This window comes from Paenibacillus solani, assembly GCF_001277345.1.
Lineage (GTDB): Bacteria > Bacillota > Bacilli > Paenibacillales > Paenibacillaceae > Paenibacillus_AQ > Paenibacillus_AQ solani.
The window spans coordinates 433,413-474,153 of sequence record NZ_LIUT01000006.1 but is presented as its reverse complement, the minus strand read 5'-3'; the positions used below and the strand labels follow the sequence as shown (position 1 = coordinate 474,153).

Genomic DNA, 40,741 nt, shown 5'->3' with positions numbered 1-40,741 from the left:
CTTTGGCTAACAGTTCCTACTGCCAAGCCTGTAGCGGACTTTCACCGCCAAGTTATCGCCCATGCCGGGCGCACCTATAAAAAAGACGGCGCAGATTTATTCTGCACCGTCTTTTTATCGTCCATGGCTCATTTCAGAGGCGCCATTCCCTTTACATCATTACTTCGCTTTCAGGCTTTGCCATGACTTCTGAATGCCTTCAAACAATTGGTTCTTATCCACATTGCCAGCCACATAACCTTGCATCTGGCTGCCGAATTCGTTCATGCCGCCGTCAGGGAATTTATTGAACTCCCAGCTAAGCGCTTTGTTCTCCTTACTGTATTTCACAACATCATTCCCCAGGTCGCCAAGCGTCTCACTGTTCGCTTCGATGCTCGTCAGCGCTGGGATGAATTTGAACTCTTCCGTAATGTAGCGTTTACCGGTTTCCGAGGTTACGAGCCAGTTCAAGAATTCTTTGGCTTCATCTTTCATTTTGGATTTGTTGTTCACGACCCAGTTGTTCGGAACGCCAATCGGAAGCTTGTCGTTCTCTTCCGGATTGTCATTGATCGGCATTGGCAGAAGACCAATGTTCAGATCCGGGTTAATGCCGTCAATTTGTACTTGCGTCCAGTTCCCGTTCTGGGTCATAGCCGCTTCACCGCTGGCAAAGGTCGTGATTTCCGTATTGTAATCCGTTGTCAGCGGGTTCTTCTGTCCGTATTGAACGGTCAGGTCGAACAGACGCATCCATTCGTCGAATTTCGCGTTGCCTACCAAGTTTTCCGTGCCCTCATTCAATCCTTTGACGAATCCATCAGGATCTTCTTGATGGGCAAATGGAATATTCAGCAAGTGGTTAGCCAAAATCCAGGTTTCCTGGTATCCGTTCACGAATGGCGTAATGCCTGCATCTTGCAGTTTTTTGGCTGCATCCTCAAGCTCCGAGATTGTCTTCGGAAGCTCTGTGATTCCCGCCTTTTCAAACAAGTCTTTGTTATAAATGAAGCCATAACCTTCAATGGTCATCGGTTGTCCATACAGCTTGCCGTCTTTCGTCATAGGTTCTTTAGCAACGTCAACAACGTCCTTCACCCATGGCTGATCCGAAAGATCCTCGACATTCTCGAACCAAGTTTCCAGGTCGCGATATCCGCCGATGTTGAAAATGTCTGGCTCATCACCGGAAGCGAACTTCGCTTTCAGTGCCGCACCATAATCGGAGCCACCGCCTACAGTCTGAATGTCCAGCTTGATGCCTGGATGTTCTTTTTCATACTCTGCTTTCATCTTATTCAGAGCTTCAGCGATCTCAACTTTAAATTGAAAAATCTTGATCGTTTTCGTGCCGCCTTCGGCACCGCCCTCAGCGCCTTCATTCTCATTCTTGCCGCCGCAGGCTGCAAGCAGTGTGGAGAAAGCCAATACCATAACCAGGAACAGCTTACCGTATCTTTTCATGATGAAACCTCCCTTTTTTTCTTTAACCCTTTGTTCTGCATTTTTCTGTTAGCGTTTTCAGTATAAATAACCTTTTTTCGTTAGATCAGGTAATATATTGATCGTTCTGGGGTAAAGAATTGACCGATTGTTGTCTACCCTTTCACAGCCCCCTGTGTAATGCCCTCAATGATATATTTCTGCATGAAGAGGAAGAAAATAATCACGGGCATAATTCCTAACACCAGCGCCGGAAGTGCCAAATCCCACTGCTTAGTATATTGTCCGAAAAAAGCGAAGGTTGCAATCGGAATCGTTCGCAGCTCTGCGGACTGCAAGATCAGGGATGGAAGCAGATAGTCATTCCAGATCCACAAGGTGTTCAAGATAATGACCGTAACGAACATCGGCTTCATCAGCGGGAATACCACCCGGAAGAATACGCCGTATCCGCTCGATCCATCTACGGTTGCCGCTTCTTCGATCTCCATGGGAATCGATTTCGCGAAGCCGTGGAAAAGAAACACGCTCAGCGGAACTCCAAAGCCCAGGTAACAGATAATGAGTCCATACAAGCTATTGTTAATGCCCAGGGATGAAGTCACCTTTACAAGCGGAATCATGATGGACTGAAACGGAATGACCATCGCTGCCACGAACAGCGCGAACATAATCCGGTTAAAACGCGTATTGCGCCGCACCATCTGATAGGCGGTCATCGCACTCAACATGGCCAGGAGCAGGTTGCTGACAACTGTCACGACCAGCGAGTTCCAGAAAGCCTTAGGAAAGTTCGTTATATCCCACGCCCGTGAATAGTTGCTCCATTCGAATGTGGTCGGAAGGCCGGCCGAGTCCGTTAACAGTTCGCCGAAGGTTTTGACGGAGTTCACGAACAGGAAGTAGAACGGAACTAGGAAGAGCAATGCTATGATCACCATGATGAGTTCGGTGGCCATGGTGTTCAGCCGGTATTTTTTCATAGACTCCATTTACGCTTCAACCTCCTTGCTCTTCGTAAATCGAACCTGCAGACTGGTTATGATGGCAACCACAATGAAGAAGATGACTGCCTTCGCCGTTCCGAGTCCGAGACGGTTATTCGTATAAGCCTCGTTGTAAATATTCATCGCTACCGACTCCGTCGAACCGAATGGTCCGCCCTTGGTCAAGGAAAGGTTCAGGTCGAACATTTTGAATGACCAGGAGATCGCGAGGAACAAACACACCGTAACGGCTGGCATGACCAGTGGAATAATAATGGAGCGCAATACCTGCCCTCTGCTCGCGCCGTCTATCTCGGCAGCCTCAAGAATATCCTTCGGCACATTGTTGAGCGAGGAGATGTAGATGACCATCAGGTACCCGGCCGTCTGCCATACGAAAACGATTACAATCGCCCAAAAGGCAGTCCCTTTTGTTCCAAGCCACGGCAGATTAAAGAATCCCAGATTCGTAGCAGTGCCGATCGCGGCAAATCCTTTGACAAAAATAAATTGCCAGATGAAACCGAGCAGCAAACCGCCGATAACGTTTGGCATGAAGAAAATTGTCCGCAGCACGTTCCGTGTCTTCAACGGCTTAGTGAGGAAGTAGGCTAATAAAAATCCTAGCAGATTCGTAAGGATGACACCGAGGATCGTGAAGCGGGCCGTGAATGAGAAAGCATCCCGGAATTTATCATCATTGGTAAAGATAGTAATGAAATTATGAAACCCGACAAAGTCGATTTTGCTAGACACACCATTCCAGTTCGTAAAGGAATAATAAAGCCCCAGAAAGAATGGAATGATCATGATCAGGATGAAAAAAATAGTGGAGGGTCCCACAAATAGAATCTGCTGCAGCAGAGCCGAGGATTTTTTTCGTCGATTCATCCCTTGATCTCCCCTTTTCGTTAAGTAGTTATATGATGTATAGCCAATTATGCTGTAACCTGTAAACAATAAACACGGAGAATCATGAACCATTAGGTGTAAAATATTGACCATACGCGTTTATGCTATTTTGATAATCCAGGAGATGATCCTCATGAAGTATCGCAGCATCCAGTCCCGGCTGATCACGTTTATGCTCGCTGTCACAACGATTCCCCTGCTGCTCTCGCTTATCATTACATTTACGCATACGCGAGAGTCTGTGAAGGAACAGACGGTGAATGAGAATATACGCTTGATTTACCAAGGGGCGACCAATTTGATGAACTATCTGCACGGCATTGACCGCGCTTCCTTGTCCGTATATTCCGATCCCCATTTTCTGAGCAATCTTGCCCTGGATCCTGATAACCACCGGGTTGTTGCCGAGCTGTATGCTACATTGCAGACCATCGTGACAGGCACTCCGGACATTCACCAGATTTATCTGCACAACACTTTGACGGGACAGTCTACCCAGGTATCCAGCAATCTGCCTCGCAGGGAATTCCGGCAGGAGCCTTACCGAAGAATAGAAGAGTTCGGCCAAGGCAATACGGCCATTGAGCCTGTGCATCAGGTGCATAATTACGGTTTTCCTCCGCGGCCCGCGGATATACTGGATTTCGAAGTCATCACCTTCTATCGATCCATTACCAACGTACCGTCTCCCGAACAATATGCCCTTATGGCCATTGATGTAAAACTAGACAGTATTTTGGCCATTTGCGATCAACTGTATGCTAAAGGGGAAGAACAGCTATACTTGATTGATGACAGCGGCAGCATCATATACGGACCGGATGCGGAGCAAAGAGGACATGTTTTGGACGACCCTGTGCTTATGGAGAAAATCGCCCAAAAGGATAACGGATACTATGACGGGAAAGATGCTATGATCGTTTACGAAAAGCTTGATTTGCCTTATGCTCCCTGGACGCTCGTGAAAATGATCCCGCACCAGACGCTTTACAAAAATTCAACAGAATTAACGAGCATTAACGCGATTATCGCGATTTTGGCCCTATTCGTTGTCATATTCGGCACGCTATGGATTTCCATTCGGATTACAAAACCCATTAAACAACTCACAAGCTATATGAATCAGGTGAAAACGGGAAGATTGGATGTGGATATCGACGTTACAAGCCCGGACGAGATCGGGATCCTCTCACGGCGCTTCCGAAATATGATGGACACCATCAACAATCTGATCCTGCGGGAGTATCGTCTGGAAATTGCCAATAAGACCAACCAGTTGAAAGCGCTGCAGGCGCAGATCGATCCGCATTTTCTATACAATACGCTTCAGTCGATCGGTACGCTGGCGCTGCAGCATAATGTGCCGCGGATCTATTCCCTGCTCTCTTCGCTGGCCAATATGATGCGCTACAATATGCGTCAAAGCGAAGGAAGCGTGACCTTGCAGGATGAGATTAACCATGTGCGCCAGTACCTTGAGCTGCAGAAACAGCGGTTTCGGGACCAGCTGGAGATCACCTGGGATTTGGAGCCGGAAAGCCTTACAGCTCCAGTGCCAAAAATGATTTTGCAGCCGGTTGTTGAAAATTATTTCAAGCATGGTATGAATACACATACAGGCACTGGCCATATATCCATAACAACCCGTATCTCGGATGATCGGCGCTTGATTATCGTGGTGGAGAATAATGGGGCATCCATGGAAGAGGCAGAGCTTGCCTCTGTACGCAGCAAGCTTGAAGCTGCCTATAATCACCGAAGTGATGAGGACGATGATTCCATTGGGCTCTTGAACGTATGGATGCGTCTTAATCTATACTTTAACGATAAGGCCGAACTAACGATTGAGAATGCAGAACCACACGGCGTCATAGTCACACTCAATATCAACACATGGGAGAGTGAACATAAGAGATGAGAGTATTGATCGTTGACGATGAACAGCATGTTCGCGAAGCTATTGAGCTTCTGGCAGATTGGGAGCGGCATGGTATTACGGAAATAGACCAGGCAGCGGACGGAGAGGAAGCCGTGCGTTTGATCGAGGAGCGCAAGCCGCAAATTGTGATGACCGACATGCGCATGCCCCGCATCAATGGTATTGAGCTGCTGACCTGGCTCCATACAACGAAGCCGGATATTAAAGTACTTGTCATCAGCGGATATGATGACTTTGAATATGTACGGCATACGATCCGTTCCGGCGGCATCGATTATATCCTTAAACCTGTTGACCCGGACAGCTTGAACGAGGCGCTAAGTAAAGCCGTTCAAGCCTGGCAGCTTGAAGAGGAGAAACGACAACGGGTTACCAAGCAGAATATTGAAATGAATCAGATGGCCCCCTTCTATATGGATCGCCTGTTCTCGGATCTTATCAACGGTTATGGCAACAAGGATAACATCGTCTCTCAATTGCGAAGCCGGGTCCCCTTGCCTGCAGACGGGATGGAATGCAACGTAGCCGTTCTTTGCGATGATCAATTTGATGAAGGCTTGCTGTCCAAGTTCCGCAACAAACGGCAGCTGCTCTCCTTCGCCCTCGTTAATATTTGCAATGAGCTGTTGAAGGATCAGGGAATTACCTTTCGACACATTGATAAGCCGGGGGAAGTCATCCTGCTCTGCTGGAATTCGCGACTCCCCTTTAACGACATTCTGGAGAGAATCAATGACGGGTTCTACTCCATCCTTCGCAGGAAGAGCCATTTCGGCGCCGCCAAAATGAACTCCTTCCCTGATGATCTGCCGAAGGCTTATTCAGCTGCCATCCAAGCTTTATGCAGCCGCAATCTTTTGACCGGCAAAAGCTGGATCCACCGTGAGCGGGCCATCGAGAGCGAGAACTCGCGCAGTCTGCGGCTCTCCTCCTATGAAGAACAATTCAAGCTCGCAGCACTTAGCGGGAACAAGGAACGGATCGAAGCAGCCACCGATGAGTGGTTGCGGGATGTGAAAGAAAGAGATCTCGTATCGCCTGAGCATCTGGTGAGATGGAACTCGGAATGGGACTGGATTCAATATCATTGGACCGAAAATGAAGTGAAAAGCACCCAGGAACCCGTGGAGGACACAGAAATTTCGCAGGACCTTCCGTACGCGCTCCCATACAGCGAGGAAGGCATGATCTGCTGGGATCGCTGGCGCGAACAGATTAGCGGAAGGCTCTATGCTGCATCCCGGGTTCTAACCCAGCTCCATTCCAAGGACAATCATATTATTCATGACATTGCCCAGTACCTGGAGCAGCATTATCATGAAGAAATCTCGCTTCAGCAAATTGCCGGCAGATTTTTTCTTAGCAGAGAATATATTTCTCGTAAATTCAAACAGGAATTCGGCGTCACGCTATCTGATTTTCTCGGGCGAATTCGCATCAATAAAGCCAAGGCGCTGCTGCTCAATCCCCAGATCCGTATCGTGCAAATCGCCGAGATGATCGGTTACCAGGACGAGAAATATTTCAGCAAAGTGTTCAAGAAGCTCGAGGGGATCACTCCGAACGAGTACCGAAAGACTCATATACATTAGGTAAAGGATCATATAAATAAAGAAAAAGAATCAGCGTTTACACCATAGTGCTGGCTTGATATTTAATTCTTTGGGTATATTCTATATATTCCCAGACTGTTATCAGGAGGAGATTGTATGTATCGTACCAACACGTATCGCTGGTGGAATCTTTTGTTCTTCGCCGGCGTAATTACCGTGAATGTATTATCGATGGCTCTACCGCTTGGAGGTAGAACGACCGGGGAAATATCCGATATGTATTATACGCCGATCACCCCAGCAGGCTATGCCTTTTCCATATGGTCGCTTATCTATGTAATGCTGCTTCTATTCGTTATCTACCAGCTGCGACGTGATACCGGCAGCCAGGATTCCGTTCGAGCCATCGGACCATGGTTTATACTGAGCTGCATATTTAACATGACCTGGCTTGTGTTATGGCACTATTTGTATATTGAATGGTCCGTCATTGCCATGTTGTTACTGCTGGTAACGCTTTGGATTTCACACGCGCGCACACAAGCGATAAGCTACCCGACGACAGGTGAAAAATGGCTGCTGAAGCTTCCATTCAGCCTCTATATTGGCTGGGTGAGTCCTGCCTTTATCGTCAATGTCGCAATCGTGCTTCAAAAGAATGGCTGGAATCCCTTTGGGATGGACGAAACCACAATAGGGGTCGTGCTGCTCTGCATCGGTGCCTTGCTTGCCTTGCTTATCAGTCTGCGGTACCGTGACAGCATCGTCCCCCTGGTCTTCACTTGGGCCTATGTGGCTATTGCGGCCGAGCATCGGGAGACTGACAGTATTTTAATGCCTGCCTTTGTGATCTCGATCATCCTGCTGGTATATGCTATATGGCTCTTCTTCACACGCAATCGGAGAAGCTCCAGATATTAGACCTATTGAGGATTCTCTCCCCCTACTTATAAGTCGAGTATCGCTTTTACTTCCCCGAAACAAACAAGAGCTTTGCCGATATCGGCAAAGCTCTTGCTATAAAGCTGGCTTCTCGTTTAGTTCTTAACAGCGATGACCTCAATTTCAACCAAACCGTCCTTTGGTAAACGGGCAACCTCAACGGCACTTCTTGCAGGATAAGGCTCAGAGAAAAAATCGCCGTAAATTTCGTTTACTGCGACGAAATCATTCATATCCTTCAGGAATACCGTGGTTTTCACCACTTGATCCAGGCTTGTGCCAGCCGCTTCCAGGATCGCTTTCACGTTGCTGAGCGAAAGCTTTGCTTGCTCTTGAACACCCTCGCCGAATTGTCCTGTTTCCGGATTGAGTCCCAGCTGGCCTGAAGTATATACAAACCCATTAATTTCTACAGCCTGGCTGTAGGGTCCAATAGCTCCTGGGGCTTTCTTTGTTGATATGATATTTTTACTCATCATGAGTCACCCTTTCTATGTATTCCTATATGTGTACATTGTAATCTGCCGTGGGGGACTCTGGCAAATTCAATCTGCTGCATCACCTAGCACATGAATAACTTCGTTCGTGTAAACATGATAGCCCTTCATATCAGCCAGCCCGATATTCACCATGGACTTGGCCACCTTTAGGGCAGGAACAGCCCGATACGGAGCCAGCTTTACTCCCTTGAAAGCAAAGTCTAACGAGGTCATCAAAATGGACGCAGCCCGCTCTCCAAACCGCTGCTCGGGTCTCTCTCCCAGCAGTAATGACGGCCTGAATACATGCAGCCCCCAAAACCCGCTTCCGGCCAATCTTTCTTCAACCTCTCCCTTGGTTCGAAGATAGAAATTACGCACCTTTGAGTTAGCACCTACAGAGCTTACCGACAGAAATTGTCTTACTCCATGCTGCTTCGCCAGTTCCGCTGTCTTCATTACATAATCTACGTCAACTTTACGGAACTGCTGCTGAGAACCAGCCTTCTTTATCGTTGTTCCCAAACAGCAATACACACTGTGTACTCTGGCAAAAGCGTCGCTGTATTGGTCGAGCTCTTCCCAATTCACGAGGATGGGCTTCAGTTTAGGATGTGTGACATCCGGTAGTCTTCGCACAAGAACACGAACCTCTTCTATCTCATCACGATCCAGAAGCTCAGCGGTCACTAAACGCCCTACAAGCCCCGTAGCCCCGACTACGAGTGCAACCATTCCCACCACATCCCCTCCTGTTCAATCAATCAAAATTTTCCTTTTGAACTCATTCTACACCCCATGGGACTCAAGTCAATATCACGTTTGAAAAGATATTCTTGTGCTGATTCGCAGCAGCTTTCCAGGGGTTTCAAAGCCAAAAAAAAGAGTGCAAATCAGGCTCGATTTGCACTCTTTTTCCATGAAAATATAAGGTTTATCAACGGTTTCCATTCCCTGCGGAGCCAGCCGGAGGATTTGCCAGTGTCCCCCGCCATAAGACCCTCAGAGGATGCTGTCACCCGCTGACTATCGGTGATTGGGAGAACTTCCTCATGGGTCAACTCATAGTATCCCAAATGATAGGTGCTGACCATATCTCCGTGTAAGGTAAACACCTTGCCGTCACGAATATCGAATACTTTACCGGTCACAACCCGGGATTCCAACATGATTCGTTCTGCCTCCCTCATTGTCCTTATAGATTAGTCACGAAATCTTGAACTCCAATTCGTATATTCGCGCTCTGCGTCATCTTTTGTATGTCCATAGCGCTCCTGCAGCTTTCCTACCAATTTATCCTTTTCTCCGGAAATAACATCGAGGTCATCATCTGTCAGCTTACCCCATTGCTTCTTCGCTTCGCCCTTCATCTGCTCCCATTTACCTTTAAATACGTTGCTATCCATAAATATCAGCTCCTCATAGTAAAATGAAATGATGAATTGTTAAATGCCTGTACTTGTGTTTACCCCTCGGGCGTTTCCCTGAATCCTGACAATCCCTGCCAACCTTGATGTTTTCTATCTTGAGCACGGCCAGTTGACATGTTTCATAGAAAGGGACGGCTAAAATCAAGTATCCTTCCCTATACCAAAAAAGAGGCCGTCTACCATCAAAGGTAGGCAGCCTCTCTAACTTTATCCACAAAACACTTCGAGCTATGTAGCAATCATGACCAGCCAAGTCTGTACTAGCGGATCGAAAGGGCCTTCTTGTCCCTTTTCATATAATTGACGAACATCCCCGCATAATCGGGGTCCCACTGGGTTCCCCTGCCGGCCTCAAGTATATTCAATGCATCCACGGATTTCATTCCACTGCGGTAAGGCCGGTCTGACGTCATGGCATCATAAGCATCAGCCACAGCAATAATACGACCGAACAAAGGAATTTCCTTCCCTTTCAAGCCGTCAGGATATCCTCCACCGTCATAACGCTCATGATGTGAGCGTACTCCCTCCAAATAAGGGGCCATAGCATCAGCAGGCTCGATCTGAAGCAGGATGTTCTCTCCTTGCGCCGGATGGGCTTTCACCAGATCGAATTCCTCTGCCGTGAGTTTCCCTTCCTTCAACAGAATATTATCCCGAACTCCAATCTTGCCGATATCATGCAGCAATGCCGTCTTGTGCAATAGATCGACTTGCTCTTCATTTAGTCCTGCCAGTCGGCCGATTAAAACGGCATATTCCGCCACTCGAAGTGAATGTCCTGCCGTGTAGGGGTCCCTCGCATCCAGTGCCGCTGCCAAGGCAGCAAAATAACTGTCGAGCAGCTTGCGATTCCGCTCTTCCCGCATTTGCAATCCGCGCACCATCATATTAAAGCCTGCGATCAATGTGGAGAATTCGTCGGAATACAGATTGGATGTCTGAATCAAACGTCCTTCCTTAATCTCATTCATCGCCCGGTACAGCTGCCGGATCGGCCGCTGGAGATCCTGCGTTAAGAGCAAGGCGCCAACATAAGCAAATCCGACACCAAGCAGCAATATAAACCCGGCCCAGCCCCAGTACTGCTGAGCTACGATCTGACTTAGACCCTCTAATCGGATCTGGACAGCCAAACTGAACAAGAACAACGGGAAGGTGCCGATCAGCATCGTACTCAGCAGAAACTTCGTTCGAATGGCCATAAACACGTGACCCTCAAGGGAAAAATCCACACCATATCGCGACAACGCCTGCCGCCGAATCTCCTTGATCAGCGGACGTACTGCTGCTATAGTCAGAAAAAATTCAATCATGGCATGACAGCTGGCAAGCAAAACCGCCCCAAGCGAAGCCAGCCAAATATAAAATGGCGGAAAACTTAATTTCCCCTGCTCCATCATCCAAATGGTGAGTAGAATGGCTGGAATAGACAAGCCTAATAAATGGGGTCCGAATATACGATATACCGCCAGACGCGGCATACGATGTATACTCAAATAGGCTTTTTCAAGTGTATCCAAACTAATATTGGTTTCGTCGAAGCCTGCATGAATCGGTCGTAGATGCCGCAGAAAGACGATCAGCTCCGAGGCAATCATTACCATGAACGATATGGCCAATATGACCATAAGACGTACGCCTTCCTCAAAAGAAATATCCAGGGTCGTCACCATCAATACGCCACCCACAACAAGCACAGCTGCCATGGACCCGATCATGTAGTTCCGGATCAGCTGTTTAAGAAATGACTTATACAGTTGCATGGAACGCCTACTTTCATTTACAGATAATAAACACCCGCAAAACCTGTGTGATTCCATACGTATTCGACATGATGTAACAGATTTAAGAGTTGATCAACACCCTATTCAAGAAAAAACTGTTAATATGAATATCGTTGGATTTCCAAAAAAAATCAAGCTCTTTTAGGCAACATTTCAGTATTCATTTGAATGCCTTTGCTAATATAAGATTTTTATGATATAATATTTTATTGTTACATGAAGTTTAACCCCGTTAGTTCCTCGAAACATAGCTATTAACATCTCTGTTGAAGTGCAAATTCCTATTTTATGACCCTAGAGTAAGAGTTTTATGGAATGGTTTTCTGATTCACACTGGAGCGGTCATCGGAGCCGCAAGGACGGAAGAGAGGCAGGGCTTTTGTCGTTTTGGAAGCAAAGATTCTTAAAAGAAACTTCAAATTGGAACCAACTGTAGCCTCATGGGCTGTCAGGGGTTAAATTTTATATGCGCTTTTCGCGCTCTATGAAGGACTTGGCCAGTGCCAGGTCCTTTTTCCATATATTAAGCTCCTGTTCTGGCTCTCAATAACAAAAGACCAGTGACGGTCGCCTAACGACCTGCATATGATACCGGAGACGATCAGTATTCGGAAGGAGCGTGCAGTCTTGAAAAAAAAGAAAAAGAACTCATCCACTTCAGCCTCTTCTAACTCCCCATTCAGGGTCGACCCCAGTACCAGAGAACTCGATATTTTGATGCGTGGTAAAGGACGCAGTACCGAAATAGAAAAATCAACAGAAACAGAAAAAGAAGCCCATATTCTTTCAACATTACCTCTTGCTGATCCGGAAGAGGATCTCATTGGCATTATTGAATTAAGGCAGAAAAAAACCGAAGAAGTCACCGATCCTATAATATATGGCGAAACTTTTGCTATACAAACAGAGGATGCTGCAGTATCTGACACCTTCACAGAAACTTCCGACTCCACTCCAGCAGTTCCTGACTCTCTCATCGCCGCTTCTGACTCCCCTCCATTGTCTTCTGACCATTTGACGCTATCTTCCGATCCTCCTTCCCTGCCGAACACGGAAATCGAGCCGGAGCAGTTGATTCTTGAAAAGGAAATGCCCGAAATTAAGGGAGCATTTATATTTACAGAGGACATAGGTGAATATGCCATAACCGAGAACCGGATCGCCTCCAAGTCGGTTACGACTTCCAAGCTTGCTCGTGGAGCGGTCGGTCCCGAAGCACTGCAAGACTATAGCGTTTCCAGCCTTCATCTTGCAGACGAAGCAGTGACCTCAAGTAAAATTGCTCCATTGTCAGTCACGGGCGAGCATCTCATGGATGGAATCTTATCGACGCGCAAATTCAGGGACGGCTCGGTCAACGCAAGCAAAATCAAGGATGGCAGCATAACCACCCAAAAGCTGGCGGACCATGCCGTTGAAGGGAAGAAAATTGCCGACGGAGCTATTACAGCACGGCATCTCGAGCAGCTGCTCGTATCGACGGAGCTGCTGGACGACCAATCTGTCATTGGAGAAAAAATTGCATCAAGCGCCGTAGAAACCCGGCATATTTCCAATGAGGCGATTCACACTTCCAAGCTTGCCGACAATGCCGTCACGTCATCAAAAATTCGCGATGGCGCTATCACCGGAAACAAAATTGCGGATAGCGCCGTAGATGGCTCCCATATACAGCAAAAATCCATTAACAGCGACCATCTCGTCAGCATGGCGGTGACATCGGAGCATATTGCCAAGGGAAGCATCGGCCCCGACCAAGTTGCTGTTAGAGGCATTGGAGCCGACCATATTCAAAATGGATCGCTGGGAGCCCGTCATTTGGAAGACGGTGCAATAGGGCCTGATCAGATACAGCCTGGTTCTATCGGTCCCGATCAGATTGACGTCAGTGCCGTGTCCACCCGTCACTTAAGCGATTCCAGTATAACGAGCTCTAAACTTGCCGATCAATCGGTCCATACGGCAAAGCTGGTCGAGCAGGCTGTTACTGCATCAAAAATCGCAGATCAGAGTGTTCTCCCGAGTAAGATTGCCAATGAAGCCGTACAAACGCGTCATCTGGCTAAAGGGTCCGTAGAATCATCCCAAATCGCTTCGGAGGCTGTTCAAGCCCGGCATCTCTCTCAAGATGCAGTGAAAGCAAAACATATCGCAATTGGCAGCATTCTGCCGCAGCACTTTGCTCCGGAAAGCGTACTCGGGGCGGCAATCCATTCCAGAGCGATTGGAGAGCAGCACATGGCCGACCGTTCCATCGCGAGACAGCATCTCCAACGAGAGTCGGTCGGAGAAGAACAGCTCGCACCCGAAAGTGTAACGAGCAGCAAGCTGGCGTTGGGCTCGGTTGGCGGCAGCATCATTAGGCAGAGTGGCGTAACATCCAGCAATATCGCGAGCCAATCGATTCTGCAGCAGCATCTGGCCGCGGACAGCGTCGGAGCACATGCCTTACAAGATGGAGCGATCCAATCATCGCATTTAACCAACGGCTCGGTTGCCAGCTGCCATTTGCAGACCGAGAGCGTAGGGACAGAAGCGCTCGGACGCGGAGCAGTAACGAGCGACAAAATTGCCGAAGGCAGCATTATCGAATCGTCTATCGGCGAAGGGGTCATTGCACCTCGGCATCTGGCAGACCATGCTGTAACGTCCCTGAAACTGTCACCGGAAAGCGTGTCGACCGACAAGCTGGTGGATCTTTCCGTTACGTCGTCCAAACTTGCCGAGGGCAGCATTACTGGTGACAAAATAGCATCCCAATCCATCCGTTCCTCCCACCTGTCAGCCCATTCCGTGGCCAAGGAAGCCCTTCAGAATGGAGCCGTCACCTCAGACAAAATTGCCCAGCAGGCGGTGGAGGGAGTACATCTCGGATTGGAGTCCATCTTGGGCAAACATATCACACAGGAAGCGATCCACGGCTATCATTTGAAAAAGAAATCGATTACGCTTAACCATCTGGCTGACGAAAGCCGTTCAGCCGACATGCTGTTTGCCGACGGGAGCATTCCAGGAGCGAAGCTTGAATCGCAATCGATTACGGAAGATCACCTCACGCCTTCATCCGTATCGGGGACGGCATTGAAAACAAACGCCGTTAGCGGAGAAAAAATCAAACCGCTCTCCATCTCGGCAGTGCATCTCCAAGAAGCGAGCGTCCTATCGGAAAATCTTGGCGATGAGGCGGTCCAATCCCGGCATATTGAGAATGTTGCCGTAACCGATCGGCATATAGCGCCAGGCTCGGTCAGCGCACAGCATATCCAGAACGAAAGCATTGAATCATCACACCTTGTAGACGGTATCGTTCTCTCCCAGCATATTGCCGGAGAATCGATCCATGGTGACCATCTCAGCGAAGGGGCTGTGGCATCCAAGCATATAGAGTTATTCTCTATTCAGAGTCACCATCTCGCACCTTACTCCGTCAACATGGCCCATCTGGCGGATCAGTCTGTCGGCCATGTCCACTTGCAGCCGGATAGTGTCGGGGGTGATCAATTGCAACCCGGGTCTGTGAAATCAAGGCAACTGGCAGAGGGCGCCGTTCTCCCCCATCACTTGCAGACGCACAGCATCAGCACGAAGCATATTGAAGCTGGCGCGATTACAACGGAGCTTATTCAGGATAATGGGGTTACGGGAGCTAAAATTGCCTATGGAACGATCACCGGTTCGAACATTGCGGCGGGTTCTTTGAACGGCTCCAAGATTGCCGAGAGCTCTATCGAGAGTAAGCATCTAGGACCCGACGCCTTTGATAACTTCAACCTGGCTAATGGTTCTGTTACGGGAAGCCAAATCGCCAAGGAAACCATCACGGGAGCGAACATTGCGGCAGGTTCTTTGAATGGTTCGCAGATTGCCGAGGGCTCCATTGAAAGCCGCCACCTCGGACCCGACGCTTTTGATAACTTTACTCTCACTGAGGGCTCTGTAAGTGGAAGCCAGATCGCTGAAGGTACTATCACCAGCGCGAACGTGGCTGATGGGTCCCTAAACGGGGCGCAGATTGCCGAAGGCTCCATCGAGAGCAAACATCTCGCACCGGGCGCTTTTGATAACTTTACTCTCGCTGAGGACTCTGTAAACGGAAGTCAAATCGCCAAGGGTGCTATCACCGGCGCGAACGTGGCCGACGGGTCTTTGAATGGTTCCCATATTGCAGAGGGCTCCATCGGAAGCTGCCACCTCGGACCCGACGCTTTTGAAAACTTCATCCTGGCCGCCGGATCAGTATCCGGAAGACAAATCGCCAAGGGAACCATCACCGGCGCGAACGTAGCCGATGGCTCCCTAAACGGTGCCCAGATTGCCGAAGGCTCCATTGAAAGCAAGCACCTTGCACCGGATGCTTTTGATAACTTCACCTTAGACGAGGGTTCTGTTACGGGAAGTCAAATCGCTGAAGGCACCATCACAGGCGCAAACGTAGCCGACGGCTCCTTGAACGGGACGCAGATTGCCGAGGGCTCCATTGAAAGCAAGCATCTTGCACCTGATGCTTTCGATAACTTTACTCTGGCCGGCGGATCTGTATCCGGAAGACAAATCGCTAAGGGAACCATCACCGGCGCAAATGTAGCCGACAGCTCCTTGAACGGAGAGCAGATTGCCGAAGGCTCCATCGAGAGCCGGCATCTCGCATCTGACGCTTTTAATAACTTCACTCTCGCCGAGGGATCAGTAACGGGAAGCCAAATCGCTGAGGGCACCATCACTGGAGCGAACGTGGCCGAGGGATCGTTGAACGGAGCGCAGATTGCGGAGGGCTCTATTGAGAGCAAACACCTTGGGCCGGACGCTTTTGACAACTTCACTCTCGCTGAGGGTTCTGTTACCGGGGGCCAAATCGCTGAGGGCACGATCACCGGTGCGAACGTGGCTGACGGCTCACTGAACGGAGCGAAGATTGCCGAGAGCTCCATTGAGAGCAAGCACCTCGGACCCAACGCTTTTGATAACTTTACCTTAGACGAGGGTTCTGTTACCGGAAGCCAAATCGCTGAAGGTACTATCACCGGTACGAACGTGGCTGACGGCTCACTGAACGGGGCGAAAATTGCTGAAGGCTCCATCGAGAGTAAACACCTTGGACCAGATGCCTTGGATAACTTCACCTTGACCGAGGGTTCTGTTACCGGAAGCCAGATCGCTGAGGACACCATCACTGGCGTGAACGTGGCCGACGGCTCCCTGAACGGGGAACAGATTGCGGAGGGCTCCATTGAGAGCAAGCACCTTGCACCGAATGCTTTTGACAACTTCACCTTAGAAGAGGGCTCTGTTACGGGAAGCCAAATCGCTGAGGGCACCATCACTGGAGCGAACGTGGCCGAGGGATCGTTGAACGGGGCGCAGATTGCCGAGGGCTCCATTGAGAGCAAGCACCTCGGACCCGATGCCTTCAATAACTTCACTCTGGCTGAGGGCTCTGTAACGGGTAGCCAAATCGCTGAAGGCACCATCACTGGCGCGAACGTGGCCGAAGGATCTATCGAGAGCCGGCACCTCGGACCCGACGCTTTCAATAACTTCACACTCGCTGAGGGCTCTGTTACGGGAAGCCAAATTGCTGAAGGCACTATCACTGGAACGAACGTGGCCGACGGGTCATTGAACGGTTCGCAGATTGCCGAGGGCTCCATTGAGAGCTGGCATCTTGGACCGGATGCCTTCAATAACTTCACTCTCACCGAGGGATCAGTAACGGGAAGCCAGATCGCCCAAGGTACCATCACCGGCGCGAACGTGGCCGACAGTTCGTTAAACGGCTCTCAGATTGCCGAGGGCTCCATTGAAAGCCGGCATCTTGGACCGGACGTCTTCAATAACTTCACTCTGGCCGAGGGATCAGTAACTGGAAGCCAAATCGCTGAAGGCACTATCACTGGAACGAACGTGGCCGACGGGTCATTGAACGGTTCGCAGATTGCCGAGGGCTCCATTGAGAGCCGGCATCTTGGACCGGATGCCTTCAATAACTTCACTCTCACCGAGGGATCAGTAACGGGAAGCCAGATCGCCCAAGGTACCATCACCGGCGCGAACGTGGCCGACAGTTCGTTAAACGGCTCTCAGATTGCCGAGGGCTCCATTGAAAGCCGGCATCTTGGACCGGACGTCTTCAATAACTTCACTCTGGCCGAGGGATCAGTAACTGGAAGCCAAATCGCTGAAGGCACTATCACCGGCGCGAACGTGGCCGATGGGTCATTGAACGGAGTGCAGATTGCTGAGGGTTCCATCGAGAGCAAGCATCTCGCATCGGACGCTTTTGATAACTTCACTTTAGCCGAGGGCTCTATCGAGAGCCGGCACCTCGGACCCGACGCCTTCAATAACTTCACTCTGGCCGAGGGATCAGTAACGGGAAGCCAAATCGCTGAGGGCACCATCACTGGAGCGAACGTGGTCGATGGGTCATTGAACGGAGTGCAGATTGCTGAGGGTTCCATCGAGAGCAAGCATCTCGCACCGGACGCTTTTGATAACTTCACTTTAGCCGAGGGCTCCATTGAAAGCCGGCACCTCGGACCCGACGCCTTCAATAACTTCACTCTCGCCGATGGATCAGTAACTGGAAGCCAAATCGCTGACGGAACTATCACTGGCTCGAACGTGGCCGAGGGATCGTTGAACGGTTCGCAGATTGCTGAAGGCTCCATTGAGAGCAAGCATCTCGCACCGGACGCTTTTGATAATTTCACCTTGGCCGAGGGTTCTGTTACAGGAAGCCAAATCGCTGACGGTACAATCACCGGCGCGAACATTGCCGATGGCTCGTTGAACGGCTCCCAGATTGCCGAGTGCTCCATTGAGAGTCAGCACCTCGGTCCGGACGCCTTTGACAACTTTACCCTGGCCGATGGTTCAGTAACAGGAAGCCAAATCGCCGAGGGAACCATCGAGAGAAGGCATCTCAGACCGGACGATTTTGATACCTTTACACTCGCTGACGGCAGCATTGACGGCATTAAATTAGGCAACTCGGCTGTCACTAGCGTTCATATTTCCGACGGTGCTGTTACCGGCCAGCAATTGGCTGAAGGAGCAGTCACTGCACAACATCTGGCCTTCACGCCGGTGCGCAGCTCAAATGGCAAGCCGAAACTTCAGCAATTCGGAATGACCCCATTTATATTGACAGGGGCCGACACGCAAACTGAGGTGACCGTCCTATTCGATGAACCTTTTGCCGGTATTAACTATGTTATCGTAGGGATGAGCAACAACCCTGGCTTCCAGATTTCTCTGAAATCCCAGCGTGAGGATGCAGCAGTTCTGGAAGTGTTCCGCCAGCCTAATTGCAACCTTTCTTACGGATTCATGTCCTGGATTGCCCTGGGCCCTTCACTGTAACCAAAATATTAATCCAAAGCGGCTCTCTCCCATCGTGATAAGGAGAGAGCCGCTTCACGTGATTCGTCCATCGTCATTATAATGATTCTTATGCTCAGCCAGCCTCTGTTTCCACAGGAAAAGGGGCGTTGATTGAGAACGACGCGGCTCAGAGATGAAGCCTTGCATCAAGATGCGGAGAAACCCTGTTCATAACTGGAGTCTTGCAGTATGCAAAAAAGACGAGCGTTAAGCTCGTCTCAGGCTGTCGAGAAAGTCTCGGCAGCTATTTTTTGTGCATTTAATTCAACACGGCACCGCGTTAATGTTGTATAATATAAGTAAATAAACCGTTCGGAAGGGTGTTAACTATGCTGCGTTCTAACCGGGAAAAACAGCAGGCTTATGAGTTTGTTTCGATTGAAGAATTGGTTCCTCAAGATCATCTTCTCCGTAAAGTGGACAAGTATATCGATTTCTCTTTCATCGACGAAAAGGTTCGTCCACTTTACTGTGCTGATAATGGGCGGCCTGCGATTGACCCTGTCGTGTTATTTAAGATGATATTCCTCGGTTATTTTTACGGCATCCGTTCCGAACGTCAACTCGAACGTGAAATTCAGACCAATCTTGCCTACCGCTGGTTTTTGGGGTTAGGGCTAACCGACAAAGTGCCTGACCATTCAACGATTAGTTGGAATCGTCGGACTCGCTTTAAAGACACAGAGATTCTCCAGGAGATTTTCGATGAGATTGTGCTTCAAGCTATTCAGCACCGTATGGTAGGCGGACGTGTTTTAGTTACCGATTCCACCCACGTCAAAGCGAATGCGAATAAGCATAAGTACACTAAGGAACAGGTTTTACAAAACACCCGTGATTATGTGAGTGAACTTAATACCGCCGTCGAGGCCGACCGGAATGCACANCATTTTTGCTGTTATTGCTCACCGAAGATTCCATCCGACCCAAGGTTTATTCCCAAAATGGAAGTTCACGTATGATGCAGAGCGCAATCTTTATGTCTGTCCGGCAAAGCACGAATTACCATACAAGACGACCAACCGAGAGGGATACCGGCAGTATGCTTCGGATCCGCAGCACTGCAAGAACTGCGCGTTATTAAACGAATGTACGCGGTCTCGCAACCACCGAAAGGTGGTAACCCGTCACGTCTGGGAGGACAGCAAAGAATGGGTGCGAGGCAACCGGTTGAGTCGATCCGGGAAATATCTCTACCGAAAACGAAAAGAAACGATTGAGCGAAGCTTCGCGGATGCCAAAGAGCTCCATGGGTTTCGCTATTGCCGTTTGCGCGGACTGCAAAACGTCAGGGAGCAAGCTTTGATGACAGCAGCCGTGCAGAACATGAAGAAGATAGCGATCCACCTGGATCGCCTAGAAAAACGGGGGTAGCCCCCCATTTTTCATACCTAGTCACTTTAGAAAAGTCGAGCGTTAAGCTCGTCTTTTTATAAAAAATGCCGCCCTGCCTATATGCCTTGGAATTCCCCGGGTCTCGATGACGTCATTACCATCGGGCAGACTTCATATATGCCCAATTAAACCGCCCGTCCCTCCCCCAGTGTTTCGCTCTCTCCTGCCTCCGGCCATCTCGTTCGTATGATTGCAGCGTAACAGCCCGAGATGAACAACACCGCAGCTGCAATGATATACGTGGCCAGTAACACTTTTAAAGACTTCTGTTAATATCGGTATATTTTTCCACGCATTATAATGATAAATCTCCCCATTCGCCCATTTTTTATCCCAGGCTAAAACTATTTGGCCCGCTCCACGGTCTAATGATCAGTCAAGCGCACTCAAGTACTTGAGCATGATCCAACCAAACAAGGAATAGATCAAAACGAATTCGTGCCATGATATAAAAATACTAGCGCTAGTAGTTAGGAGTGAGTGAACTGAGAGCGAAAGAATCGAAGCAACAACAGTTCAGCGAAAATATAGAGAAATGCAAAAACAAGCTATACCGAGTAGCCTATTGCTATGTCAAAAACGAGCAGGAGGCACTGGACATCGTCTCTGAAGCGACCTATAAGGGATACCTCGCTTATGAGCGGATGAACGCGCCGCAGTATTTTGATTCCTGGATGACCCGCATCGTCATTAACGCTGCTATCGACCATCTCGGTCGCAAGAAACGGTTTACCTATATGGAAGACCAGACCCAGGACTACGCGGCTGCAGAGCATGCGGTCCCGCTGGAGGAGAAAATGGATCTGTACGATGCGCTGGACAGACTGCCGCCGGAGGAGAAAACCTACATCATTTTGAAGTTTTTTGAGGACCTGCGCTTCCGGGAAATGGCGAATATGCTGTCATTGTCCGAGAACACCGTCAAGACCAAGTATTATCGCATTATCGGAAAATTGAAATCTTATTTAATCGAGGGAGAGGTCGATAGCCTATGACAGGAAAAGAACGCTACGAACACATTGAAATCCCCGCCCAGTTAACCGGTGTTATAGATGCTGCGCAGAAAAAGGCGGCCGCCCGCAAACGATCCATGCGCTTTACGAGATATTCTTCCGTTGTTGCAGCTGCCATTGCCCTGCTACTCGTGGTTAATATCCCAACGGTGGCAAACGCCTTAGCCAAAGTCCCCGTGGTGGGCAGCATTGTTCAGGTACTACAGTTCGGAAGTGGAGGCGAGCGGACCGATGGCGTTACAGTAGGCACTGAGGCTTCAGAAGATGTGCTTAAAATTCATTTTGACCAGCAAGGCGAATCCGTTTCCAGTGTCCCGGCCTATACCGTAGATCATCGCGATGCTCCAAACCGCCTGATATTCACATTTAACGGGGTCCGAAACTTCGATTATGAAACCATCAAGAAAGACATGCTTGCACTTCCACTGGTGAAGGATGTCTATGAAAATGTGATTCTGGACGACTCAGCCATGCGCTTTGTCGTTGAACTGAAGGATGGCGTAAAGCATACGGTATCTGAATATAAAGACCCTGGCTATATTGAGCTGAAGCTCACTTCGAGCGGCGAGCAAGTAACCCCGCACGAGGTCTTTTATATCCGCAGTGAAGCCATGCCGCAAGGAGAATCCCTTGCTATTCTTGAGGAGATTTATATGGAAGATGACGTGACTTTCATTAAAACGGCCAGTGGCAATTTTATTGCAGTCATCGGCGGGTTCGATGCCCGCGAGGAAGCCGAGCAGAAGCTTGGCGAAATTTCGGCTCGCGAGAGCTACGGGAATGATCTGCGCATCGATAGCTGGATGAGCAATGAACGCCCAGATTAAACTGGATTACGACAAAAGGCATAACTCCGACTAGTGTTGGAGTTATGCCTTTTTATGAAATGAATTACACGTAAATAGCGGATGCGTCCATCACATTATACGATAAACGATCGCTTCATACGGCTGTAAAGCAAACTGATCGAAACCCCGGTCCGAACGCTCGTAATTGGAGAGCACCACTTCCGGATGGCGGTCTCTCCATTCTGCCGGAAATTGAAATTCAGGCGTCTTGCAGTAAAAATTCAACACGATCAGATACACCTCGTCCCCCAATGACCTGGAATAAGCGAAAATTTCCGGGTGCTCCAGAAGCACCGCCTCGTATTTACCATAGACCAGCACCTCACTGGATTTTCGCAGACGAATCAACGCTTTATAGTAATTCAGAATGGAATTGGGGTCGTCTAATTGCTGAGCCACGTTAATCTCTTGATAATTCAGATTGCAGCGGATCCACGGCACAACGGTTGAGAAGCCTCCATAGAGCGTATCATCCCACTGCATCGGCGTTCTGGCGTTATCCCTTGCCCGGTAAGCAATTCTGCGCATCGTCTCAGATACGTCCTTCCCGTCCAACAGTCGTTCCCGGTAATAATTGTAGATTTCCACATCCTTATAGTCGCTCAGCTCTGCAAACTCGACATTCGTCATCCCGATTTCCTGTCCCTGATATATAAACGGCGTTCCCTGCATCAGCATAAAAAAAGTTGCCAGCATCTTGGACGATTCCTTATGGTAGCGAACCGGATCACCAAAACGAGACACAGAGCGCGGTTGATCGTGATTCTCCATATAAAGAGCATTCCAGCCCACGCCTTCCAGGCCGCTCTGCCACTTATCCATAATTCGCTTCAGCTCGGCCAAGTCCCAGGCAGCGTAATCCCAGCGCCCTTCAAGGCCGAAATCGAGATTGACATGCTCAAATTGAAAAATCATATTAAGGGACCCGTTTTCTTCCCCGATCCAGCGGTCCGCTTCACTTATCGGAATGCCGCTCGCTTCCCCAACTGTCACGATGTCATAATCCGCGAACGCTTCCCGTTTAAACTGTTGAAGAAATTCGTGAATCCCCTCAATATTTCGATGACCCGGATTAGAGTCGACATAGCGGAGATGATTGGGATTCGGCATATCCGGCAAACCTGGTAACTTCTTAATATGAGTGATGGCGTCTACCCGAAAACCGTCGATTCCTTTATCCAGCCACCAACGTATCATCCTGACCAGATCTTCCCTAACGGCCGGATTCTCCATATTTAAATCAGGCTGCTTCTTGGAATACAAGTGGAGATAGTACTGATCCGTGTGCTCATCATATTCCCAAGCGGAGCCCGTAAACACCGATTCCCAATTGTTCGGCTCTGCCCCGTCCTTTGCATCCCGCCAGATGTAATAATCCCGCTTCGGATCGTTACGAGAGGATCGGGACTCAATAAACCACGGATGCTCGTCCGAAGTGTGATTGAGGACCAGATCCATAATTAGCCGCATGCCGCGCTTATGGATTTCAGCGAGCAGCTGATCGAAATCAGCCATTGAACCGAATTCCGTCATAATGTCCTGGTAGTCGCTGATGTCGTAACCATTATCGCTATTGGATGATCTATAGATAGGGCATACCCATATGATGTCTACTCCGAGATCCTTTAAATAATCTAGACGGGAAATGATCCCTGGCAGATCTCCAATCCCATCTCCGTTCGAATCCATGAAACTACGCGGATAAATCTCATACGCGACAGCTTCTTTCCACCATTTTCTCTGCATCGTCCTACCACCCCGTTTATCTATAATTGCTTCAGGTTGCAACATACAGTATTGCCCTTGAAGCGTCTCTATAAGCTTATTTATCCATTTTCACATCCAGTGTCCTTGATTTCATGAAAAAAGCACCCCTATGGTGCGTGAAGCTATAATTCAACATTCCTGAGACAGGGAAATATAAGGGTCGTTGTTGTCCATATTAATGCTATACTAAGTTAATGATGTGCGGGGAGTGAATATCATTCACCCTCTTCGAAGTTCAGTTAGTCCATAAGCATCCTGTCCACTACTCAATTACGGAAACATGGATTTCAGATTTCATGATAACAGGAGAGTAATAACGATATGAGCAAAAAAATAGTCGCCATTGATATGGATGATACAATCTGCCATCTCATTCCCAAGGCCATTCACTATCATAATTTACAGTTCAAAAATCCTCAGCTTACCTTGGATCAGATTACCGACTACAACTTACATCAAATTTGGCACCCCGAATGCTCGGAGGAGTTTTTCTTTGGAAAGCCGGGTTTATATGAAGAACTCGAACTATTTGATGAATATACGATTGACGAAATTCATAGAATGACGCATGATTATGACGTCATTGTTGTGACTGCGGCTCGTCCTTCCTCAGTGCCTGAGAAATGGAGATGGCTGCAGAAGCATATGCCGTTTATTCCTTTCGAGAATTTTTTTGTGGCCAAACGCAAGGACTTAGTAGAGTTTGATCTTCTTATTGACGACGGTCCCCATAATGCGATTGCCGCCAGAAAAGCGGGAAAACAAACCATTCTGATTCCGCGTCCGTGGAACGCTCATATTCAACATGAATTTATTTTGAAGGATTCCTGGGAAGGAATGAACAACTTAGTTAACCGCATCTTATCCGATTCTAATCATCAAGGGGAAATAAAATGAATATAGACCGCAATAGCCGGTACCTATCGCAAGATGTTCACTTTTTCGCTGCAGCCTTATCGGAAACGCTGGTTTCCGTATGGGAGGAGGACCCTGCCAGTGTATATGTGGAGATTGAGCGAGGTTACATTGAATGCTACACACCGGAAGTCGTCCGCATCCGTAACAAAGAAACAGGATATCTAACCCATTACAGCCGTGACACCGCGATGTTCCAGCGTATGTAAGATGTATCAGGCCGCTTCCTTTGCAGGGAGGCGGCCTGTATGATTTTGTTTACCTTTTGGCTGACAGGACAAGCAGCAATGTTGCAATGGGTCCTAACAACAATGAAAGCAGAAACCAGTTTAGGCCTGTTCTATTTTTTCCTTGGGCCAGCCCTGCATTAATTAATGCGAGCGTTCCCCATCCCACGTAAAACTCATTCATCGTTTTCCCCTCCTAAAACCGTGCTCGTTATTGCTTAATACGCTTCAAATTGATGGTTCGTTGCAGATTCTGCCTTTATAGGTCCCAAACTCAGAGCTCGTTTTCTGCGTTATTTCTTGCTCGCTCCAGCTTTTATACTCACACTCCGGGTTAGAAGCTAATTGATCTGGGTTTATTCATCATCTTTATTTCTCCTGCCGGCAATTGCTTCTGCCGCTTGTTTAACGGCCTGATGCCCGAACACCGCAAAAGCGCCCGCGAGGATGCCTTGAATAATCGTTTCTGCGCTCCAATGGGTCAGGCCCGTAGTAAACAAAATCGATATCACCATCACCACGTATACAATGCTCCAATTCGGGACCCTAGGCGTTTGCTTCAACACGTATCCGATCACCCAGCAGGCAGCAACGACCATGAACAGCTGCGGCTCGATCAACTGAAAGATCACATTCCATTCCATGGCGCTCCCCTCTTTTCCAACCATCTTCTACATTTTATTCTTTGATCCTATCAATCGGCTTGTACATATATCCTGTTCACTGCAAGTGAGGTGATAGAATCTGAAAAGATGGGCATTCACGAAAGATTTGGCAATAAGCAGAAATAGCAGATATCGCGGGTACCTAGGGAGGATCCGCGTTGGGTTTCGCAAGTAAGGCATTGGCGATTAGTTCTGCTGCCTGCCCGCTTCAATGATTTCGGTGATCCAATCAGTCAACCGCCGGTCCTTCTCTTCCTGATCACAGTCCGATGGGATGGTTAGGTAGTGCCGATGCTCGGATACCCGAGGTATCCCCTTCTTCATATCGGCATCCGCCCTGGTGTCATTATTGTATTCTAAGAAACGGAGATCCCTTCCATCCAATGTCTGATAGGCATAACAGCTGTACTCGATTTCGTTGATGATGGTCCAGTGATGTCCCTGCTTCCTTGGGTTGCACAACACGTGCGTACCCTTCAGCTTGTTCAATGAGTACAAGAAGCCTTGCAGTTGGGCTTCCGTTATGTGGTAGTCGTCCAAGTAGTACCGTTGCGAGACTCTAGCAACATTCGTATCGATAATCTGATAGTTTAGAATAAAAGCAGCGCCTTTGTGCAGTACCGGATCGAAATAATCCTTCTGGATCCAACCCTTATACCGGGACAGTCGATCTGACACCAGATAATCCAAATTGCTATGGTCCAAGTTATGACCGAAGGTTACCAAGAACTTGCGATTTTTCATCAGAACTCTCCTTATATAACAGATACAAGACCAAACATTTCAATTCCATTATACAAAACAGGGCAGCCTCCTCATGAGTGGAAGCTGCCCTGTTCAAAGATCCTGTTCTAACATCCCCAATTCCAAAATAACACTTGATGCTTATACCTTGCTAACCTCAGCTTCTTCTAGTGCCTCAGTTTCAACAGCGGACTGCTCGCCCTGCCACAGCAGTTGCATTTCTAGGCTTGTGGCGAGAAGCTCAGACAGGCTTCCCTCCGCTTCGATCCGGCCATCCTTCATAACGATGATATGATCGGCTCTCGATAGGGCCGCCCTGCGATGCGATACGGCAATGCAGGTAACGTCACGTTCTTTGGACAGCCCCTCCCATACCAGCTGCTCCGTCTCCACGTCCAGTGCGCTGGACAGATCATCGAAGATGTACAGATCCGCGCCGGTCATCAGCATACGCGCCGTAGCTGCACGCTGGATCTGTCCACCGGACAGCATGACGCCTCTTGGACCGACAAGTGTATCCAGCCCCTGGTCAAGATTCTCAATGTCCTTTTCCATAACCGCCAGACGAACAGCCCGCTCCAGTGCTTCCTCGGCACGATCTTTCTTCCCTTGCACGATATTCTCTCTTAACGGATCGCTGAACAGCCTTGGAACCTGCGGGGTATAAGCCGCACGAGGTGGCATCAGGAAGGTAGCCGGATCAACCTCTTCCCCGTTCCAGCGGATCGTACCCTCCTGTTTGGGCAGCAGTCCCAGCAAGGATCGCACGAGCGTCGATTTTCCAGCCCCGATTCGTCCGGTCACCACAAGAAACTGGCCGCGCTCCAGGCGGAGATTGATATCCGATATCCCATTCTCCGAATTCGGATACTGATATGATAAATTTCTAACTTCCAGCTCACTGAGCTTCTCCCCCGGTTCTCTGCGAATAATGGGCAATTCCGGCGGCTCTTCGTTCAGGTATGTTTCTCGCGTCTCGATAATCCGGTCTTCTTCACCTGGGCGGAACAGAGTACGCATCCGGTCAAAAGAAACCTTCAGCCGCTTATGCTGGAACACCATGTAGCCGAACAGGGAAATGCTGAAACCGATATTCGCCAGGTAAGTGGTAAACAAGGCAAAGTCTCCGACGGTAAAATGTCCTGCCTGCATTTCAGCTGCACACATCAACAGAATCAGCCCCGTACAAATGCTCAATACATGCTGGTTCAAGGATCGCATCCATTGTTTAAACAGATTATCCTTCAGAGCTGCCTGACGGCGGTCTTCGTTCAGCTTCGTAAAACGCGCCGACACATTCTCCTCCGCCTGCCCGAGCTTCAGGGCTTGAACAGCACCGAACGTTTCGGCGATAAAGCTGGTAATGCGGCCTGTGGCTTCACGGTTCTTCAGCCCGTAACGACGCGCGCGGTCGCCGGACAGATTGTTCAGGAACGTGACCACCACGAGTGGCAGCACAGCTACCAGCATGATTTTCCAGTTAATGCTTGCCATGATGACAACAGATACAAGCGCAAAAACAAGGCGCCCCCAGAAATCCACCCAGGATTCCACGTATTCTACGACTTCATTCACGTCATCGCGGAAGCGGCTCATCGCCTCCCCTGGAGAAGCTGGCAGATTCCGGCCTGGCCAGCGCATAATTCCCGCCAGCATATTCGTGCGAAGTATGGCCTCAATATGATAAATGTACGTTACCCATTGGTAAAAGGCCGCAAAGAATGTTCCTACTCGGACAACCCTAACAGCGGCAATAAAAATCAAAGGAACCGCCAGCCATACATAATCCGCAGTATTGGCGGTGGCCCGGTCAAAAAACCACTGCATTCCAAGTCCGATCAATAACGGCAAGGAATGAAATATGCACCACAACAAACCGTTGATCAAAAATAAGGAGGGCCTGTATCGAAACAGACGCCCTATAAAACTCGTAATGGTCATGCCAGCTCCTCCTCTCTGCCTGTGCTCAGCAGTCTGGCATAATGTGATGTTGGATCCTGCGCAAGTGCTTCCCGTGCGCCAAATTCCAGAATACGCCCGTCACCCAGCACCATAATCTTATCCACCTGCTCAAGCGTGGCCAGACGATGCGCGATGATGATGCCCGTACAGCTGCTCAGCAGCTGATCCACGGCTGCCTGCAGCATCGCTTCTGTAGCGGCGTCCAAACGGGACGAAGGTTCATCCAGGATTACGAGGCTAGGCTGTGTCAAAAATACCCGGGTTAACGCAAACAATTGCGCTTCCCCTGCCGACAGCGAAGCTCCGCCTGTCGCTAGATGCGTATCGAGACCTTCCGGCTGCGCATCGATCCATTGACGAAGCCCGAGACGCTCTGTCGTTTCCAGAATAAATTCATCCGGTACACTGCCATCGAACAGCGTCAGATTATCACGCAGCGAGCCATCAAACAGCTGCACATCCTGTGTTACCATCGCCACCCGGCGGTAAAGCGCAGGCAGCTTCAGCTTCGTAATATCCGTTCCTCCGACCCGAATAACCCCGCTGTCGACGTTATACAGCCGAAGCAGAATACGGCTGAGGCTTGATTTCCCGCTGCCTGTACGTCCGATAATGCCAAGGCATTCTCCCGGATTCACTTCGAAGTTAATGTCCTTTAAGACTGGTTTATCTTCGTTATAACTGAAGTTAACACCCTCAAACTCCAAACCAAGCGCACCCGAGGGCAGCACTTCCTGTTCTCCGTCCACGATCTCGCTCTTGTTGGACAACAGCTCTCTTGAGCGCAGCATGCCAGATTTCGCTTTTTGAAACTCCTGCACCTGATCGCCCAGCATCTCAATCGGATCATTTAGCATCTGCGTATATTGATAGATCAGGAATAAGGTACCTAATGTGATTTCATTGATCAAATAATAACGCACCCCTAATAACAGAACGGCAGTAACCGCCAGAGCGAATAGAATCACCGTTGTGTTCCAGGGAACCACGCGGAGCATCCAGGCTTTTCTTCCTTTCAGAAACACGCTGCGCATCAAACGGTGAAACCTGTTCATCACGTACGGCACATTGCCGTTCGCCTGCACATCCTCAATGCCCGCGATGCGTTCTTCAATCAATCCGAACAGCGAGGCGCTGGCCTCCCGCTCACTCTTGGAGGAGTTCACCCCCATATTCCGGATGAACACCATGAACAGAATGGACAGAAGCGTAAACACCGTCATGACGATCGCGATAGGCAGATTCACCGTGAACATAAATCCCAATATGCCGGCAAGCAACACGAAACTGCCGATTACCTGGACGATGAACATGGCGAAGAAATTCGATATATTTGTCACGTCGCCGTCTACACGCTCAATCATCTCGCCAGGCGTTTTGACATTATGAAATCTCATATCCAGCCGCAGGCAATGCTTCAGTAGATCGCCGCGAAGACGGTTCGTCGCACGCCATGAAATATCGTTGCCCAGATAGCTCACAGCCACGGTAATCAGCTGGTTGAAGACCGCCACGATCAGGAATATCCCTGCAAGTTGGATCAGCGCTGCTAAGGTACCACCGCCAGCTGCCGTATCGATAAACTGTTTAACAATCTGCGGGTTCAGAAGCTGCAATCCTGTTGATATTAACAACATGGCGAGAAGAAGGATGAGGCGTCCTTTAACCGGTTTTAAATATCGCAGAAGCCAAGTCATTGAAATTTTCTCTTTTTTGGGCACTGTGCCCACCCCCATATGCAAGCAAGTATATATGCACTGCCTATAACCCCATAACTCAAGGTATATCGGCAGTAAATCATTACCAGTCTACATGAAAGCCGGGGGCATGCCTAGGTAAAGAATAATTATAATGGATGGGGGAATGATCCGCTTCCAAAATAAATGTATCCATTAATTCCGCATTCTCGTATATGTATATAGTAGAGTGATATGCAACTTTTTGGAGGTGGGCAATAATGAATACTGGGATCAGTGGATTAGACGGACTGGATGAAAAGAGACTATCAGACATTCGAGACAATGCCTCAAAGCTCTCAGACATGAAGCAAGAGGTTCCCGTGGATGAATTATTCCCGGAATCTTTTATTCAGAAGCATACCCGGTTTTCCTCAATCAACCACTTGCTGCTGGCAGCCGGTTACGAGGGAAGCACAGATGAAGAATTCGATGAGTTTATACAAGGAAATACGATCAACCCTTTCATCGTTGAACATACCCCATTTCGCAGCTGGCAGGATTTCCAAGAGTTAGCGGTGTCCGCTTATATTACAAAATGGATTGGATTCTAAATCAATCATTTCACATAGGAATCATCCGCTTATATACACAAAAGAAGCCCCTCTACCGCAGTTAGAGGGGCTTCTGATCTATTATTTAAGGGGTACTGTTTATTCTATTCCCTTCAACTTAATAAAACATTAAATTAGGCTTAAGAGAACATAAATAGTTCGGATGTGGTTATACGTACACCCGTCTTCATTTAGACGTAACTGTAACCGTCCTTGTCTTGTTATCCCAAGTCACTTTAGCATCAAGCGCTTCGCTAATCGCTCGAAGCGGCACATAAGTCACGCCATTCTCCAGCTTGCCACCAAGGATTTCCTTTCCGTTTACGATGACGTTAACTTTATCACTCACCGGAGATTCCTCCTTCTTCTTCTGCAGTCCCAGAAATTTAGCAATGCCATGAACATGGCCAATGGCAAGTGAGTCGATAACCTCCTGCCGCTTAAGCTTGGCTGCATCCGTTGCCACGTCAACAAACAGGTTCTCGGTTAGCACAGCAGGCATTTTAGATTCACGTACCATATGATAGTTAGCCGATTTCTGCCCTCGATCCGACACACCATACTCTCCTATTTCACGCATAATTCCCGTATGAATCGCTTCATGCAATTGTATAGAACCGGGGGTAGCTGTGGTGTACCGATAGGACTCAAAGCCTCCTGTACCCCCGCCCGCGTTACAGTGGATGCTTACAAGGATATCAACGCCGGCAGCATTTGCCTTCCGGGTTCGGTCCGCCAATTCAAGGAACACATCGGAAGATCGGGTGAGCAATGCTTGAACGCCTTCATACTGGGCTTCCAAATATTTTTTCACGGCAAGGGACAACTTTAACACAATATCCTTCTCCTGCAATCCGTTTCCGATTCCTCCTGAATCCTTCCCCCCATGACCCGCATCGATCCAGACCTTCTTCATATCATTCACCGCCTTTGTAGGTTTATGGAACAACCTGATCACTAATTACAGTCCATGCAGCTACAAGAGCTTCCTGTACGAACGCTTCGACGGCTATTCCAATCCAGCCTATTGCAAGTCCTGCTGCAAGGACGAGTATAATATACAGAATACTCCAGTCTGGTACATTCGGTGTTTGCTGTAGCCCATCTCTCATATGCAACACTCTTTATTTGATTCTATAAAATACCGAACTCTTCACATACTTTGGATGTTATTAATATATAGGAGTGAGAATAAAAGAGGCGGTGGGAGGTTGTCCGGCTTAATACTGATTGTGTTCGCTGTGTCCTTTTTTATACGCGGCTTGTTGAGAATATGGAAGCCCACATGGGGATCCTTATATAGAATCTGGACAGTAAAATACGAAACGGAGCCGAGCCAAGACTACATTAAATATATAAAATCCAGTGGGTGTCCCTTTATCGTACTAGGATTGATCCTGTTTGTATCAGGGCTTCTGATTATGATTTTGTGAAATCTCGACTCCGAACGTGCCACACTCCAAATTAATAGTAAGTGACCTTAGTATTAGGAAGATTATTTAAGTTAGTTTCTATGTAGATGCAGATAAATAGGAGCATACACTAATGCTATGCCCCTTCTCTCTACTATTCTATTCCCTCCTCAACTCTATTCCTTATGTATAGGAAAATTCAGAATGAGCTATCCACCACTTGGAAGTTGTACATGGGGACGGTAATTCACCGCCCCCAATCGAAGGGGAATGATACATGAGTCTGGCATAAACAATAGGTGAGTTAATTCATGTTTAAATATAGTGAGTGCGCTCTGGTAGTCACTGTGTACCTAAATCCAAAAAGTTCCCAAGATAATAACCAAGAGAATAAATAAAACGAGGACGGTACCTACAGGCGATGAATAGTTACAAACTCCACTCATTGATTAGCCTCCCTTGCATTATGGAATAGTACAGTTTATGTAGTTAGTCGGCCTTAGACTGGACTTTTCGGCAATAATGATCAGAATGTACCACGGATAGGATTAAGAGGTTTTTTTCACAAAATGTCGCCTACTGCAGAACTGCTTCATACCGGTCTATTTATCCCATATACACCTTTTGCAACTTAACACGCTATATGGGATTATAAAAAAAGCCGCCCAGGAATGGGACGATCTCGTAATGATATCGTATTAATACTCGCAAAAGCACGGTCGGTGCACTTGACCGAACAAGAATTTGCTTTAGAATTGAAGATTCTCAAAAACTGAATTCTTTTAAAGAAAAAATAGCTAAAGGCTTCAACCTTGAAAAAGTTGACGAAAGCATAGGGGAAAGAGACCGCAAAGACGATTTTGTACAATTCCGATCCCAGAAGCAGTCCTTGAAGATCGAATAATTTACGGTCATGAAAATCGTAGAGAATTGCTACATATTCAATTTATTTTCCAGTGAAAATGTTAACCTGCGGAAGATAGAAAATTACATAACTCACTTTCATTTTTCCGGAGTATATTAAACGAAAAAAATGCGCCCACCCACGGATACAATGCCGCAAGTGAGCGCTATTTTTATTCCTCCGTATCTTCATTAACGTCCGTAAAACCTTCCGCCAGCATATACGCAACGCACGCGCCGACAGCTCCGATCACGCCCGTCACCTGCAACGTTACACTTTCGCCAGCACCGGACGCCGCAAACACGCTTGTCGCAAGCACGGCCAAAAATGCCTAAAACTTGCGCGAGGATAAATAGGAATAGTGATAAAATTAGAAACCGTACTATCAGAAGCAGAGAGATTACGAAAAGTGCCCTGGCACGTGAGGCAAAGGTTAGACACACTAAAGGTAATGACAGGGCGGGGCCACTCCCTTTCCGATATCATGGAATGGGATTAATCTCCTAGTTCAATTTCGATACGTGCAAGGACACCAGCTGGATTATCTACGCTTCTGTTTGCATTTGACGGGAAGTTAAAAGCGGCGATCACAATGTCATTTGTACCTCTCCGAAGGAAACGTCTAATATTAAACGTTCTTCCCGGATTAAAGAATGAAACATTGCCCTGCGGATTGTCGATTACAACCGATCGTCCATTTATTAATACGATGGCAAAGTTATCAACGGCCAGGAATAAGCTAGCTCTCTCAATATCGTCTCTGATCGTAAATCTTCTGGCGACCACAGCAGCAGGACCGGTAGGGTCATTTCTTCCCCAAACGTACGACTCACCAGCTTGTGGCGCTACCCATGCCGGATTTCGCTCGATCTCAAGTGCGTTTACCCAATTACGATTCGTACTTATTCTCCTAGTTCTTTGACTAATAACAACCGGATTTTGTGTATTTAATGATCTTTGTGCGGTAATCATCATTCTCAGTGCCTTTGCAACGCTACTCGCCCGGATTCCATTCTGTCTTCTAGGTGCTTGTAGTTGTTTGACCGTATTATTTGCCTTTCCTAGTCCTGTTCTTTTGCTCATTTCATGCCTCCTCCTTTTTTATCAACGAATCCTTAACATATATATGAGTCCATGAATTTAATGGCTATGGACAAATGTTTAGTCAAATCGCTCATTTTCCTCAAATGAATCCCTCCGTAAAAACGGATATCTCTCACATTTTGATTGGTGACCATAGAATCAATCAAACCAGCTACCTAGAGTTCTTGTCGGTCGTCCAGGTCAACAACTGACACCTCTTGCTCATGAACCATGATCTTATACCGCTAATGCTTCCCTCCTATTTGAGTTGGTTTATACATATAGATGCACGACAAATAGGAGCATACGCCAACGCTATGCCCCTTCACTGCTGTTTTCCTGACCTGTTCCTCTATTCGCCCACAGTCAATTGTTCATGCCTAAAAACAGTCTTTTAACAGCAAAAAAAAACACCCGAAGGTGCTTAATGTCCCTTGCCATAATCTCTTATGAGCCTAATCAGGTCAGACTGACTGGTTGATGTCACCTGTGTCATGAGGATCTATTCGCCAATAGTAAGATTCTTACCCCTTCTCATAGTAATCCACATGAATCCGTCTAATAATCTTGTTGAATTCTAGAGGTTCAAGAATGTTAGAAGTGTAGTTATTAACGAAAAATGGCGCGATTCCGAAAACTCGAAAAACCGCGCCGTTATTGACTTTCTAAAGATGCTGGTGAAGGGAATTGAACCCCCGACCTACGCATTACGAGTGCGTTGCTCTACCCCTGAGCTACACCAGCTAATATGATTCGATGATATGCACCACCGAAACAACAAAAATTATTATAATACGTCAGCTACAAAATGCAAGTCATAATCATGCGGAAATATTCTCCGCCCTGGCAGCATTATCCGCCTAATTTCTCCTGGACGGACTGGATCTTCTGTTTGCTTGAAGAAATTTGATCCCTGCGGTCGTCAATCTTTACCGAGGTTGATACGCGCTGCGCCCCAGATAGAAAAGGAGCTTCATGCAATGCCTCAATCGCCCGCCAGATCATGCCCAGCTCTCCCTCAATAATGGTGCTCATCGAAGTCAGCTCATAGCTAATCCCCTCTTGTTGTTTTAGAACACGCTGCATCTCGGCAACATAAGAGCTCAGACTCGTTGTTGCGGTTCCAATCGGAATTACTGTTACCTCTGCTATAGCCATTTAGCAAATCCTCCTTTGGCGCTTTTTCTAATAAAAAATACAAACCTCAGCTACACATTATCATATCAATTGTAACCCCTCATTTCAAAATTCACTCTCCTCTTTTTGTGTCACAAGATATGGTATGCCTCGCACAGATTACGCACAGGATATATCCTGTTTTGTCAAAACGATAATAAGGCGGTATCCGTGAAGAAAATGACGTATTTGGTCACAATCCAGGAAATGTTATGGTCTTTTGACAGTTTCTTAACTAGCACATTAACCGCTCGTTTGCTATAATTCATGTTGCATTCTTTTTTAAGAATATGGTTTACAAACACAATATATTGGGTTAAATTAGATTGACAGTAACCAAATATAGTGTGTATAGGTGCCAAGACAACCTATAAGGCAGTCCGGCTTAATAGGGAAGCATGGTGTAAATCCATCACGGTCCCGCCACTGTAACGGCTTTATGGCTGATTTTGATCAAGCCGCCTCCATTTCGACAAAATGCCTCTGAAGAACCGAATGAAGGTCCTTGAGAAATTGCCGATCGGGAGAGCCCAAGTCAGGAGACCTGCCTATACGCAGAAAACACGACCTACGGGCTTTAGGTAAGTGTTCGTTAAACTTGCGTCTGTACATAACATCCTGCCCGTTCATGGGCTTATGTCAAACGTCAATTTGATTCACAGCGCACGGACATTTTCAAGCCTGCCCGCGGGTTTTAGAAAATGTTTTTTTGATGCCCTTTTTCATATTTCCCCCGAAGAAAGCGAGGAATTATTAATGCCCCAGCTCGTAGTTAAACCGAACAACCGTCAGCTCGCCTTTGATGAAATTCGCCTCTCCGTCTATGCCGACCGGAACCTGAAAGGTTTGGACATGCTTGATAAGGAACGTCTGCTTCGCGGCGTCCATGCTAAATTGCGCGGTGAGCAAGTCACCGGGGAAGAAATTAGCAATGCCTTCACGATGTCCGCTCTGGAGCTTGTATCCAAGGAAGAGCCGAATTGGAAATTTGCAGCTGCGCGTTCGTTTTTGACCTCTTTATATAAAAAAGCGGCAACCAACCGCCGATACAAAGCCTACCCGGAAGAGCCTTACGGCGCCTTCTACCCGCTCATCACTGAGCTCGTTCAGAAGGGCATCTATCGCGAAGATCTTCTAGACAGCTACTCCAAGGAGCAAATCGAAGAACTCGGCGAATGCATCGATCCAAGCCGCGATCTGCTGTTTGATTACATCGGTCTGTTGACGCTGGCTGAGCGTTATCTGGCCACCGATTTCGATGGTCGCGTCATGGAACTGCCGCAGGAGCGCTACATGGTGATTGCGATGTTCCTGATGCACAAAGAGCCGGCCGACAAACGTCTGGACCTTGTGAAAGAAGCCTACTGGGCAATGAGCAACCTCTACATGACAGCAGCTACGCCGACCATGTCCAACGCAGGAAAAAAAGTAGCCGGCCAGCTCTCCAGCTGTTTCATTGATACCGTGGACGACTCCCTGGAAGGAATCTTCGATTCCAACACGGATATTGCCCGTCTCAGTAAAATGGGCGGGGGCATCGGAGTGTATCTGGGCAAAGTTCGTGCACGTGGTTCAGACATCCGCGGTCACAAGAATACCAGCTCCGGTGTTATCCCTTGGATTCGCCAATTGAACAACACTGCTGTTAGCGTAGACCAATTGGGAACTCGCAAAGGAGCCGTCGCCGTTTATCTGGATGTATTCCATAAAGACATTCTCTCCTTCCTGGATCTGAAGCTGAACAACGGTGACGAGCGCATGAGAGCTCATGACGTGTTCCACGGCGTATGTCTGCCTGACCTGTACATGGAAGCAGTTGAAGCTCGTGAAGAGTGGAGCCTGTTCTGTCCGCATGAAGTGAAGAAAATTATGGGCTGGAAAGACGAGAACGGTCGTCCTCTTGGCCTGGAAGACTTCTACGATCAAGGCCAAGGCGAAGGCGAATTCCGTCAGAAATATGCTGAAGCCGTAGCAAACCCACTGCTGCCGCGTATTACGGTGCAAGCCATCGATATTATGAAGCGTATCATGAAGTCCCAGCTTGAAACGGGAACACCTTACATGTTCTACCGCGACACGGTAAACCGTGCGAATCCAAACTCGGCACATGGGATGATCTATTCTTCCAACCTGTGCACCGAGATTATGCAGAACCAGTCTCCGACGGTCGTTGAGCAAGAGGAACTGGTTACGAAGGATGGCCAAACCCGGATCGTAATTTCCAAAATCCCTGGCGATTTCGTTGTCTGCAACCTGAACTCTATCCACTTGGCTCGTGCCGTACCTGCCGGTGTTCTGGAGCGTCTAGTTCCGATCCAGGTTCGCATGCTGGATAACGTTATCGACATTAACAATATTGAAGTGCTGCAAGCTCAATATACCAACAGTCAATATCGCGCGGTTGGTCTTGGCACCTTCGGACTGCATCACTTGCTAGCACTCGAGGGCATCCGCTGGGAATCCGACGAAGCCGTTGCTTATAATGACAATCTGTACGAACACATCAACTACCTGCTCGTCAAATCCAGCATGGAGCTGGCCAAGGAAAAAGGCCACTATCCGAAATTCAAAGGCTCCGACTGGGAGAGCGGCGAGTACTTCACGTTCCGCGGTTATACCGACGGCGAGCATAAAGGCAAGTTCGTAACTACCGAACAATGGCGTGAACTGCAGCAAGAAGTACAATCGAATGGCGTCCGCAACGCATGGCTGTTTGCCATCGCTCCGAACGGCTCCACTTCGATCATCGCGGGTTCCACGGCGAGCATTGATCCATTGTACGAACTGCTGTCTTACGAAGAAAAAACCACCTACAAAGTGGCTAACCCGGCTCCGGATCTGTCCGAAAAAACGATCTGGTACTATAAAACAGCATTCTTGCTCGATCAGCATTGGTCCATCAAAATGGCAGCCGCCCGTCAGCGTCACGTTGACCAGGCGCAAAGCTTCAACCTGTACGTCCGCCCTGATATCCGGGCTTCGGAATTCCTGGAGCTGCATCTGCATGCCTGGAAAGCCGGCATCAAGTCCACGTATTATGTACGCAGCCGTGCGCTGACGATTGAAGAGTGCGAGTCGTGCGCAAGCTAACCTTTTTCGAACCCACCCAAACCCTCCCTTCCAAGGGAGGGCCCCAAGGGCGCTGCCCTCTGGACACCCGCAAGGTGTGTATGGTGTGAACGAGGCGCTTCTAAGTTACTTTAGTGGCAAGGAGCGCTTTCACCCTTCGGGTACGCTGGAATGTAGTGCAAGGACTAATGAGTTACTTCGTGTGTTTGTTGAGTTACTACCTGCGGGGAGCGCTGTCCCTCCGGGAAACGCTTCTCATGCGGTGCAGGGACCATTGAGTTACTTCGTGCGGTTTGTTGAGCTCCTGCCTGCTGAGACCGCTCTCCCCTTGGGAATCGCTTCTCATGCGGTGCAGGGACCATTGAGTTACTTCGTGCGTTTGTTGACCCCTGCTGCCTGCTGAGACCGCTCTCCCCTTGGGAATCGCTTCTCATGTGGCACTACAAGCATGGAACGGCTGGAAGCTCGATTGCATATGCTTTCTAAAATAAAAGACTACAAGGGTAAGGGTATCCAATCGGAAGAGTTTACGTCCGCCTTTGGGAGCCCTTTGATACCATCTAATACATTCCATTCAAGCAAAGGACGGACAACAGCGGCTGGAAGTGGATACCCGTCCCGTGAATATGCTGGGAGTTGTCCTTTCAGCTTCGCCTATGGCCGCCCTATTATGATATACAAGGAGAGAGATTTGGCATGCAAATGCAAAAGATTTTTAACACCGAAGCACCCAACCGCTCCACTCGTGTTATTGAAGGTGAATGCTCCGGGATCTTGAACTGGAACGACATTCGGATGCCTCATATGTATAAATTATATAAGGTTCTGCTGCTGAACCACTGGATCGCGGACGAAATCCCGATGTCCAAGGATGCGCAGCAGTTCCCGCGCTTGGACCCTGAAGAGCAGCGCACCTTCAAGATCAACATCTCCCTGCTGGCAGTATTGGATTCCATGCAGACGATGTTTGTGAGCGACGTGAAGCGTTACTTCACCGATTCGTCGCTTGAAGCCATCTCGGCCATCATCGGTCAGCAAGAGGTGGTTCACAACCAATCCTACTCCTACGTGCTTTCTTCCATCGTGTCGGAGCAAGAGCAGAAGGAAATCTTCGAATACTGGAAGCATGATCCGGTTCTGCTGGAACGCAACCAGTTCATCTCGAACATTTACCAGAACTTCCGTAACAATCCGTCGCCGCAAACCTTCTTTGAAGCGATGGTCGCGGATCTGATTCTGGAAGGAATCTTCTTCTACAGTACGTTTGCTTTCTTCTACAACTTGGCTCGTGATCAGAAGATGATGGCAACCAGCCAGATGATCTCCTATATTCAGCGTGACGAGAACCAGCACTGCTACTTCTTCGCCGAAGTGTTCAAGCAGCTGCTCAAGGATTTCCCTGAGCTGAACTCCAAAGAGAACATCGACTACCTGTACCGCACCATCGACCGCGCTGTCGAGCTTGAAACCAACTGGGCCCACTACACGCTCAGCAATGTGCGCGGCATCGATCTGAACGAATTGGGCGATTATATCAAGTATATCGCGAACCGTCGCATCACTATGATGGGTCTGGAAAAAGCTTATGAAGGCGTGGACGTTAACTGCATGCCATGGATCAAGCCTTTCTCGGATGAAGCTCTCAACGCGACGAAAACCGATTTCTTCGAAGCTAAATCCCGTAACTACGGCAAAGTTGGCGACGACAACGGTTTTGACGATCTATAAGAACCTCTCCAATACACAAACCTCCGGGATTCCCTTACCAGGGATCTCGGAGGTTTTTTATTACTTCACATGATCTCTAATTTATGGATAATAATTACTATCCCTTCGCAGCCCATACCTCGATCTCTACCTGGAGGGACGGTATTGCCAGTGCCGGCACGTAGGCCATCGTCATGGACGGCGCCTTTCCCTGGTGGAATTTCTCCCATACCCGATCGAAATGATCCCAGTCGATCTCCTGGACCGCCCAAATGTTGATTTTGACGATATGATCTGCCGACATGGCTTCCGCAGCCAATACCCGCTGAATATTCGCCAAGGTGTTCTCTACTTGCTCTTCCATATCGGCCGGCAGATTCCCCTCCCTGTCGGTCCCCACCTGGCCGGAGAATACCAACAGCTCAGCACCTCTTGCAACCTTGGTGACATGGGTATACGGCCCGATCGGCGGGGCGATGACGGACGGATTGTATCGCTGAATCAGGGATGATGCCTCCTCATCGGCTTCATTCAAAATAGCCAGTGTTTGATGGTCTTCCCATGTCCCGTTGATTTTCACGTTTTTCCGGGCAATGCCTTCTTTATGGAATCCGGCCTTCAAAAGCACTTGGATCGAGCCCAGGTTGTGCGGCATCACACCCGCCTCAATTCGGTGAAACTTCAATTCCTGAAAGGCAAACTTCACAATCAATTGAACCGCTTCGGTC

35 protein-coding genes, 1 tRNA gene, 1 pseudogene and 1 riboswitch (1 of these 38 running past the window's edge) are annotated in these 40,741 nt (G+C 48.4%); of the genes and pseudogenes, 15 read left to right on the top strand and 22 right to left on the bottom strand.

Annotated features, from left to right (window positions below; genetic code table 11):
• Positions 1-186, top strand: a 186-nt coding sequence (locus tag AM231_RS29715; protein WP_207383679.1) for a hypothetical protein, incomplete at its 5' end; no start/stop codon positions are given.
• Here AM231_RS29715 and AM231_RS23425 read toward each other — a convergent pair.
• From AM231_RS23425 to AM231_RS23415, 3 genes are all read right to left on the bottom strand, one after another.
• On the bottom strand, positions 160-1,446 hold the full coding sequence (locus AM231_RS23425) for an ABC transporter substrate-binding protein (protein ID WP_054404738.1): 1,287 nt from the start codon (positions 1,444-1,446) through the stop codon (positions 160-162). The genes AM231_RS29715 and AM231_RS23425 overlap by 27 nt on opposite strands.
• Before the next feature lie 134 nt (positions 1,447-1,580).
• Positions 1,581-2,417 (bottom strand): carbohydrate ABC transporter permease, encoded by an 837-nt coding sequence (locus tag AM231_RS23420; RefSeq protein ID WP_053490096.1) that lies wholly within the window; start codon positions 2,415-2,417, stop codon positions 1,581-1,583.
• A complete protein-coding gene (locus tag AM231_RS23415; RefSeq protein WP_054404737.1) occupies positions 2,418-3,302 on the bottom strand; it encodes a carbohydrate ABC transporter permease in 885 nt (294 codons plus the stop codon).
• Positions 3,303-3,456: 154 nt separating this feature from the next.
• Between AM231_RS23415 and AM231_RS23410 the strand changes: the two genes are divergently transcribed.
• From AM231_RS23410 to AM231_RS23400, 3 genes are all read left to right on the top strand, one after another.
• Positions 3,457-5,241, top strand: a complete 1,785-nt coding sequence (locus AM231_RS23410) for a cache domain-containing sensor histidine kinase (protein ID WP_054404736.1) — start codon at positions 3,457-3,459, stop codon at positions 5,239-5,241.
• Complete coding sequence (locus tag AM231_RS23405; RefSeq protein ID WP_054404735.1) at positions 5,238-6,854, top strand: response regulator; 1,617 nt, start codon at positions 5,238-5,240, stop codon at positions 6,852-6,854. The genes AM231_RS23410 and AM231_RS23405 overlap by 4 nt, the downstream gene beginning before the upstream one ends.
• Before the next feature lie 117 nt (positions 6,855-6,971).
• Positions 6,972-7,736 (top strand): tryptophan-rich sensory protein, encoded by a 765-nt coding sequence (locus tag AM231_RS23400; protein WP_054404734.1) that lies wholly within the window; start codon positions 6,972-6,974, stop codon positions 7,734-7,736.
• Between the two features lie 116 nt (positions 7,737-7,852).
• Here the strand turns inward: AM231_RS23400 and AM231_RS23395 are convergent, their stop codons facing one another.
• The 5 genes from AM231_RS23395 to AM231_RS23375 form a co-directional block, all read right to left on the bottom strand.
• Positions 7,853-8,233, bottom strand: coding sequence for a RidA family protein (locus AM231_RS23395; protein ID WP_054404733.1), 381 nt, complete (start codon positions 8,231-8,233; stop codon positions 7,853-7,855).
• A 69-nt stretch (positions 8,234-8,302) separates the two neighbouring features.
• Entirely contained in the window at positions 8,303-8,977 is a 675-nt protein-coding gene (locus AM231_RS23390; RefSeq protein WP_053490102.1) for an NAD(P)H-binding protein, read from the bottom strand.
• Between the two features lie 152 nt (positions 8,978-9,129).
• Complete coding sequence (locus AM231_RS23385) at positions 9,130-9,405, bottom strand: hypothetical protein (RefSeq protein ID WP_054404732.1); 276 nt, start codon at positions 9,403-9,405, stop codon at positions 9,130-9,132.
• Positions 9,406-9,438: 33 nt separating this feature from the next.
• Positions 9,439-9,642, bottom strand: coding sequence for a CsbD family protein (locus AM231_RS23380; RefSeq protein ID WP_053490104.1), 204 nt, complete (start codon positions 9,640-9,642; stop codon positions 9,439-9,441).
• Between the two features lie 284 nt (positions 9,643-9,926).
• Positions 9,927-11,432 carry an HD domain-containing phosphohydrolase gene (locus tag AM231_RS23375; RefSeq protein WP_054404731.1) on the bottom strand — a complete coding sequence of 502 codons (1,506 nt, stop codon included), beginning with the start codon at positions 11,430-11,432 and terminating at the stop codon, positions 9,927-9,929.
• Between the two features lie 648 nt (positions 11,433-12,080).
• Here AM231_RS23375 and AM231_RS28405 point away from each other — a divergent pair.
• From AM231_RS28405 to AM231_RS30105, 3 genes and pseudogenes are all read left to right on the top strand, one after another.
• Positions 12,081-18,815, top strand: coding sequence for a WIAG-tail domain (locus tag AM231_RS28405; protein ID WP_082341785.1), 6,735 nt, complete (start codon positions 12,081-12,083; stop codon positions 18,813-18,815).
• Positions 18,816-19,165: 350 nt separating this feature from the next.
• Positions 19,166-19,722: pseudogene (locus tag AM231_RS30110) on the top strand (transposase); the annotation flags it as partial.
• A gap of 1 nt (position 19,723) precedes the next feature.
• Positions 19,724-20,210, top strand: a 487-nt coding sequence (locus tag AM231_RS30105; RefSeq protein ID WP_242615290.1) for a transposase, incomplete at its 5' end; no start/stop codon positions are given.
• A 146-nt stretch (positions 20,211-20,356) separates the two neighbouring features.
• On the opposite strand, the gene AM231_RS30285 is transcribed toward AM231_RS30105, so the two are convergent.
• Positions 20,357-20,485, bottom strand: coding sequence for a hypothetical protein (locus AM231_RS30285; protein ID WP_278044649.1), 129 nt, complete (start codon positions 20,483-20,485; stop codon positions 20,357-20,359).
• 222 nt (positions 20,486-20,707) lie between these two features.
• Between AM231_RS30285 and AM231_RS23360 the strand changes: the two genes are divergently transcribed.
• Positions 20,708-21,226 (top strand): sigma-70 family RNA polymerase sigma factor, encoded by a 519-nt coding sequence (locus AM231_RS23360; RefSeq protein WP_054404730.1) that lies wholly within the window; start codon positions 20,708-20,710, stop codon positions 21,224-21,226.
• The gene (locus AM231_RS23355) at positions 21,223-22,071 is read left to right on the top strand and encodes a DUF4179 domain-containing protein (RefSeq protein WP_054404729.1); all 849 of its coding nucleotides are present in this window, start codon (positions 21,223-21,225) and stop codon (positions 22,069-22,071) included. The genes AM231_RS23360 and AM231_RS23355 overlap by 4 nt, the downstream gene beginning before the upstream one ends.
• A 90-nt stretch (positions 22,072-22,161) precedes the next feature.
• On the opposite strand, the gene AM231_RS23350 is transcribed toward AM231_RS23355, so the two are convergent.
• Complete coding sequence (locus tag AM231_RS23350) at positions 22,162-23,838, bottom strand: glycoside hydrolase family 13 protein (protein ID WP_054404728.1); 1,677 nt, start codon at positions 23,836-23,838, stop codon at positions 22,162-22,164.
• Between the two features lie 342 nt (positions 23,839-24,180).
• Here AM231_RS23350 and AM231_RS23345 point away from each other — a divergent pair, with 342 nt between their 5' ends.
• Positions 24,181-24,756, top strand: a complete 576-nt coding sequence (locus AM231_RS23345; RefSeq protein ID WP_054404727.1) for a 5' nucleotidase, NT5C type — start codon at positions 24,181-24,183, stop codon at positions 24,754-24,756.
• Positions 24,753-24,983 (top strand): hypothetical protein, encoded by a 231-nt coding sequence (locus tag AM231_RS23340; RefSeq protein WP_053490111.1) that lies wholly within the window; start codon positions 24,753-24,755, stop codon positions 24,981-24,983. Before AM231_RS23345 ends, AM231_RS23340 begins: the two co-directional genes overlap by 4 nt.
• 49 nt (positions 24,984-25,032) lie before the next feature.
• Here the strand turns inward: AM231_RS23340 and AM231_RS29285 are convergent, their stop codons facing one another.
• The 5 genes from AM231_RS29285 to AM231_RS23320 form a co-directional block, all read right to left on the bottom strand.
• Entirely contained in the window at positions 25,033-25,185 is a 153-nt protein-coding gene (locus AM231_RS29285) for a hypothetical protein (protein WP_165593463.1), read from the bottom strand.
• 172 nt (positions 25,186-25,357) lie between these two features.
• Positions 25,358-25,645 (bottom strand): phage holin family protein, encoded by a 288-nt coding sequence (locus AM231_RS23335; RefSeq protein ID WP_207383678.1) that lies wholly within the window; start codon positions 25,643-25,645, stop codon positions 25,358-25,360.
• Between the two features lie 207 nt (positions 25,646-25,852).
• Entirely contained in the window at positions 25,853-26,410 is a 558-nt protein-coding gene (locus AM231_RS23330) for a hypothetical protein (protein WP_054404725.1), read from the bottom strand.
• A 141-nt stretch (positions 26,411-26,551) separates the two neighbouring features.
• On the bottom strand, positions 26,552-28,351 hold the full coding sequence (locus AM231_RS23325; protein WP_054404724.1) for an ABC transporter ATP-binding protein: 1,800 nt from the start codon (positions 28,349-28,351) through the stop codon (positions 26,552-26,554).
• Positions 28,348-30,069 carry an ABC transporter ATP-binding protein gene (locus AM231_RS23320; protein ID WP_242615289.1) on the bottom strand — a complete coding sequence of 574 codons (1,722 nt, stop codon included), beginning with the start codon at positions 30,067-30,069 and terminating at the stop codon, positions 28,348-28,350. Before AM231_RS23320 ends, AM231_RS23325 begins: the two co-directional genes overlap by 4 nt.
• 260 nt (positions 30,070-30,329) lie before the next feature.
• Here AM231_RS23320 and AM231_RS23315 point away from each other — a divergent pair, with 260 nt between their 5' ends.
• Entirely contained in the window at positions 30,330-30,662 is a 333-nt protein-coding gene (locus tag AM231_RS23315; protein WP_054404722.1) for a hypothetical protein, read from the top strand.
• 187 nt (positions 30,663-30,849) lie between these two features.
• Here the strand turns inward: AM231_RS23315 and AM231_RS23310 are convergent, their stop codons facing one another.
• The 6 genes from AM231_RS23310 to AM231_RS23295 all read right to left on the bottom strand — a co-directional run bounded on the left by AM231_RS23310 (position 30,850) and on the right by AM231_RS23295 (position 35,219).
• Positions 30,850-31,578: an N-acetylmuramoyl-L-alanine amidase gene (locus AM231_RS23310; protein ID WP_054404721.1), complete on the bottom strand. Its 729-nt coding sequence runs from the start codon at positions 31,576-31,578 to the stop codon at positions 30,850-30,852.
• 22 nt (positions 31,579-31,600) lie between these two features.
• Complete coding sequence (locus tag AM231_RS29280; RefSeq protein WP_165593462.1) at positions 31,601-31,774, bottom strand: phage holin family protein; 174 nt, start codon at positions 31,772-31,774, stop codon at positions 31,601-31,603.
• Positions 31,775-33,150: 1,376 nt separating this feature from the next.
• Entirely contained in the window at positions 33,151-33,297 is a 147-nt protein-coding gene (locus AM231_RS29275; RefSeq protein ID WP_165593452.1) for a hypothetical protein, read from the bottom strand.
• Positions 33,298-33,473: 176 nt separating this feature from the next.
• Positions 33,474-34,061 carry a hypothetical protein gene (locus tag AM231_RS23305; protein WP_054404720.1) on the bottom strand — a complete coding sequence of 196 codons (588 nt, stop codon included), beginning with the start codon at positions 34,059-34,061 and terminating at the stop codon, positions 33,474-33,476.
• 672 nt (positions 34,062-34,733) lie between these two features.
• A tRNA-Thr gene (locus tag AM231_RS23300) sits at positions 34,734-34,805 on the bottom strand.
• 108 nt (positions 34,806-34,913) lie between these two features.
• A complete protein-coding gene (locus tag AM231_RS23295; protein ID WP_054404719.1) occupies positions 34,914-35,219 on the bottom strand; it encodes an MTH1187 family thiamine-binding protein in 306 nt (101 codons plus the stop codon).
• Positions 35,220-35,573: 354 nt separating this feature from the next.
• Positions 35,574-35,803: riboswitch (cobalamin riboswitch) on the top strand.
• A gap of 190 nt (positions 35,804-35,993) precedes the next feature.
• Here AM231_RS23295 and AM231_RS23290 point away from each other — a divergent pair.
• The 3 genes from AM231_RS23290 to AM231_RS23280 all read left to right on the top strand — a co-directional run bounded on the left by AM231_RS23290 (position 35,994) and on the right by AM231_RS23280 (position 40,034).
• A complete protein-coding gene (locus AM231_RS23290) occupies positions 35,994-38,327 on the top strand; it encodes a ribonucleoside-diphosphate reductase subunit alpha (protein ID WP_054404718.1) in 2,334 nt (777 codons plus the stop codon).
• A gap of 241 nt (positions 38,328-38,568) precedes the next feature.
• Complete coding sequence (locus AM231_RS29710; protein WP_207383676.1) at positions 38,569-38,709, top strand: hypothetical protein; 141 nt, start codon at positions 38,569-38,571, stop codon at positions 38,707-38,709.
• Between the two features lie 293 nt (positions 38,710-39,002).
• Positions 39,003-40,034, top strand: a complete 1,032-nt coding sequence (locus AM231_RS23280; RefSeq protein WP_053490123.1) for a ribonucleotide-diphosphate reductase subunit beta — start codon at positions 39,003-39,005, stop codon at positions 40,032-40,034.
• A gap of 97 nt (positions 40,035-40,131) precedes the next feature.
• Here AM231_RS23280 and AM231_RS23275 read toward each other — a convergent pair whose 3' ends face one another.
• Positions 40,132-40,741, bottom strand: partial view of a GNAT family N-acetyltransferase gene (locus AM231_RS23275; RefSeq protein WP_054404716.1) — the 3' portion only. The gene runs 332 nt beyond the window's last position; only the last 610 of its 942 coding nucleotides appear in the window; the start codon falls outside the window, past its right edge; the stop codon is at positions 40,132-40,134.

Excerpts from the sequence above, each read along its gene's own strand:
- AM231_RS23380 (WP_053490104.1), bottom strand. The coding sequence starts at position 9,642 with ATGGATAGCAACGTATTTAAAGGTAAATGGGAGCAGATGAAGGGCGAA.
- AM231_RS23320 (WP_242615289.1), bottom strand. The coding sequence starts at position 30,069 with ATGACTTGGCTTCTGCGATATTTAAAACCGGTTAAAGGACGCCTCATC.
- AM231_RS23385 (WP_054404732.1), bottom strand. The coding sequence starts at position 9,405 with ATGTTGGAATCCCGGGTTGTGACCGGTAAAGTATTCGATATTCGTGAC.
- AM231_RS23280 (WP_053490123.1), top strand. The coding sequence starts at position 39,003 with ATGCAAATGCAAAAGATTTTTAACACCGAAGCACCCAACCGCTCCACT.
- AM231_RS23350 (WP_054404728.1), bottom strand. The coding sequence starts at position 23,838 with ATGCAGAGAAAATGGTGGAAAGAAGCTGTCGCGTATGAGATTTATCCG.
- AM231_RS23310 (WP_054404721.1), bottom strand. The coding sequence starts at position 31,578 with ATGAAGAAGGTCTGGATCGATGCGGGTCATGGGGGGAAGGATTCAGGA.
- AM231_RS23335 (WP_207383678.1), bottom strand. The coding sequence starts at position 25,645 with ATGGAATGGAATGTGATCTTTCAGTTGATCGAGCCGCAGCTGTTCATG.
- AM231_RS23305 (WP_054404720.1), bottom strand. The coding sequence starts at position 34,061 with ATGAGCAAAAGAACAGGACTAGGAAAGGCAAATAATACGGTCAAACAA.
- AM231_RS23290 (WP_054404718.1), top strand. The coding sequence starts at position 35,994 with ATGCCCCAGCTCGTAGTTAAACCGAACAACCGTCAGCTCGCCTTTGAT.
- AM231_RS23315 (WP_054404722.1), top strand. The coding sequence starts at position 30,330 with ATGAATACTGGGATCAGTGGATTAGACGGACTGGATGAAAAGAGACTA.
- AM231_RS23395 (WP_054404733.1), bottom strand. The coding sequence starts at position 8,233 with ATGAGTAAAAATATCATATCAACAAAGAAAGCCCCAGGAGCTATTGGA.
- AM231_RS23420 (WP_053490096.1), bottom strand. The coding sequence starts at position 2,417 with ATGGAGTCTATGAAAAAATACCGGCTGAACACCATGGCCACCGAACTC.
- AM231_RS23415 (WP_054404737.1), bottom strand. The coding sequence starts at position 3,302 with ATGAATCGACGAAAAAAATCCTCGGCTCTGCTGCAGCAGATTCTATTT.
- AM231_RS23425 (WP_054404738.1), bottom strand. The coding sequence starts at position 1,446 with ATGAAAAGATACGGTAAGCTGTTCCTGGTTATGGTATTGGCTTTCTCC.
- AM231_RS29280 (WP_165593462.1), bottom strand. The coding sequence starts at position 31,774 with ATGAGAGATGGGCTACAGCAAACACCGAATGTACCAGACTGGAGTATT.
- AM231_RS23405 (WP_054404735.1), top strand. The coding sequence starts at position 5,238 with ATGAGAGTATTGATCGTTGACGATGAACAGCATGTTCGCGAAGCTATT.
- AM231_RS23400 (WP_054404734.1), top strand. The coding sequence starts at position 6,972 with ATGTATCGTACCAACACGTATCGCTGGTGGAATCTTTTGTTCTTCGCC.
- AM231_RS23410 (WP_054404736.1), top strand. The coding sequence starts at position 3,457 with ATGAAGTATCGCAGCATCCAGTCCCGGCTGATCACGTTTATGCTCGCT.
- AM231_RS23355 (WP_054404729.1), top strand. The coding sequence starts at position 21,223 with ATGACAGGAAAAGAACGCTACGAACACATTGAAATCCCCGCCCAGTTA.
- AM231_RS23375 (WP_054404731.1), bottom strand. The coding sequence starts at position 11,432 with ATGCAACTGTATAAGTCATTTCTTAAACAGCTGATCCGGAACTACATG.
- AM231_RS23325 (WP_054404724.1), bottom strand. The coding sequence starts at position 28,351 with ATGACCATTACGAGTTTTATAGGGCGTCTGTTTCGATACAGGCCCTCC.
- AM231_RS23340 (WP_053490111.1), top strand. The coding sequence starts at position 24,753 with ATGAATATAGACCGCAATAGCCGGTACCTATCGCAAGATGTTCACTTT.
- AM231_RS29285 (WP_165593463.1), bottom strand. The coding sequence starts at position 25,185 with ATGAATGAGTTTTACGTGGGATGGGGAACGCTCGCATTAATTAATGCA.
- AM231_RS23345 (WP_054404727.1), top strand. The coding sequence starts at position 24,181 with ATGAGCAAAAAAATAGTCGCCATTGATATGGATGATACAATCTGCCAT.
- AM231_RS23295 (WP_054404719.1), bottom strand. The coding sequence starts at position 35,219 with ATGGCTATAGCAGAGGTAACAGTAATTCCGATTGGAACCGCAACAACG.
- AM231_RS23330 (WP_054404725.1), bottom strand. The coding sequence starts at position 26,410 with ATGAAAAATCGCAAGTTCTTGGTAACCTTCGGTCATAACTTGGACCAT.